The organism is Amycolatopsis sp. NPDC033938, from assembly GCF_055575975.1.
The window spans coordinates 37,488-95,158 of sequence record NZ_JBVIRO010000024.1 but is presented as its reverse complement, the minus strand read 5'-3'; the positions used below and the strand labels follow the sequence as shown (position 1 = coordinate 95,158).

At 69.5% G+C, this 57,671-nt stretch carries 36 protein-coding genes (1 of these 36 only partly in view); 20 read left to right on the top strand and 16 right to left on the bottom strand.

The genetic code is table 11. The features are described from left to right. The 4 genes from ACZ5ZX_RS37465 to ACZ5ZX_RS37450 form a co-directional block, all read right to left on the bottom strand. A protein-coding gene (locus ACZ5ZX_RS37465) for a DUF2310 family Zn-ribbon-containing protein (protein ID WP_465506724.1) crosses the window boundary here: on the bottom strand, positions 1-523 show its 5' portion. Its footprint begins 251 nt before the window's first position; the window shows 523 of its 774 coding nt (coding positions 1-523); its start codon is at positions 521-523; the stop codon falls past the left edge of the window. Positions 524-825: 302 nt separating this feature from the next. Beyond that, the gene (locus ACZ5ZX_RS37460) at positions 826-1,218 is read right to left on the bottom strand and encodes a hypothetical protein (RefSeq protein WP_465506723.1); all 393 of its coding nucleotides are present in this window, start codon (positions 1,216-1,218) and stop codon (positions 826-828) included. A 111-nt stretch (positions 1,219-1,329) separates the two neighbouring features. Next, a complete protein-coding gene (locus tag ACZ5ZX_RS37455) occupies positions 1,330-2,073 on the bottom strand; it encodes a DJ-1/PfpI family protein (protein WP_465506722.1) in 744 nt (247 codons plus the stop codon). Positions 2,074-2,092: 19 nt separating this feature from the next. After that, a complete protein-coding gene (locus ACZ5ZX_RS37450) occupies positions 2,093-3,055 on the bottom strand; it encodes a GlxA family transcriptional regulator (RefSeq protein WP_465506741.1) in 963 nt (320 codons plus the stop codon). A gap of 177 nt (positions 3,056-3,232) precedes the next feature. On the opposite strand from ACZ5ZX_RS37450, the gene ACZ5ZX_RS37445 reads away from it, so the two are divergent. Next, positions 3,233-3,805, top strand: coding sequence for a sigma-70 family RNA polymerase sigma factor (locus ACZ5ZX_RS37445; protein ID WP_465506721.1), 573 nt, complete (start codon positions 3,233-3,235; stop codon positions 3,803-3,805). 17 nt (positions 3,806-3,822) lie between these two features. Here the strand turns inward: ACZ5ZX_RS37445 and ACZ5ZX_RS37440 are convergent, their stop codons facing one another. Then, positions 3,823-6,222, bottom strand: coding sequence for an ATP-binding protein (locus tag ACZ5ZX_RS37440; protein ID WP_465506720.1), 2,400 nt, complete (start codon positions 6,220-6,222; stop codon positions 3,823-3,825). 102 nt (positions 6,223-6,324) lie between these two features. After that, the gene (locus tag ACZ5ZX_RS37435; RefSeq protein ID WP_465506719.1) at positions 6,325-9,618 is read right to left on the bottom strand and encodes a right-handed parallel beta-helix repeat-containing protein; all 3,294 of its coding nucleotides are present in this window, start codon (positions 9,616-9,618) and stop codon (positions 6,325-6,327) included. 149 nt (positions 9,619-9,767) lie between these two features. Here ACZ5ZX_RS37435 and ACZ5ZX_RS37430 point away from each other — a divergent pair, with 149 nt between their 5' ends. Then, a complete protein-coding gene (locus ACZ5ZX_RS37430) occupies positions 9,768-10,886 on the top strand; it encodes a S8 family serine peptidase (RefSeq protein WP_465506718.1) in 1,119 nt (372 codons plus the stop codon). A 619-nt stretch (positions 10,887-11,505) separates the two neighbouring features. On the opposite strand, the gene eccCa is transcribed toward ACZ5ZX_RS37430, so the two are convergent. Then, on the bottom strand, positions 11,506-15,477 hold the full coding sequence (eccCa, locus tag ACZ5ZX_RS37425) for a type VII secretion protein EccCa (RefSeq protein ID WP_465506717.1): 3,972 nt from the start codon (positions 15,475-15,477) through the stop codon (positions 11,506-11,508). A 122-nt stretch (positions 15,478-15,599) separates the two neighbouring features. Here eccCa and eccD point away from each other — a divergent pair, with 122 nt between their 5' ends. From eccD to ACZ5ZX_RS37360, 13 genes are all read left to right on the top strand, one after another. After that, complete coding sequence (gene eccD / locus ACZ5ZX_RS37420) at positions 15,600-16,973, top strand: type VII secretion integral membrane protein EccD (protein WP_465506716.1); 1,374 nt, start codon at positions 15,600-15,602, stop codon at positions 16,971-16,973. A 2-nt stretch (positions 16,974-16,975) separates the two neighbouring features. Continuing rightward, complete coding sequence (gene eccB / locus ACZ5ZX_RS37415; RefSeq protein WP_465506715.1) at positions 16,976-18,382, top strand: type VII secretion protein EccB; 1,407 nt, start codon at positions 16,976-16,978, stop codon at positions 18,380-18,382. Positions 18,383-18,505: 123 nt separating this feature from the next. Continuing rightward, entirely contained in the window at positions 18,506-18,844 is a 339-nt protein-coding gene (locus ACZ5ZX_RS37410; protein WP_465506714.1) for a WXG100 family type VII secretion target, read from the top strand. A gap of 33 nt (positions 18,845-18,877) precedes the next feature. Next, a complete protein-coding gene (locus ACZ5ZX_RS37405; protein WP_465506713.1) occupies positions 18,878-19,177 on the top strand; it encodes a WXG100 family type VII secretion target in 300 nt (99 codons plus the stop codon). A gap of 33 nt (positions 19,178-19,210) precedes the next feature. Further along, positions 19,211-19,651: a hypothetical protein gene (locus ACZ5ZX_RS37400; protein WP_465506712.1), complete on the top strand. Its 441-nt coding sequence runs from the start codon at positions 19,211-19,213 to the stop codon at positions 19,649-19,651. A gap of 6 nt (positions 19,652-19,657) precedes the next feature. Next, positions 19,658-21,748, top strand: a complete 2,091-nt coding sequence (locus ACZ5ZX_RS37395) for a hypothetical protein (protein WP_465506711.1) — start codon at positions 19,658-19,660, stop codon at positions 21,746-21,748. Then, positions 21,687-22,097: a YbaB/EbfC family nucleoid-associated protein gene (locus ACZ5ZX_RS37390; RefSeq protein ID WP_465506710.1), complete on the top strand. Its 411-nt coding sequence runs from the start codon at positions 21,687-21,689 to the stop codon at positions 22,095-22,097. Before ACZ5ZX_RS37395 ends, ACZ5ZX_RS37390 begins: the two co-directional genes overlap by 62 nt. 6 nt (positions 22,098-22,103) lie before the next feature. Then, on the top strand, positions 22,104-24,074 hold the full coding sequence (locus tag ACZ5ZX_RS37385; protein WP_465506709.1) for a hypothetical protein: 1,971 nt from the start codon (positions 22,104-22,106) through the stop codon (positions 24,072-24,074). Positions 24,075-24,084: 10 nt separating this feature from the next. Next, positions 24,085-24,402 carry a hypothetical protein gene (locus ACZ5ZX_RS37380; RefSeq protein ID WP_465506708.1) on the top strand — a complete coding sequence of 106 codons (318 nt, stop codon included), beginning with the start codon at positions 24,085-24,087 and terminating at the stop codon, positions 24,400-24,402. Positions 24,403-24,468: 66 nt separating this feature from the next. Next, positions 24,469-25,572 carry a hypothetical protein gene (locus ACZ5ZX_RS37375; RefSeq protein WP_465506707.1) on the top strand — a complete coding sequence of 368 codons (1,104 nt, stop codon included), beginning with the start codon at positions 24,469-24,471 and terminating at the stop codon, positions 25,570-25,572. Between the two features lie 564 nt (positions 25,573-26,136). Further along, positions 26,137-41,436 carry a WXG100-like domain-containing protein gene (locus ACZ5ZX_RS37370; protein WP_465506706.1) on the top strand — a complete coding sequence of 5,100 codons (15,300 nt, stop codon included), beginning with the start codon at positions 26,137-26,139 and terminating at the stop codon, positions 41,434-41,436. A 314-nt stretch (positions 41,437-41,750) separates the two neighbouring features. Continuing rightward, positions 41,751-42,176 carry a hypothetical protein gene (locus ACZ5ZX_RS37365; protein ID WP_465506705.1) on the top strand — a complete coding sequence of 142 codons (426 nt, stop codon included), beginning with the start codon at positions 41,751-41,753 and terminating at the stop codon, positions 42,174-42,176. A gap of 115 nt (positions 42,177-42,291) precedes the next feature. Further along, entirely contained in the window at positions 42,292-42,549 is a 258-nt protein-coding gene (locus ACZ5ZX_RS37360; protein ID WP_465506704.1) for a hypothetical protein, read from the top strand. 8 nt (positions 42,550-42,557) lie between these two features. Here the strand turns inward: ACZ5ZX_RS37360 and ACZ5ZX_RS37355 are convergent, their stop codons facing one another. The 3 genes from ACZ5ZX_RS37355 to ACZ5ZX_RS37345 form a co-directional block, all read right to left on the bottom strand. Continuing rightward, positions 42,558-44,990: an ATP-binding protein gene (locus ACZ5ZX_RS37355; protein ID WP_465506703.1), complete on the bottom strand. Its 2,433-nt coding sequence runs from the start codon at positions 44,988-44,990 to the stop codon at positions 42,558-42,560. Positions 44,991-45,107: 117 nt separating this feature from the next. Beyond that, positions 45,108-46,550 (bottom strand): amino acid permease, encoded by a 1,443-nt coding sequence (locus ACZ5ZX_RS37350; protein WP_465506702.1) that lies wholly within the window; start codon positions 46,548-46,550, stop codon positions 45,108-45,110. A 260-nt stretch (positions 46,551-46,810) separates the two neighbouring features. Next, on the bottom strand, positions 46,811-47,371 hold the full coding sequence (locus ACZ5ZX_RS37345) for a TetR/AcrR family transcriptional regulator (RefSeq protein WP_465506701.1): 561 nt from the start codon (positions 47,369-47,371) through the stop codon (positions 46,811-46,813). 73 nt (positions 47,372-47,444) lie between these two features. Here ACZ5ZX_RS37345 and ACZ5ZX_RS37340 point away from each other — a divergent pair, with 73 nt between their 5' ends. Next, positions 47,445-48,446, top strand: a complete 1,002-nt coding sequence (locus ACZ5ZX_RS37340; protein WP_465506700.1) for an alpha/beta hydrolase — start codon at positions 47,445-47,447, stop codon at positions 48,444-48,446. A 104-nt stretch (positions 48,447-48,550) separates the two neighbouring features. On the opposite strand, the gene ACZ5ZX_RS37335 is transcribed toward ACZ5ZX_RS37340, so the two are convergent. Next, positions 48,551-49,537, bottom strand: coding sequence for a glycosyltransferase (locus ACZ5ZX_RS37335; RefSeq protein ID WP_465506699.1), 987 nt, complete (start codon positions 49,535-49,537; stop codon positions 48,551-48,553). A 199-nt stretch (positions 49,538-49,736) separates the two neighbouring features. Here ACZ5ZX_RS37335 and ACZ5ZX_RS37330 point away from each other — a divergent pair, with 199 nt between their 5' ends. Both ACZ5ZX_RS37330 and ACZ5ZX_RS37325 read left to right on the top strand, forming a co-directional pair. Next, the gene (locus ACZ5ZX_RS37330) at positions 49,737-50,567 is read left to right on the top strand and encodes an alpha/beta fold hydrolase (RefSeq protein ID WP_465506698.1); all 831 of its coding nucleotides are present in this window, start codon (positions 49,737-49,739) and stop codon (positions 50,565-50,567) included. A gap of 230 nt (positions 50,568-50,797) precedes the next feature. Beyond that, complete coding sequence (locus tag ACZ5ZX_RS37325) at positions 50,798-51,235, top strand: histone-like nucleoid-structuring protein Lsr2 (RefSeq protein WP_465506697.1); 438 nt, start codon at positions 50,798-50,800, stop codon at positions 51,233-51,235. Positions 51,236-51,617: 382 nt separating this feature from the next. On the opposite strand, the gene ACZ5ZX_RS37320 is transcribed toward ACZ5ZX_RS37325, so the two are convergent. The 4 genes from ACZ5ZX_RS37320 to ACZ5ZX_RS37305 form a co-directional block, all read right to left on the bottom strand. Further along, positions 51,618-51,914, bottom strand: coding sequence for a hypothetical protein (locus tag ACZ5ZX_RS37320; protein ID WP_465506696.1), 297 nt, complete (start codon positions 51,912-51,914; stop codon positions 51,618-51,620). 37 nt (positions 51,915-51,951) lie between these two features. After that, complete coding sequence (locus ACZ5ZX_RS37315; RefSeq protein ID WP_465506695.1) at positions 51,952-52,566, bottom strand: DUF2238 domain-containing protein; 615 nt, start codon at positions 52,564-52,566, stop codon at positions 51,952-51,954. Positions 52,567-52,633: 67 nt separating this feature from the next. Beyond that, positions 52,634-53,554, bottom strand: a complete 921-nt coding sequence (locus tag ACZ5ZX_RS37310) for an SMP-30/gluconolactonase/LRE family protein (protein WP_465506694.1) — start codon at positions 53,552-53,554, stop codon at positions 52,634-52,636. Positions 53,555-53,634: 80 nt separating this feature from the next. Next, complete coding sequence (locus ACZ5ZX_RS37305; RefSeq protein WP_465506693.1) at positions 53,635-54,276, bottom strand: TetR/AcrR family transcriptional regulator; 642 nt, start codon at positions 54,274-54,276, stop codon at positions 53,635-53,637. 76 nt (positions 54,277-54,352) lie between these two features. Between ACZ5ZX_RS37305 and ACZ5ZX_RS37300 the strand changes: the two genes are divergently transcribed. After that, positions 54,353-56,146, top strand: coding sequence for an AMP-dependent synthetase/ligase (locus ACZ5ZX_RS37300; protein ID WP_465506692.1), 1,794 nt, complete (start codon positions 54,353-54,355; stop codon positions 56,144-56,146). A gap of 185 nt (positions 56,147-56,331) precedes the next feature. Here ACZ5ZX_RS37300 and ACZ5ZX_RS37295 read toward each other — a convergent pair whose 3' ends face one another. Continuing rightward, complete coding sequence (locus ACZ5ZX_RS37295) at positions 56,332-57,111, bottom strand: isocitrate lyase/PEP mutase family protein (RefSeq protein ID WP_465506691.1); 780 nt, start codon at positions 57,109-57,111, stop codon at positions 56,332-56,334. A 142-nt stretch (positions 57,112-57,253) separates the two neighbouring features. Between ACZ5ZX_RS37295 and ACZ5ZX_RS37290 the strand changes: the two genes are divergently transcribed. Further along, positions 57,254-57,671: effector-associated constant component EACC1 (locus ACZ5ZX_RS37290; RefSeq protein WP_465506690.1), on the top strand; the 418-nt coding region annotated here is incomplete at its 3' end.

The following is a 57,671-nucleotide window of genomic DNA, read 5'->3' as shown; positions in this document are numbered from 1 at the left end:
CGGGGTATTCCAAGGTCGAGCAGTTCATTTGCAGCGTGTCGCACGCCTGGTAGTCGGACTGCCAGGACATGACCAGGTGGTAGCCGGACGGGTCGGTCGGAGGGATCCGGTACAGCGGGACCGGGCCGAAGCAGTCCAGGCACCGCAGCGGCGACTCCACGTGCAGGTAGGTGGTCCAGAGCAGGTATCCGCCGGGTTCCGGGCAGGCGCACGGCTGCGCGCCTGCGGGATCCGGACCCAGAACCTCGACCAGCGGTGTGTCCAGCCCGGCCGGCGAGAGTCCGTCCAGGCCGCGACGGACCCACTGGTTGTGCAGTCGCGGGTCGAGGCTGACCGGCTCGGGCACCATCACCACGGCGCGGTACTCCGGGCCGGTATCGAAGACCGGCCAGTCCCGTCCGAGGAGCTGACCGTTCTGCCGCAGCGCGCCCAGCAGCCCGCTGATCGCGCCGGCCACGGCGTCCTCGTCCGCGACGGCCGGCACGCCCACCTTCTTGAAGGTCAGCTGTATGACATGGACCATGGCGAGATCATCACACCACTCCACGCCGTCGAGCACCCGATTTCCGCTGTGGCCGGTCGCTGGAGGCGTTGCGCGCCGAGAAACCCGGGCGGAAGGTGCACGGGCTCCGGTTGTTCGTCGCGCATCAGGACATCACGCTTCGACGGTGGGGCTGCGGTGTTCGCGACACCGGCAGCGGGCGCCGACCGCGCCATATTCGCCTTACCGTGCGGGCGGGGAAGATTCCGGTCGTTGGACGTCCGGAATCTTCCCCGCTCGGCCTCCGGCCCGCCGGTCGTTGATCAAGGGGTGAGAATCGACGGCTACTGGGGCGGCATCGGGTAGTTGCCCGGTGCCGGGTACGGCGCGACGCCGGGTTTCCGGGACGCACGGCCGTTCTTGAGGACCGCGATCGCGACCAGGAACCAGGAGAGCAGCGCGGCGGCGTCGAGCGGGACGCCGACGCCCATGAAGATCAAGCGGACTTCGTCACCGGTGAGCTGCTGGGACGCGACCCAGGACGACAGGTTCAACACCACGAACTGCCAGACGATGCTCGCGGCCGTGGCGACGAGCATGACGACGAAAGCGCCCACCATCAGGCCGGAGACGCCCCTGGCGCGTCCTTTGATCGAGAAGATCAGGCCGAGAAGCCCCACCACGAGCAGCAAAACCCGTGGAATGGCCTCGATGATCGTGTACACGAGGTCTGACATGCCTTGCCTTTCACCGCTCTCCGCCGGGGATCGAGACGCCCCGTCACGCGGTGGCGATCCTATGCGGGGGCGAGGCGCCTCGGGGGGCGTTCGGTGAAGATCGGCCGCGTGCTATTCCTGCGAATCGGCGAGCAGTTTCAGCGCGAGCGCCTTGAGTTCCGGACTCGCCGTCGCCGCGTCGCCGGAGTCGAAGGGCGGTCGCGGGTCGTATTCGACAGCGAGCTGGATACCGCGGGCGATCTCCTCACCCGCCAGCAGGGACGCGAGATGGAGCGCGAGATCGATGCCGGCGGAAACTCCGGCGGCGGTGACGACCTTGCCGACCCGGACATACCGCTCTGGCACGTAACGCACGCCGAAGGTCTTCTCCAGATAGGGCGCCGAGGCCCAGTACGTGGTGGCCCGGTCGCGGAGCAACCCGGCCGCGCCGAGGATCAATGACCCGGTGCACACCGACGTGGTCCAGGTCGTATGCCGGTGCACGCGGCGGATCCAGTCGAGCAGCACCTGGTTCTCCATGGCGGCGACCGTGCCGCGGTTGCCGGCGCCTGGAACCAGCAGGACGTCCAGCCGGTTCACCTCGGCTACCGAACGCTCCGCCAGCACGGCGACATCCCGAGTGTCCGTGCGCACCGGACCGCGGTGCTCGGCGATCATCGTCACCGTCGCGCCGGGAAGCCGGGACAGCACCTCGGCCGGGCCGGTCGGATCCAGCAGGCTGAAGCCGTCGTAGAGCAGGATGCCGATCCTCGGGCCTTTGGTCTCCGCCTGAGCAGTACCGGTGGCGAGGCCGAACGCCGCGGCCGCCGCGACTCCGGTCAAAACTGTTCTGCGCGTGGTCTCCGCACTGTTCATGCCACGGATTCTGGGGCGCTCAAGTCCCGACCGGGCGTGGCATGTCCGTCATCCTGCGAAGCGTGTCCCCGGTGAGCCCGTAGTGATCGCGGAACGCCGTTCGCAGGGTTTCCGCCGAGGCGAACCCGCACCGCCGCGCGACCGCGGAGAGCGGCAAGGCGGTGGACCGCACCAGGTGCGCGGCGGCTTCGGTCCGGGCCGCTCGCACCGTGCGCGCCGGGGTCTTGCCAAGGTGGGTGCCGAACAAGCGGTTGAGGTGCCGGGTGGTGACGCCGGCTCGCGCGGCCAGCGCCGGCGGGCTGAGATCTTCGGCGAGATGCGCGGCGATGTAGCCGAGCAGATCCCGTACGACCCGGTTGCCGGGCGGCGGGGCGGCCAGGAACGTGCTGATCTGGGCCTGGTCGGCCGGGCGGTGCAGATAGGTCACCAGCTCACGGGCGACCTCGCGGGCCAGTGTCGGACCGTGGTCGTCCTCGATCAGCGCGAGGGTGAGATCCAGCGCGCTGATCACCCCGGCCGAGGTGAAGACGTTGCCGTCACGGATGTAGAGCGGCGCCGGATCCACCGTCACCGCGGGAAAAGTCGCGGCGAGCAACTCGCCGTATCCCCAATGCGTGGTGACCCGCCGGTCGTCGAGCAGTCCGGCGGCCGCCAGCACGAACGTGCCCGTACACACCGAGGCGATTCGCCTGCTTCGGCCGGCCAGCCGCCGCACCTGCGTCAGCAGGCGCTCGTCCGCCGCGGCCGTCCCCGTTCCCGCCCCGCCGACGACGAGCATCGTGTCGATCCGCCCGGACACCTCGGCCAGCCGCCGGGCACCGGCGAGCATGATCCCCGACGAACTCCGTGTCGTCCGCCCGTCGACCGTGGCCAGCTCGACGACATAGGGCGGGGTGGCGCCGTGCGAGCTCGCGATCTCCAGCGCCCCGCTGGGACAGGCCACATCAAGGATCTGCGCGTCGTCGAACGCGACGATCACCACCCGGCGCGCTGGTTTCGTTCCAGAACCCACAGGGAGAAACTACGCGCGCGTCCCGACAGGAAGACGAACCGGAAGAACCCGCCGTCACTCCAGTTCTGCCGGTCCTTCCTCATGGTCGCGGGCCGCCCCGGCCGGTGGAATTGAGCTCAAGGACGCCAACTAGTCAGGGAGGTCGGCGTGACAGGCCACCGCGATACTCAGGTGACTTCACTGGCGGACAGGGCGCCCTCGGCCGAGGGAAACGCTTTCGTGGCGGCGTTGCACGCCGAGCACCGGGACCATCTGCTGCGGTTCACCCGCAGCCTGCTGCCCGCCGACCCGCATCGGGCCGAGGACGTCGTGCAGGAGTGCCTGTTCCGCGCGTGGCGCAACAGCGAAACGCTGATCGAGAAGCGTATCCCGCCGCGCCCGTGGTTGTTCAGGGTCGCCCGCAACCTCATCGTCGACTGGGCCCGCCGCGACAAGGCCCGCCCGGTGGTGTTCGGGGACGACGACTTCGACCTGCTGCCGGGGGACACCGACTTCGCCGACGAGGTCGTCGAGCGGTGCCTCGTCGAAGAGGGGCTGGCTCAGCTGACGCCCATCCAGCGCGAAGCACTCGACGAGGTCTATCGGCGCGACCGCACCCGGCAGCGGGCCGCCGCGAGCATCGGCGTGCCGGTGGGGACGGTCAAATCCCGGGTGCATCACGCGACGATCGCCATGACCGAGGTGCTGGCGTGCAGCGGGGTCACCGCCGCGGGCTGGTGACCGGCGACCCGGGCCGATCAGGGCACCGCGACGCCGAGTTCGGCGGCGAGCTCGCGACCCATCTTCCTGGCGAGCGGCGTGTCGTACCGGGCGCATTCGGCGAGGGCGTGTACCCGGCGGGCCTCGGCCTCGGCCGGTTTTCCCGCCGCTTCGGCCAGTTCCGCCAGCTGGATCATGATCTTGATCTTGGGTTCGGACCAGCGTGCTCCGGCGAAGGCGGACAGCAGTTGTTCCTCGGCCTCGGCGAGCCGGTTCGCCTTGAACAGGATCTGGCCGCGCGAGTGCTGCGCCCTCGCCACCGCGAACTTCGCGCCGTGCTTGCGGAACAGCGACTCGGCCTCGTCCAGCAGGTCCAACGCGTCCGCGACGGCTCCGGTCGCCGCGACACTGTCGGCGAGCTGGGTCAGCACCATCGAGAGCAGCTCGTCGTTACCCGGCGCGGTGGCCGAACCCCGGTAGTAGGCCTCGCTTTGTCGTTGCACGGCAACGGCTTCGTCGAATTCGCCGACGTTGTGCAGCATGAAGCCCAGCAGGGAGCGAGCCAGATTGTGGCCGTTCGGATACTCCGCCCGCTCGAACAGGTCCACGGCCTTGCGGCATCGCAGCACGGCCTCGTGGGGCGAGCCGAGCCGCCGGGTGATGGCGGCCCCGTAGTACCAGGCCCAGGCTTGGGTGACCAGGTCACCCGCCTCGGTCGCCGCGGCCAGCGCGCGTTCATGGACTTCGCTCGCGGCGTGCGGATCGCCGCAAAGCGCGTAGAGCGCCCAGGACACGTAATTCAGCTGTTCACCCGCGGCACGGACGTCACCCAGTGCCTCGGCCGCCGCCGCGCCCGCGCCGAACACCTCGCGCCAGAGCGGGCCGGTGCCGCGCAGATCCGAGTACCAGTGCATGGACCGTGCCAGTTCGAGGACCGGCCGGTGCTCGCCGAGTGCCGACGCCGCCCGCAGCGCCCCGCGCCAATGGTGCTGCTCCTCGGCCAGCCACCGGGCCGAGGACTCCCGGTCGTGCACCGGGTCGGGCCCGTCGACCGTGCAGGTCACTTCGGTCCGGTCGTGATCGAAATACTGCGCCGCTTTCGTCGCCACCGCGAGCAGCCAGTTCCGCACCCGCTCGGTCGCTTCCTGGACGTCCTCGGCGGTTTCGGTGGTTTCGAGCTTCTCCTTGGCGAACACCCTCAGCAGATCGAGTGTGGTGAACCGCCCCGAAGCGCCGCCGAAGCCGAGCAGACTGGCTTCGGCCAGTTTTTCCAGTTCCGCTTCGACCTCGTCGGCGGGACTCCCGGCGGCGACCGCGACCAGTTCGACGGAGACGTCCGGGCCGTCGACCAGCGCCAGCCGCCGGAACACCCGTGCGGTTTCGGGGGCCAGATGGTGGTAGGAGAGGGCGAAGGCGGTGCGGATCTGCAGATCGCCCGCGGTCAGCACGGACAACCGTCGCCGCTCGTTCTCGAGCTGGTCGGCGAGATGCGCGATCGTCCACTGAGGACGGCTGGCCAGCCGGTTGCCCGCGATGAGCAGGGCGAGCGGCACCCCGCCGCAGAGTTCCGCCACCCGGCGCGCCGCCGCCGGTTCCGCCTTCAGCCGCGGCTCTCCGGCGACCACCCCGAGCAGGTTCACCGCTTCGTCGCCGGGCAGGACGTCGAGGGCGACGCGGTGCCGGGCGTTCAACCCCGTCAACGTGCTCCGGCTGGTCACCAGCACCATCGAGCCGGGGCTGGTGGCGAGCAGCGGGCGCACTTGGGGTTCGTTGGCGGCGTTGTCCAGGATCAGCAGGATTTCGCGGTCGTGCATCAGTGACCGGTAGAGCGCGAGCCGGTCCTCGGCATCGTGGGGGAATTGGCGTTCGTCGAGCCCCAGCCCGCGCAGCAGCCGGTGCACGGCCCTATCCGGGGTGAGGGGTTCGGGATCCATGCCGCGCAGATCGAGGAACAGGCAGCCCTGTGCGAAGCGGTGGGCGTGGCGATGCCCGGCGTCCACGGCCAGCGCGGTCTTGCCCGCGCCCGGAAGTCCGTGCAGCACCACGGTCTGGAGCCGGGACGAGGAAGCGGCGGACTCCGCGACCTCGTCCAGCAGCCGCTGTTCGGCCTTCCGGCCGGTCAGTTCGGTGAGGTGGGGCGGCAGGGCGGCGATGACGACGGGATGGGGGGCCTCGACCGGTGCGGGTTCTTCCGGGACGAGCGCCGGACGGCGTCCGGAACGGGCGAGCTCGGCGAAATCGCCTGCCTCCTCGCCGTCCAGCCCCAGCCCCTCGACCAGCAGTTCCGCGGTACGGCGTTGCGGGGTGCGGACCCGGCCGCGCTCCATGTCGCTGATGCTGCGCACGCTGATCCCCGTGCGCTCGGCCAGTTCCTCCTGCGTCATCGGGGCACGCAGCCGGTAGAAGCGGAGGAAGTCTCCGAACGCGGTCTTGTCCACGCTGCGTGGAACTCCTCTCAACGACGGCCGTGCCGGGGCAATCCTGCCATGGCGCGGGTGAACGTCCGGCGGCGGAACGTCACGGCTCGTCGTGAGGGGAGCTCAGGGGAGGTCGGCGGGTGACAGCAGGCGCAGGTCCGCGATGGTGGGCGCGCCGCTCGTGCTGAGCCTGCCCGCTTGGCGGGTCATCATGGTCTCCAGCACCTGCCGCGCGTAGCGGGCGTTGCCGAAGGTCTCGTCGCGTTCGACGCCCGCGAAGTGACGGCGCAGCGCGATGACCGTCTCCGGGGCGCATTCGTAGCCGTTCGACGAGGCCATCCGGTGCACGATCGTGACCAGGTCGTCGGTGGAGTAGTTCTCGAACTCGATGTGCCGGGAAAACCGCGAGGCGAGACCGGCGTTGGAGGCGAGGAACGAGCGCATCTGGGCGGAGTACCCGGCGACGATCACGACGGTGTCGTCACGGTGGTCCTCCATCAGTTTCACCAGGGTGTCGACGGCTTCCTGGCCGAAGTCGCCGCCCGTGGCGCCTTCCGGGGTCAGCGCGTACGCCTCGTCGATGAACAGCACGCCGCCGCGGGCGGAGTCGAAGGCCTCCCTGGTCAGATGCGCGGTGTGCCCGACGTAGCGGCCGACCAGATCGGCCCGCGCGACCTCGACCAGGTGTCCCTTGCGCAGTACGCCGAGCGCGGCGAGCAGTGCGCCGTAGAGCCGGGCCACCGTGGTCTTGCCGGTACCGGGCGCGCCGGCGAAGACGAGATGGTTGCTGATCGCGGGGACGGGCAGCCCGGCTTGGCGACGGGCCCGTGCGGTGGAGATCAGGTTCACCAGGTCGTTGATCGCGTCTTTCACCCCGGTGAGGCCGATCATCGAGTCGAGCTTCGTCCGCAGGACCGTCAGTTCGTCGTCGTCGCCGCCCTGAACTGCCTTTCCCGCGTCCCCGGGGACGTCGGCGGCCAGCAGGAGCGAGAGGCTCTGGTCGTCGGCGTCCGGATCGCTCGCGAGGCGGAAAGCCTGCCGGTCCACCATTTCCTCGAACACCTTGCGGGCCGTGCGGCCGTTGCCGAAGTCCGTGCCGCGTTCCATCTGTCCGAAGTGGACGGCCAGCGCGGTCCGGGTGTCCTCTGGCACCTGGTACTGGTGGGCGGTGCACATCTTCTCGACGATGGTGACCAGTTCGTCGGTGCTGTAGTTCTCGAAGTCGATGGTCCGGGTGAACCGCGACGCCAGCCCGGGGTTGGACTGCAGGAACGAGGACATCTCCTGCGAGTAGCCCGCCGCCACCACCACGAGTTCGTCGCGGTGGTCTTCCATCAGCTTGACCAGGGTGTCGATGGCCTCGCGGCCGAAGTCCGCTCCGCTGCCCTTGCTCTGCGCGCTTAGGGTGTACGCCTCGTCGATGAACAGCACGCCGCCGAGGGCCTTGGTGAACGTCTCGGTGGTCTTGATCGCGGTGCCGCCGACGATCTGCGCGACCAGATCGGCCCTGGCGACCTCGACCAGATGACCTTCGCGCAGCACGCCGAGTTCGGCGAGGATGCTGCCGTAGAGCCGGGCGACGGTGGTCTTGCCGGTGCCGGGAGGGCCGGCGAAGATCAGATGCCTGCTGGTCGGCGGCGCGACCATGCCCGCCTGTTCCCGCCGCCGCGCCATTTTGTTCAGGTTCACCAGTGTCTTCACCTGATGCTTGACGCCGCTGAGGCCGACGAGCTCCTCCAGCCTGGCCAGCGGCCCGCTGTCGCTTTCGGCGTTCTGGGGTGCTTGACCGGGATCGGCGACCGCCGCGATCTCGGCGGTGGCCGCGGTGCCGTCGGTGTCCGGGGCGCCGTTGGCCTCGCTGGTCAGGTTCTCCACCGACAACCGTGCGCCGGGCACGGTCGTGCGGAGACCGCCGCCGGTGTTGTCGGAAACCGTGCAGTCCACCACGCTCACCGTCTCGCCCGACTCGATCCGGACGCCGTCGCGGCGGTTCCCGCTGACCTCGTCGGCGGTCAGTTTCGCCCGTGCGCCCGCTTCCACGAGCACGCCGTGGCCGCGGGAACGCCGCACCGAGGAACGGGACAGCATCAGCTCTCCGCCGTCCTGTACCAGCACGCCGTGTTCCCCGGCTTCGGCGATTTCGCAGTCCCGCAGGGAACCGACGCCGCCAGGGCCGACGAGGACGGCGGAGAGTTTCGGCTGATGCACCCGAAGTGCGCTGACGTAAGGACTTCCGCCTTCGGAGACACTGAGCCCGGCTTTCCCGGCATCGCGTATTTCGCAGTCTTCGATCCGGCCGCGGCCGTTACCGGTGACCTCGATACCGTTGCCCCGGCAGGCGTTCAGCGCCGCCCGGCGCAACAACGGATTCGCGGCGGCCCGCACCAGCACACCGTGGCCCGCCACGTCCCGGATCTCCAGCCGGTCGAATTCGGCCGTCGCGCCGTCGACGACCACCAGCCCTTCCGCCGAGCCGCCGCGCACCGTCGTCCGGCTGAACGCCGGGCCGCTCGCCTCGTCGACGTGGATTCCCGCGCCGGTCGCGTCGGAGATCTCGCAGTCCTCGAAAGTGCCGCGGGAGCGTCCGGTGACCCGGATCCCCACGCCGCCGGTCTTCGCCGTACGGCAGCGGCGCAGCACCGGGTCGGCACCGTCGGCCACGGTGATCCCGTCACCGGTGGTGTTGGTGGTACGGCACTCTTCGAGCACGGGGGAGGAGTGCGTGCTGATGAAGACGCCGCTCGCGGTGTCACGGACGGTGGTGTCGAGCACCTTCGTCGCGCTGTCCTCTTCGAGCGCGATCCCCGGCCTGCCGGTCGAGGAGATGTCGCAATGCTGGATGATGCCCTGCGCCTGCCCGTTCGCGCAGACACCGTTTCCTTTGGCGTGCCTCAGGGTGCAGTCCCGCACCATCGGGTTGCCGCGTTCGGCGATCACGACGGCCGAGGTCTCCACGTGTTCGATCACGCAGTCCTCGATCGTGCTGGGGGCGGGCGAGGTGACCACGATGCCCGCGCCGCCGGGGTTGGTCACCCGGCAGCCCCGCATCGCCAGCGAACCCGAATTCCGGGCCAGTACCGCCGTCCAGGCCGCGCCGATGATCTCGCAGTCCTCCACCGCGGCCTGCCCGCGGGCGATGTCGACCGCGGGCAGGTTCTCGTGCTGCCCGCGCAGCACCAGACCGGTGAGCTTGACGGCTTCGGCGGCGAGCTGGACCGCGCTGCCCTGGCGTGCCACGACCTCCACGGTTCCGCGCGCGTCGCTCGCCGCGATGGTGACCACCTTGGTCACGACCAGGGATTCGTCGTAGCGGCCGGGAAGCACGGAGATCACCGTGCCGTTGCGCGCGTCCTGCAACGCGGCCGAAATGGTGCGATAGCCCTGGTCGCGGTCCACCGTGAGCACGTGCCGTGACACGAGCGCTCCCCTCGTCGTTCTCCGATCGGAACCTGCCGTCGGGCTCCACACTGGACAACGCGGCGGAGGGCTCATTGGGTTCATCGGCCCGGCGATCCTGCCGGTCGTTCTTCCTGGGCGCGCCGCGCGGCCCATGCTGGACTGGAACGATGAGGCGACACCTGACCGTGGCGTGCGCGACGCTCCTTCTGCTGGCGAACGGCGGCCTCGCGGCCGCGCAGGACACCGAACTCCCGCAGATCCCGCAGACGCTGAAAGCCGGGCAGGCGTGCACTTCCTCCTCGGGCAAGAAGATCCCTTCGGTGCCGTGGCAGCTGCCTTATCTCGGCGCGGACCGGCTTCGGGCGTTGTCGACCGGTGAAGGCGTCACCGTCGCCGTCGTGGACACCGGGGTCGACAAAGCGGTCCTGCCGATCCAGCAGGTCGGTGACGCCGGAACGGACTGTGTCGGGCACGGCACCGTCGTCGCGAGCCTGATCGCCGCGCCCGTGTCGGACGGTGCCGGGGTTTCCGGGCTCGCGCCCGGGGCGCGGGTGCTCGCGGTGCGCGGGACGGACAAGTCCGGTGTGACGACCGCGGCGAGTATCGCGGGCGCCCTCGACGGCGCGGTCGCGGCGGGCGCGCGGATCATCTGCGTCGCCACGGCGGTCACCGAAGCGGATCCGGCGCTGAAACAAGCTGTCGACCGGGCCGTCGCGGCGGGCGCGCTGATCGTCGCGGCGGCGGGCTTGGACGCGACCAAAGCGCGCGACGTCCCACCGGGTCCGTACTACCCGGCCGCTTTCCCGGGCGTGCTCGCGGTGTCCGCCATCGGGCCGGACGGGAAACCGGCCGCCAAAGCCGCCCCCGGATCCCTTGCCGCACCGGGAAATCTCGTGGTGGGCAAGGGGCCGGGCGGCGGTGCCGTGATCGGGGCGGGTCCCGCGTTCGCCGCCGCGCACGTGGCGGCCGCGGCGGCGCTGATCCGGTCGTACCGGCCGGAGACGACCGCGGCCGACCTCGCCCGGCGGTTGCGGGAAACCGCGGCCCCGCAGGCCGGGGTCACCGTGCTCGACCCGCTCGCGGCGCTGACGTCGGTCTCGACCACGGCGGGCGCCGCCACCGCGCGCCGCGAACCGGTGGTGGTGACGCCCGGACCCGACCTGGCGCCCGCGAAGCAGGCGGCTTGGACGGTGGTCGCGATCGTCGTGGTCGCCGTCGCCTCGCTGGGCGCGGCGGCCGTGGTGGTGCCGCGGGGACGGCGGCGGCGGTGGCGCGCCGGATCGTGAGTGTCCTTGGGACTTCAATGGTGCCGGTGCCGGTGCCGGTGGTGTGTCCGTGAAGGCCTCCTTCCCTACTCTCAAGGTAGGGAAGGAGGCCTTCACGGACTTTCCGGCCTGAGGCTTCTGGTGAGGGGTAAGGCGAATGTGCGCAAACTCTGGCGCGTTCGGTGTCCCCAATGTGGCTTTGGGGAACTCGTATTTGTCTACCTACTGGTGTGGAGCTTGTGCGGGTTGCCGGGGCGGTCGTGATCGGGCGCGAGCTTGATCAATGGAAGATCCGGGGCCCGGATCCCCGTTCTGAAGGGAACTTTCGAGACGTTCAACGTCCGAAAGGGAGCCTTCAGGACACCCGGCCACGAAACTCACCAGGCCCGGCGGGCACCAACCCGGTCTCCACTCTCCTGGCAGGGAAGAGGTGTGGGGATCGCAACCTTCAATGTCCCGAGAGTCGCTTTCGCGACACGAGCGCTGGACGCCCGAGCGCGCGGCAGCAGGGATTGAGGCCCGTCCTGAAAAGACGGAGCCCCGGACCACACAGCGGGTCCGGGGCTCCGCGGCGGCCGGGCGAGCCGCCGGGAAGCCCTTCCGCCGCTGATGGGGGGCGGCGGCGGAAGGGCGGGTCCGGTCACTTCGCGACGAGCGCCGCCTCGTGGGCCGAGAGGGCCGTCTGCACGATGGTCGTACCGCGCCGCGTGGCGTACTGCGCCCGCCCGGGGACCAGGACGCGCGGCCGTACCTCGCCGAACACGATGCCTTCCGAAAGCGGGCACGAGAGCAGCATCATCGGGGTGTTGACCTCGGTGAGCCGCCGCAGCAGCGGATCGTTCGCCCCGCGCCCGATCCCGTTCGCGCCCCGGGCCACGATCAGGTGCAGGCCCAGCGCGTTGCCCTGGGCCAGCGGGTCGAACAGTTGCTGGAAAAGGGAATTCGACGACGACGCCACCATGTCGTAGTCGTCGATCACGACGAACACCTGCGGGCCGGTCCACCAGTCGCGCAACCGCAGGCGGGCAGGCGTGATGTCCGGGCCGGGCAGCCGGGTCTGCACCGCCCGCGCGACACCGTCGATCATGTCGTGCACCGAATCCGCGGAAACCGCGTAGCCCAGCTGGTATTCCTTGGGCACGGCGTCGTACAGGCCGCGGCGGTAGTCGACGGTGATGATCCGGGCCTCTTGCGGCGTGTACCGCTGGGTGATGCCGTCGATCACCAGCCGCAGCAGGTTCGTCTTCCCGGCTTCCACGTCACCGACCACCAGCAGGTGCGGGTTGTCCTCGAAGTCGTGCCACAGCGGCTCGAGACGCTGGTCGTCGAGGCCGAGCGCGAGCCGCAGGTCCGCGTCCGGGCCGGGGAGTTCGGCCCGGTCCAGTACCGGCGGCAGCATCCGCACCGGGGGAGCGGACGGGCCGGGCCAGGCCGCGACGATCCGGTCCACCAGGGTCTCGACGTGTTCGGCGACGTCGCGGTCCACCCCGTCGATCGACGGCAGCGCGGTGAGGAAGTGCAGTTCCTTGTCGGTGAGGCCACGACCGGGGATTTTCGGCACGGTCGCCGCCGCGCGCATGTTGATCACCGAATCGACCGGGTCGCCGAGCCGGAGTTCGAGCTGGGTGCCGACGAGGTCGCGGACGGCGCTGATGATCTCGCTCCACCGGCTCGACGCCATCATCAGGTGGATGCCGTAGTTGAGGCCGCGTGAGGCCAGTTCGACGAACGTCGGCAGCAGCTCCATGAAGTCCTGCCGGATCGTGGACCAGCCGTCCACCACCAGGAAGACGTCGCCGTGCCGCTGGTCGGCGAAGTCCCCGGCCGCCCGTTTCCGCCGGTAGGTGGCCATCGAGTCGATGTCGTTGTCGGTGAAGAACCGCTCCCGGCGGGTGAGCAGTGCGGTGATCTCGCCGATGGTGCGCTGGATGCGTTCGACGTCGAGCCTGCCGGTCACGCCGCCGACATGCGGGAGTTTCCGCAGGCTGGTCAGCGTTCCGCCGCCGAAGTCGAGGCAGTAGAACTGGACCTCGGCCGGGGTGTGGGTGAGCGCGAGCGCGGTGATGAGGGTCCGCAGGGCCGTGCTCTTGCCGCTCTGCGGGCCGCCGACGATCGCGACATGCCCGTCCGCGCCCGACAGATCGACGAGCAGCGGATCCCGTGCCTGCTCGAAGGGCCGGTCGATCAGTCCGATCGGGACGGTCAGCGCGCCGCGACCGGACCATTCCGGCGCGGTGAGGCCGTCGGCGGTTTCCACCAGCGGCGGCAGCAGTTCACCGAGCGAACTGGGCGCGTCCAGCGGCGGCAGCCAGACCTGGTGGGCGGGCGGACCGGCGTCGCGGAGCCGGTCGACGGCCAGTTCCAGCAGGCTCGGCACCGAACCTTCCGGCTCGGGTTCGGCGAGCACCGGCTCCGGTTCGGGCACCGGTTCGGCGCGGGCGGCGAACTTCGAGGTGAACGGCACGATCTGCTGCGCCACCACCGCCTGTTCGACGTTCCGGCGGACCACCCGGTGCGGACCGGAGACGTAGGCCGCCTTGAACCGGTCCAGCGCGGCGGTGCCGCTCTTGAGGAACCCGTTCCCCGGATCCGACGGCAGCTGATAGGCGTCCGGCACGCCGAGCACGCCGCGGCTTTCCATCGCCGAGAACGTACGCAGGCCGATCCGGTAGGACAGATGGGATTCCAGCTGGTGGATCCGGCTTTCGTCGAGCCGCTGGGAGGCGAGCAGCAGATGGACGCCGAGCGAGCGGCCGAGCCGCCCGATCATGATGAACAGGTCCATGAAGTCGCGATGCGCCGACAGCAGCTCGCTGAACTCGTCCACGACCAGGAACAGCGTCGGCAGTGGATCGAGCCGGGCTCCGTTCGCCCGCGCCCGTTCGTAGTCCAGCGCGGAACTGTAGTTACCCGCCTTGCGCAGAAGTTCCTGGCGCCGCACCAGTTCCCCGTTGAGCGCCTCCCGCATCCGGCCGACCAGCGCGGCCTCGTCGGCGAGGTTCGTGATCACCGCCGAGGTGTGCGGCAGCGCGTCGAGGCCGAGGAACGTCGCGCCACCCTTGAAGTCCACCAGGACGAAGTTCAGGATCTCCGACGAATGCGTGAGCGCGAGCGCGAGCACGAGGGTGCGCAGCAGCTCCGACTTACCGGAACCGGTCGCCCCGATCAGCATGCCGTGCGGGCCCATGCCCGCCTGGGCGGATTCCTTGATGTCCAGGTCGACCTTCTGTCCGCCCGGACCGATACCGAGCGGCACGCGGAGCCTGCCGCCCGGCCGTTTCGCCGCCCAGCCGGCGGCGACGTCGTAGGTCTGGATGTCGTTGATGCCCAGCATGGCCGTCAGGTCGAAGTTCACGGCCATCGGTTCGGCCGATTTCCGCCGCGCGCCGACCCGGTACGGCGCGAGCCGCATCGCCAGCGCCGTCGCCGTGTTGAGGCCGATCCCGTCCGGGCGGCCGAGATCGCCGGCGACCTCCTTGTTGTGCTGGTCGACCGTGATCAGCTTCAGCGTCCGGTCTTCCAGCCGTAGCCGCAGCGTCAGCGGATCGTCCTGAATGGACAGTGCGGAGGACAGGTCGACGAGGGTGGTGTTGCGGTAACCCTCACCGGCGAGCCGGGAGGTGGCCGGCAGGGTGACCCCGTCCACGAACAGCATCACGCAGGGCTCGTGGAGGTCGGGCAGGGCGTCCGGATCGAAGCCGGGCCGGACGGCGAATTCGTCCCCCATCGCGGTCTCCAGTTCCGCGATGGATTCCACCACCAGCCGCGCTTCCCCCGCCCCGTCGGTCTCGCTGGGATGCAGGTTGTGCGGCAGCCATTTCACCCATTCCCAGGCCTCGCGGCGGTCCGGTGCGGTGAGCACGACGATCCGCAGTTCCGCGGGGGAGTGGAAGACCGCGAGATGCGCGATCATCGACCGGGCGAGCGCGCGGATCCGTTCGCCCTCCTCGTCGGCGGCCTGCACCAGGATCCGGGCGAACGACGGCAGGAACACCGCCACCGGTTGATCGGGCACCGTGCCGTAGGCGTGGATGAACCGGCGCAACGCGTGCGCGGACAGTGGTTCGAGGTCGTCGACAGGCTTGGTGGACAACGGGTTCAGCCGCCACGCGAGGCGTTGCGGTCCCCGCGCGACGCGGATCTCGCCGAAGTCGTCGTCCTGCGCGTCCCGTTCCCACATGCGGGTCGTGCCGGGCAACGACCACAGCGCGGTCGGGTCGGGATGCCGCCAGGCCAGCGCCTGTCGCTGGCTGGTCACCACCTCCCTGACCTTGCGCCGCGATTGGGCCAGGTAGCGCAGGTAGTCGCGCCTGGCGTCGTTGAGTTTCTGTTTGCGTTCGCCCGCGCTGCGGCCGAGCTGGCCGACCAGCATGGCCATCGACGACACCGTCATCAGCCCGGCGGCCAGGTAGCTGAACGCGCCGTTCTCGCCCGGCCGGACGAACAGCAGCACCGTCGCCGTCGACGACAGCGCCATCGGCAGGTACATCATCACCGCGCCGGCGCTGCGCTGGACTTCGGGCAGCGTGGGCGGTTCCTGGATACTCAGCTCGCCCTCGGGCATTTCCGGTCCTGGCCGTCGCGGCCCCTTGCGGAATGTGATTACACTCAAGCCCGGATTCCTTCCCTCTCGGACGCGCTGTGGTGGCAGCTCCACTAGAGGTGACGAAATCCGACCACGCGACGGTTCACTCACGATTCCGCGCGTCGGTCGCCCGATCGAAGGCGTGTGCCATGGCGACCACTTCAGGGCTGTGCAAGCTCCGTGTCCGTGCCCCGGCGACCAGTTTCGCACTGGCCGTCCCGGTGGACATCCCGTTGATCGACCTGATGCCGACGATCCTCGCCCACGCGGGCAGGGAGCTGGCGGAGGACGGGGTGGATCACGACGGCTGGATCCTCCAGCGGCTCGGCGATCCACCACTGGACCAGGAGTCCACTGTCGACGTTCTCGAACTGCGTGACGGTGAGACCGTGCACCTGCGGCCGCGGCGGGAACAACTGCCGGCGGTGCATTTCGACGACATCATCGACGGCCTGTCCACCGAGGCCCGTGCGCGGCCGGATTCCTGGAGCGCGCAGGCCACCCGGTGGACGATGCTCGGCGGCGTGCTGGCGGCGGTGGCGCTCGCGTTCTGGTCGCTGGTGACCGCGCCCCCGGCCTGGCCGACGTTGCTGTCCGCCGGGGTGGCGGCGTTCTTCCTGCTGGTGTGCGCCGCGACGGCGGCCCGCGCGCTCGGTGACAACCCCGCGGCACTGGCCTTGGCGCTGGCGGCGGTCCCGTTCGTCGGCCTGGCCGGTTCGCTCGTGCCGCACGGTCCCGAAGGCCCGGTGCTGACCGGCGCGCGGCTGCTGGCCGCCTGCGTCGCGGGAGCGGGAGCCGCCGCGCTCGGGATGGCGGCGGTGGCGGGATTCGCGCCGGTGTTCGTCTCGGTCGCGACGTTCGGGCTGCTGTGCGCGACCGGTGGCCTGGTGCTGATGCTCGGCGGCGGATCCGCGGCCGCCTCGGCGACGATCATCGCGGTGATCGCCGTCCTGCTCGGTGCCTTCGTGCCGAGGATCGCCTTCCGGCTGTCCGGGCTGCGGCTGCCGGGCCTGCCGACCACGGCACGGGAACTGCAGGAGGAACTCGATCCGCATCCCGGTGACGAGGTCGTCGGCAAGGGCCTGATCGCGGACGCCTTCGTGACCGCGTTGTTCACCGCGATCGGGTTCGCCTGCCTGGTCACGCTCGAATTCGTGGTCCGCGACCGGTCGTGGCAGGCCGTCACGTTCGCCGCCCTGCTCAGCATGTTGCTGCTGGTACACGGCCGGGCGCTGGGCAGCGTCTGGCAGCGGCTCTCGGTGATCGTCCCCGGTGTGTACGGCGTGTTGCGCCTGCTGCTGGCCACCCAGCTGGACGCGGCCTCCCCGCTGCCGATGGTGGCGGGGGTGTTCGCGCTGGCCGCGCTGGTGCTGGTGGCGCGCTGGACCCTGCCAGGACGCCGGATGCTGCCGCAGTGGGGGAGGCTCGCGGACCTCGCGGAGACCCTCGCCGCGGTATCGCTGCTGCCGCTCGCGTTGTGGCTGATCGGCGTGTTCGCCTTCGTCCGCGGTTTCGGGGGCTGAGGATGAACGCCAAAACCGATCAGGTCCAGGCACACCGGTTCATGCTCGGCCGACTGACTTCGGCGCTGCTGCGGGTCGATCCCGACGCACCGGAGAGCCCGTTGCACCGGACCTACCGCGGCAGCGTGATCGGCATGCTGATCGCCGTTCTCGCCTGCCTCGGCCTGCTGGTGTTCGGGCTGGTCTCACCCGGCGGTAACAAGTCGTGGCGAGTGGAGGGCGCGCTCGTCGTGGCCGACTCGTCGGGGGCACGGTTCCTCTACGCGGGCGGGAAGCTGTTGCCGGTGCTGAACTTCACCTCGGCGAAACTGGTCGCCGGGAAGCAACTCGCGGTCAAGCACGCCTCCGAAGCGTCACTGAAGGACGTCCCGCGCGGTGAACCGCTGGGGATCATCGGCGCGCCGGACTCGCTGCCCGTGCTCGCCGGTGATCCGTGGGAGGTGTGCACCTCCGTGGACCGCGATCAGGCCGGGCCGACCGCGCTGCGCGTCGACGGCGCGACCGCGGACCCCCTCGGCGACGAAGCCGCGGTCGTCGCGGTCACCCCGGACGGGTCGACGTTCTTGCTGTGGAAGGGGAAACGGCATCGGGTCGCGACCGATCGCGGCGCGCTCGACGCGGTGGACGGGGTGCTCCAGCCGGTCAAGGTCCCGGCGTCGTTGCTGGACGCGCTGCCAGCGGGACCGGATTTCGCGCCGCCCGCCATCGACGGGCTCGGCGACGCCGGACCGGCGCTCGGCGGGACGGAATCGCGGATCGGCAGGCTCTACACCGTCTCCGGGGAACCCGCGCGGCGTTATGTGCTGACGAAGGCCGGTCTCACCCCACTGTCCGAATTGGACACCCGGTTGCTGGCCGCCGATCCGGAGGTCCGCCGGGCCGCTTACGGCGGCGGGGACGTCGCGGTGGCCGCGTTGCCGGGACGGGTGGTCAGCGAGCGGCTGGCTTCGGTCGAACAGCCGCCGCCCGTGAACCCACCCAAGGCCGCGTCGCTCCACAGTGGTCAGGGCCTGTGTGCCCTCGTCACTCCGGACGGCGACGCGCCGCGCACCCAGGTGGCGGTGGCCGAGAAGTTCACCCCGTCGGGACAGGTGCCGTCGGGGCAGCCCGGTATCGCGGAGCCCTGCTCCCGGGTCGACCGGATCGCGGTGCGGCCCGGCGCGGGCGCCCTCGTGCGGGCTTCGGCCGCGTCGGGGCGGGCCGGTGACGCTCTCTTCCTGGTGACCGACACCGGGGTGAAGTACCCGGTCCCGGCCGAAGGCGCGAAAGCGCTCGGCTTCGAGGGGGCCGCGTCGAACGGCCTGCCCACCACGCTGTTGAACCTGCTGCCGACCGGGCCTTCGCTGGATCCGGCGACCTTGGCCGACGGCGGGACGGTCCTGCCGTCGGCGACGGCCTGCGGTTCCTGACCGGAGGAATCCGCGCCGCCGACTTCTGCCGGTCGTTCCGCATGGTCTGCCGGTGCCGGACTTGGTGTCCTTGTTGTGGACCGGTGAAAGTCCGCGAAATCCTGAGGAAGGACGAGCGAGAAGATGACCATGCAGTTCCAGAAGACCGACACGGGGATGAAGGGCGGCATCGCCGCCATCGAGGAGTGCGAGTCCTCGTGCAAGACCATCCACACGGGAGTGACCACGGTCCGCAGCGACCTGAGGGCGGACTGGCAGGGCGCGGCGTCCCAGACCTTCCTCAACCAGCTCGAACTGTGGGAGCAGGACTACATCCAGGTGCTCAACATGCTCACGGAGATCAAGAACCTGGTCAGCGAGAGCGACCGGAACATGAACACCGCCGAAGAGGACATCAACCTCACCGCGCTGAACTCGTTCGGCGGCAACGAGGGCAACCGCGTCTTCGACGCGCTGACCTGACCACTTCCACCCTGATTCAGAGAGGAAACGATCATGAGCGCTCCCTATGACGGTTTCGCGGTCAGCGGCAACGTCCCGCACCTCGCCGAGCGGATGGTCCAGCTGAGCAAGCAGATCGACACCGCACTGGTCGATCTGGAGCAGGCCATCAAACCGATGACCAGCAGCTGGATCGGTCAGGGCGCCACGTCCTACGAGGACCTGCAGCGCCGCTGGCACGCCACGACCAAGGCCATGGAAGGCCGGTTCACCAAGGGACACCAGACGCTGGCCATGTCCTTCGAGAACTACCAGCGCACCGACAAGAACATCGGGGCGAAGTTCCAGATCTGATTCCGGGCCGTTTTCGGGAAAGGGAGTAGGGGCGTGGCGGACAAGCCGGACAGCGGCGACATCAAGATCACGGTGAGCTTTCTGCGGGACTTCCAGAGCAACGTACTGCAGAAGATGGTCGACGAGCTGGAGACCGATCCGCACGTCGCGGAGCTGGCTCTGACCGTGGGCAGCGCCAAAGGAGGACGACGGCTGCTGGCCGGTTCCGAGTCGTGGGAGCCCGCCAGGTTGCTGATCGAGAAGTACGAGGCGCCCACGGGCACCGGCCCGACGCTGCACACGCAAGTCGACGCGATCAAGAACCAGCTCATCAAGTTGAACGCGAGCATCACCTACGTGGTGGGGATCGCGATGAGCGGTGAGGACGAGAACATCAAGCTGTCCACCGAACTGAACATGAGTCAGCTCGGGGAGATCCTCGCGACCACCCCCGCTCCCGCTCCCGCCCCCGGCGGCGGCGGTACGGCCCCCTGATCCGCGATGACCTCCACTGAGCCCAAGGTAGGGAAGACGCCTTGGGAAGAAGCCCTCAAGATCTTCGTCGATCCCGACGCGCCGGACACCCACGTACCGGACCGCGAGACCATCACCGGGATCCAGTGGCTCAAATGGGACGTCTACGCCAAAAGCCGCGGCCTCCCCGACCCCAAAGGCTGGGACTTCTTCGCTTCCACCGAGACCTGGTGGATGGAGTACTGGGCGGTGGGCAGCGCGAACTACGAGGCGTTCACGCCGGTGATGACCAAGTTCTACGGCAACATGGACGACATCCTCGAGTCCATGCAGGGCTACTACAACACCAACCCGGTGGCCCAGCCGTGGACGTTCACCAGGGCCTTCGACGCGTTGAACGGCACGAAGGCCCTGCTCACCCGGCATGCCGCGGACCTGACCGTCTGGAAGGACAAGGTCGGGAAGAAGGGCGACGACTTCCAGGGCACCGGCGCCGGCGCCTTCCGGGACGTCCTCGACGGCCTGATCTTCAAGAGCAACGATCTGGTCAGGCAGCTGGGTGCCCGGCCGGACGCGCTCAAGAACGCGTTGGGACACAAGGACGATCCCGCGACGGCCGCGAACGAGGGCAAGAGCGGCCTCGAGTGGGCCTTCGCGAAACTCCAGGAAGCCCACGCGAGGTGGATGTCCTCCGAGGTGTTCACCAGGGACACCGGTGTGTTCGGCCCGCTGGACCTGCCGGGTAGTCAGCTGGCCTGGCCGGGCGGCTGCCTGAGGGCCATCTGGACCTCCGCGAAGTTCACGGAGGACCTGAAAGGGGCCAGGAAAAATGACTACAGCGGTACCGGAGGGGAGCGGTATCCGAGGAGCACCCTGCTCGGCGCGGACGCCAGGAATCCCGCCTTCTGGGACGGGATCGCTTCCGCGGCGCAGAAACTGTGGATCGACCACATCGTGAACGTCCTGGACCCCGCCGCCACCACGGTTTTGACGAGCCTCCCGACGAGCTACAACGCCGCGAAGCTGCTCCTGCCGCAGATCAGGGAACCGCTGCGGCTCAACCTGCACAAAGCACCGCCGAAGCCGCCGCCCGGATCGCAGGGACCGCCCCCGCCACCTCCTCCGCCCGGGACGGGTGGCGGGCCCAAGCCGCCGCCCGGTTCGAAGGCGCCACCGAAGATTCCGGATCCCACCAAGGACACCAAGGGCGCTCCGGGCGACAAGGACAAGAAGGGACCCAACGGCGGGCCCCCGCCGCCCCCGCCGATTCCGCCTCCGCCGAAGGGTGGCCCCAAACCGCCACCGGCCCCGCCGAAGCCCGACGAGCCGCTCAAGGTGCCGTCCGGTTCGTCCGTCGGACCCGACGGCGTCGTGCTCGGGCCGGACAAGAAGCCACTGCTCGACCCGCTCGGACGGCAGATCGTCGTGCCGCCGGGCTCCCGGGTCGGGCCCAACGGCGAGATCATCGGGCCCAAGGGGGACAAGCTCGCCGAGAAGGACCGGATGGCGCGGCCGGACCCGGTCAAGAAGGACGAGTCGCGAGAGTCGGACCTGGACCGGTACCTGAAGTCCCTGCGCGGCGGCAACGCCCCCTCGATGCCGACGTTGCTCGGATCCCCGGCGCTGTCGACCTCCGCAGGCGGTGCACCGACGCTCCACAGTGGACCGTCGGTGTCGAAGACCGGCGTGGGGCCGATCGGCGCACCTGGCGGCCTCGGCGCGGCCGGCGGGCATGAGACGCCCGCGCCGCCGGTGAAGCCGGTGACCACCGAGGGCGGCCCGTCGCTGATCAAGAACCAGCAGGGCACGGGAAACCAGCAGAACGGCATGGGCGGTGTCCCGTTCTATCCGCCGACCGCGGGCGGTGCCGGTGCCGGCGCGGGCGGCGACCAGAACAAGGGCGAACGCGACCGCACCACCTGGCTGACCGAGGACGAGGAGACCTGGGGCACCGATCCGAAGCTGCCGCCTTCGGTACTCGGCGGCCGCAGGCGACGAGGCAGGACGGCCGTCCGGGGTGCCGGCGGCTCACGCGACTACGGACAGGGAGGAAACGATGGCCGACTGGCTGGAGGAGCAACTTCACCAGACCATGGTCACGCTCAGGGATCAGCGTGACCGGATCGAATCGGCGAAGGCCGAACTCGCGTCCCGTACCACTTCCGCGACTTCACCGGACCGGATGGTCACGGTGACCATGGACGCGCAGAACTCCGTGGTGGGCCTCAAGTTCAACACCACGAAGTACCGGACCATGCCGCCGGAGCAGCTCGCCGGCACGCTGCTCGACGTGCTGGAACGTGCCCGCCGGGAGATGGCGGACACCGTCGTGGAGGTCTTCGGCCCGCTCATGGACCAGCGCGACGACCTCCGTGCGGCCATGACGGGCGGCACCGACGTCGACAAGGTGTTCTCGGCTCTGTGGAAAGAGGCGCCTTCGGACGTCTTCGGCAGGGGAAGGGACTGATCCCCGGTGGCGCTGGGTGGGCCGGACACGACGAAATGGGTGTGGGAAGAAGCGCTCAACATCTTCACCCGCGATCCCGAGGTTCCCATGGTGCCGCCGCGGTCGACCATCCTCGGGGTGCCGTGGTTGTCGTGGCGCGTCTACACCCATCTTCGCGGCCCCAGCAACAAGGTGCCGACGAATCTGATCCACGCGGAAGGCATGACGTTCTTCACCTCCTGGTACGCCGTCGCCGACCCCACCAAGGAACTGGAGAGCGCGGCCGGGACCTACTTCACCACCGGGAACAAGGTCGTCGACTCCCTGCGGGACGAAACGAACCCGGTCGCGAAACACGCCACCTTCGAGCGGGCGTCGGTCACCGTGGGCGGGGTGGCGAACTGGCTGACCGCACAGGTCGCCCCGCTGGAAACCTGGCGGGACAAGACCGGCCACCGCGGTGACGCCTTCCAGGGCACCGGCGCGGGCGCGTTCTGGAACGTGCTGGACGAGCTCGCCGGGAAATGCCGGGGCCTCGTCGCCCAGCTGACCAAGGACCTCACCACGTGGGAGATGCTGCACGTGGCGGGTGACTTGCTGAAACGGGCCGGGGAAGTGCTCGACGAGGGCCGCGCGCGGTGGCAGGGCGGCGAAAGCTTCACCTATGACACCGGACTGGGGTTCTCGGTCACCGCGCCGGGGTCGGCGCTGTTCACCCCGAGCGGCGTCGTGCGCGCGATCTGGCAGGCACCCGAGCTGGCGGCGGATTTCGCCGCCCATCCTCCCCCCAAGTACGACAGAGAGAAGGACGGCTGGCCGAAGAGCACCTATCTCGGCGGGGTGCTGGACGAAGGCAACACCGCTCCGCGCGAGAAGCTGGAGGCCGCCGCGCGACATGTGTGGCAGGAACACCTGAAGGTCGCGGACGCCAACGGGACGGCGGTGGCCTGGTTGCTCGACCTGACCTACCGCCAGTCCCTGCCGTACTTGCCGACGCTGCGGACCCCCGTCCATCTGAATCTCTCGGGAGGCTCCGGCGGTGCCGGGGACGGCGGGGCGGGGTCCGGGGGCGACGGCGCCGGACCCGGTGGCGGGGACGGATCGACCGGGGACGGCGGCCCGCACACCACCACCACCACCACCACGCCGCCGCCACCACCGCCGGTCACCCACGTCGGTGTCAACGGTCCCGGCGGATCGTTCCCGCCGCCGATCACCAAGGTGGGTGGGCCGAACAACTTCCTGAAGGTGCCCACCGGTTCCCATGTCGGCCGGGACGGCACCGTCATCGGGCCGGACGGCAAACCCGTACTGGGGCCCGACGGCAGGCCGATCATCGTCCCGCCGGGATCCAGGGTGAACGGCAACGGCGAGATCGTCGGACCGAGGGGAACCGGGAACCTGGAGCAGAAAGACCGGCTGCGCAAGGCATACCCGCTGCCGGGTACGAAGATCTCCGGCGATCCCGGAGAGTCGGCGATGGAGCGGTATCTCAAGTCGTTGCGGCGTAACCCGCCGTCGATCCCACCGTTACGTGCTCCTGACACGCTGCCCATGACCATGTCGAAGTTCGACCCCCGGTCGGGTTTCCACAGTGGACCGGGCGCACTCGGTGGCGGCCGGATCGGGGTGTCGCCGGACCTCCCTTCGCCTTCTGTCTCATCGCAGGGAGGGAAGCCCGCGAGCCCGCCGACACTCGGCGGTCCCAAAACGGCGCCGGGGACCGGAAACGGGAGCGGGGTGCCGTTCCATCCGCCCTCGGCGGGTGGGGCGGGCGGTGCCGGACAGGGAAAGTCCGAACGCGACCGGACGACCTGGATCGCCGAGGACGAGGAGACCTGGGGCACCGACCCGACCGTCGCTCCGGGCGTACTCGGCGGGCGCCGGCGCCGGTCTCGCGGCCGCGGAAGCACCCGGCTGAGTGCGGACACCCAGCGCGACCACACTTTCGGATTCGGTGAAGGCGCCGGTCAGAGCACCGGTACCACGACGGGATGAGGGCGGGATCATGACGGATTTCAGGGCGGACCCGCGGGCCATGCAAGCCCTTGCCGAGGCATACCGGGACATCGGCGCCAAGATGCGCCGGATCAGTGAACTCGGCGGCGATCGCCGGGACCTGATCTTCGAGGCCGCCGGTGACGACGAGATGGGCGAGGAGATCAAAACCAACCTCGGTGACCCGGTCACGAAGATCGAAGGCGCCTTCGTCTCGATCGGTGAAGTCGTCGACAACCAGACCAACGTGACCAAGGGGATGGCCGCGAAACTCGCCGTGGCGGAGAGCCAGAACATCGAGAACGTCCACAGAGGACTAAAACGCTAGCGAACTTCCGGCGGCCGTGTCGGCGGCCGCTGATCGACCTCAGCCAGTAAAGGAAGCGGGAACACCATGCCCTCGGACGCAGAAGAGTCCACCGGCGTCGCGGTCGCCACGGCGGAAGCGGCGGCCCCGGCCGCCCCCGAAACCAAGGCGGACACCGAAACCACGCCGTCCCCGGCGGCCGAAACGGTCGCGGCCGGTGCCGTGCCGCCGGTCGTGGACGCGGGCGCCGACGCCGGATCGCCGCCGTCGGGCCGGATGTCGAAACCGGTGATCGTGGCGGCGGCGGTCGCCGGTGTCGTGCTGGTCGCCCTCCCGATGGCCCTCAGCGGACTGCTCGGCGACGCCGAACCCGGCGAAGGACCCGGATCGGCTGGCTACGCGAAGGACCTTCCGCCGGACGGCGGGTTCGTGCCGGGGCTCGCCGCGCCGCCCGCCGACGCGGGCGGCGTCCCCGCCGGTCAACCCGGGAACCAGCTTCCGGGACAGGTGGCCGACGGGATACCGGCCGGCCAGGCGGGGGCTCCCGCCGATCCCGGAACCGCGGGCCTTCCCGGCGGACCGCCCCCGGCGGCGGGCGGCGGTCCGGCTCAGGCACCGCAACAGCACCAGGCCCCGCCGCCCGCCCAGCAGCCCCAGGGACCGCCCGCCCCGGGTGCCAAGGCGGTGACCTACGAAGGCATGGCCGGACGAGGATGCGGCAGTGGCACCGGATTCACCGGCGTCGGCGCGTACAGCGACGGGAAGTCGGGCTGGGTGAACCACGGCGACGGCGGTTGCGGCGCGTCCTTTGTCTCGATCCCCATGTCCGGCGACGCGAACAAGGACGACCCGAGCGCGTACGGGCTGTGGACGTTCAACACCGGCCCGGTGACCGCCGGCTCCTGCGCGGTCTCGGTGTTCGTCCCGAACGGCGACGTGACCGCGGTGGGCGGCAGCCCGTCGGTCTATCGCGTGTACGACCGGTTCGCGGTCGACAAGGGGACCCCGGTCGGGACGTTCCAGGTCGACCAGATCGGCAACCGCGGCCGGTGGGTGAACGTCGGCACGTTCCGCATCAACGGCGCGAAACTGGCCGTCCAGCTGCTCAACCGGGGCCGTGACTGGTCGGGTTCCACCAAGACCTACGCGCATCACGCCGCGGCGACGGTGAAGGCGAAATGCCAGGCGTGAGCCGGGGTCGTGGGTGGTACCTCATGTCGCGAAAGCCACTTTCGGGACATCTCGTGTCCCGAAGGAGGACCCGCATTTGTGTACCTACGCCTGACCTGCACGAGGGTGGCGGTCGTCGCCCGGTCTCGCACCTTGATCAACGGAAGATCCGGGACACTCAACGTCCCGGATCTTCCGTTGATCAAGCTCGTGTCCGCTCACGACCGGTGGACCGGCGACCGAGCGGGGAAGATTCCGGACGCTCAACGTCCGGAATCTTCCCCACTCGGACCGCGTCGGCAACCCGCACAAGCTCCACACCAGTAGGTGGACAAATACGAGTCTCCAATACCGCATTGGGGACATGTCCGGCCCTCCCGGGCGCGCCACCTTGGGGTGCCCTCGAAGAGAACAGCCCAAGTCGCTCACGAGCCCTCGCGAAGCTGTGCAAGCCGCCCAAGCTGGGCATATTTGTCCCGCAAAGTGTCGCTTATGGACAGTCAAGAGCCGACCGGGATCTCGGCGCGGTGAACCGTTCGGCCCCCGGGCCGCGTTGGCTCCGGTGAACCGGTCAGGAGGTGGTCCATGCCCATCAAGGTCGATCGCGGTGATTTCGGCGACGTGCCGGAGTGGGCGCGGACACTTCTCCAGATCCTCGGGGTCGACTGGCCTGCCGCGAACCAGCACAAGTTCCGGCGGGCGGCGCAGGAATACGACACCGTCACGGGACTGCTGAACGAGCTTCCGGACGACATCGCCAGGGTCAAGCGGGCGATCGACGAGAAGCTGTCGATGCCCGAGGCGGGTGAGGCGTTCGACAAGAGCATGAAGCCGCTCACCGGCGGGTCACCGAACCTGTTGGGGGAACTCGCCGAGGGCACGAAGGGTATCGCCGACGGCTGCCGCAAGATCGCGCTGGACGTCGAGTACACGAAATTCTCCGCGATCGGCCAGCTTTTCCTGCTGGCGTACGAGATCGCGATGGAGTACGCCCTCTCCGCCGTCACCGCGGGCGCGTCGCTCGCGAACCTCACCTGGCATTACGCCCTCACCCGTGGCTATCTGCTCGTCCTGTTCAAGATGCTCGTGCGGGCGATCGTGTTCGAGATGTTCATCGGCATCACCGGCGGGCTGATCATCGACGCCGCCGTGCAGCGCCTGCAACGCGAACGTACCGAATGGGATGACGAAACCACCAAGCAGACGGCGATCTCGGGAGCGATCGGCGGGCTGCTCGGCGGCGCCGTCGGTGAGCTCGGGGAGAAGCTGGGCCGCAAGATCGGCGGCCTGCTGGGCAAGGACTTCGGCAAGATCGCCACCGACGATCTGCTGAAGCTGGTCAAGGATCTCAAGCTCCCGAACGGGGGCGCCCTCGCCGACGACTGGGTGCGTGACCTCGGCCGGACGCTGACCGACCGGGCGGGCAGACAGCTCACCGATCCGGCGACCGCGTTCACGAAGCGGGCGATCGAGGGCTTCAGCGACGAGGTCGCCGACCGGTTCGTCACCGCGTTCGGCAAGACCCTCGGTGACGACGCGGCCCGGCAACTCGGCCGCGACTACGCGCGCACCTTCGTGGACAGCTGGAGCAAACACGGCCTCGGCGGCAGCGGGGCCTTCAACGACAGCCTGAGCAAGGTTCTCGCGCCGCACAATGACAAACTGGGCAAGGACGCGGTCGGCCTGCTCACCGAGCACGTGCCGGACGTCCTGACCCGCAACGCGGCCGACCGGCTCGGCGGCAACCTCGCAGCCAAGGCCTTCGAGTACAGCACGGTCTTCCTCTTCGAGGGTGTCTCCGGGGTGATGAGCCAGGCGGCGATGGCCGCGCTCAACGGTGAGTCCGTGTCCGCCGCGGAATACGGGATGGGGTTCGCCGGCGGTGTGGTCGGCGGCGCGGTCAGTCACAAACTCGAGGGGATCGGGGAACGCGCCCTCGACTCGGCGATCACGTCGATGAAGGGGGGTTTCGGCGGGGCGGGTTCACTCGGCGATCTTTCGGCGGCTCCTTCACCCGAGACCAAGAGCGAATCGGCCCCGTCGCCGACGGTCGTGTCGAGCAGGTCTTCCAACTCCGATGCGAAGTCCACTTCGGACACGAGAAGCCCCGCCGACACCAAGGCTTCCTCTGACACCAAGACTTCCTCCGATACGAAAGCGACTTCCGACACCAAAGCACCTTCCGGTTCGAAGTCCACTTCGGACACCAAGCCGCCGTCGGAAGTCAAGACGAGCTCGTCCGGCAAGACGAACGCCGAAACCGAAGTGGCCGAGGCCGCGCCCACCGCCGTGCGGACCTCGTCCGACGCCGGGACCGTCGAGGAGGAGGACGAGGAACGGCCGCGCACCCGTCCCAGTCCGTTGCGCACCACTTCGGACGAACCGGCCGTCGGCTCGACTTCGGCCGCGGCCGCCCAGGTCGAACCGGCGGTCATCGAGACCGAAAGCGCGCCGGCGCCTTCGATCGAGCCGGATCTCGGCAAACCGTTCGTGGAAGACCTTTTCGACGGCCTGGAATCGGAGGTCACCCCCGCGCCGCGGCCGATGGAGCTGCGGGAAGAGGAATGGACGTCGCCGCATCCCGGCGGTGGCGAACCGCTGACACCGCGGCGGCTGGTCGACGAATTCGGCTTCCCGCTGGTGAACCAGCAGCGGTTCCAATGGCTCGCGGACTGGTCGAACGTGGTGTTCGACGTCCGGCCGACGAACCCGGATTCGGTCCGCTGGCTCGAACAGGGCGCGGTGCCGAAGCCGAAGGACATCAAGGCCAAGACGATCGGCGAGCTCGATACGTATCTGGCCGACGTGCGGGACTCTGTCGGGCTGGTCGGCTTTTTCAAGCCGGAGCTGCCGAAGAACCTGGCCGATCTTCCGCCGGAGACGCGGAAGAAGATCGAGGCCAGATTCGCCAACCGGGAAAAAGAATTCCAAGCGCTTTCGGAAGAAATGGCCGGGCTGGCGGAACAGGGCCGCTATCGCGTCGTGGACGGAATCGTCCAGGCCAAGACCGAAAGCGGTGACTTCCGCCCGATCACCGGCGACCACGACGTGTACCACATTCGGTGTGTCGACGACGGTTCGTCGCTCACGACCTCCGATTACGAGGACGTCGTCGAGCTGCTGACCAAGCGGAACATGGGCGTGCAGCACGGCGCGCATATGTACTGGTCCCCGCAAGGTGAGTTCCAGGAAAAGATCTTCAGTGACATCGTCGAGCGCCATCAGGAAGGCGTACCGGACGCCGAGCCGCTCATCCGCTTCGATCCGGGACAGCCGCCCCGGCTCGTCTTCGCCGACCCGTTGCCTGCTCGTCCCCAGGCGCCGGCCGAAACGACGGCCGAAACCACTGAAGCCACTGAAGCCACCACCGCCGAAACCGAACCGGGCGAGCGGGACCTGACCCGCGCGGATCTGCCGCCGTTCCTCGCCTCCGGTCAGGCCCTCGGTTCCGCGCCGGTGCTCGAGGTCTCGGGGACGGACGGACTCCGCGACGAACTGACCCGGTTGCTGCCCGGTGCCGAGCCGGATCAGCTCGACGCGATCAGGAACGCCGTCCGCGACGACTTCGAGTCCGCCCTGAGCGGCCTGCATTTCCCGCTGCGCATGGACAAGGTCAGGCGGGAGGTCCGGATCCGGGCCACGATCGTCGGTGACGTGGTGAGCGGGCCGAGGGAGAAGACCAAGGCGGATCTCACCGTCCAGGGCGGCACCGCGAACGCGGAGAACCTCGCCGGCCTCCAGGCCGGTGACCTCGGGACGGCGGTGACCGTGCAGGCGCCGACCGGCCCGTATCTCACCGTCGGCGGCAAGGTCGCGCTGGCGGCGCCCGGGACGACGCAGACCGTCTCGACGTCCACTTCGGACCAGCGGGCGATCCGGTCCGGAGCGGGCTCCCGCCGGGTGGACCTGAAGGTCGAGTTCACCGTCGGCGTCCTCGACGAGAACGGCGTCGAGGCCCTTGGTGAAGACCGGCCGAGGCCCGTTCCCGGGCAGGTCACCGTGCGGCTACCGGACGATCTGGTCGGGCTCACGCCACCTGCCGGGCTGACCGCTAAGGAGCTGGACGCCGACGTCGGGCGCGAACTCCAGAATCCGGTCCCGGAGGCGGTCACCGATCTCGGTGACGTGTTCACCCCGACGGCGAGGCTGCTGCACCGGACGGTCACCGCGTTCGGCGCCCCCGGCCGGGACGCGCTGCGCGCCTTCCTCGGGACCGCCGGTATCCGGGAGAACTTCGGCGCCATGCTGGAGGGCTGGGTCAGCTCGCCCGCCCTGCTCAGCGCGGACGGCGGCGAAGTGGCGGCGGTGCGGATGAAGGCCGTGCCGACCAGGGCCGAATTCGTCGGCGCCACCACCGGGACGCAGCTTCGGCTGCACGAGTCCACGACCACCGCCTCCACCGTTTCCGCCTTCACCAAACGAGGATTCGACGCGTCCGTCTCGTTCGGCGGCGGTGGCGGTGTCGGGGGGACGAAGATCGCCGCCGGGGTCGGCGGTGGCTATTCCGCGCGAACGGTGGACACCGTCGTGTCCGGCCGGACCGCGACGGTGAAATCGGGTGTCCAGCTCAACGGCGACATCGGTCTCTACCGGCTCGAGACCACGATCGTGGTGCAGGCACTGGACGGCCGGGAGACCACGACCACGGCGACGGTCTACGCCCGGCTGGGGATGGCCGAAGCCGCGGCGCGGGGCCTGCCGGTCCCGGAGGGCACCGGCGACGGGATCACACCCCCGTCGGCCGAGAAGTTCCCGCCCGCGCAGCTGGCCGCGGGGCTCGCGGCGGGCAACGTACGCGTCGGTGCCTTCACCGGCGCCGAGGCCGTGCTGACGGAAATCCGCGGCAAGCTCCAGGAAGCCGGCCACTACCGGGATCTGCTGCCCGGCTGGACGGGTACGCGGGCGAAACGCGCGGGTGCGGCGCGGACACTGGAGATGCTGGCCAACGAGCACCGGCTTCAGGCCACGTTGTCCCCGGCGGCACTGCGCAACCGGCTGGACGCGCTGCTGGGTGCCGGGGTGTCGGTGACGCTCAAACGCCAGGGTGTCCTGTGGCAGGACAACGTCACCATCACGGTGCGGCTGGAGTCGAAGCGTCCCAAGCACATCGGGCGCGCGACCGGACGGATGGTCCGCAACGCCACGAGTACCGGTCCGGCGCTCGGCGCCTCCTCCGCGACGAACAAGGGATGGACGGCCGGACCCGAAGGCAAGGTGACCTTCGGGGCGACCGTGACGGCTTCGGCGAAGTACGGAAGTACCAGCGGCACCCGGACCGGCGCGGGGCCGGTCACCGACTCGACCGAGCTCAACATCGGCAGCGCCGATTCGGAGGGCTTCGAGCACGAGGGCCGGTTCGTCGTCACCATCACCGGTTTCTCCCGGTTGAACACGACCGCCCGGCAGATGCTGCCGGGACTGCCGGGCATCCAGGTGCCTGCCCTCCGGCGGATCTGGACCACGCCGGACGAGGCCGAAGACGGGTCCGTCCCGCTTCCGGCCGCCTTCACCGTGTGGATGTCGGACAGCCTGACCCTGCCCGCCGAAGCCGGCCAGGTCGCGCCCGGCGAGCCGAAGGTGCGCGAGCTCGACCCGCCGCGGTCGATCACCGGCCACTTCCAGGAGCTCCCGCCCTCCGACGTCGACGACTGGATCGGGGTGGAAAGCATCGCCCACACCGGATACGTCGGCGCGGCGGCACTGGAAGCGCTGGTGGAGGCTTCGGAAGGCGACCGGGCGCTGGCGCTGCCCGGCAGCGACGCCTGGACCGAGGTGCAGGCGATGCTGAGCACCGACACCATCAAGGCGGCGCTGCGGTCGTTCACCCGCGGTGTGGTCGGCGCCGACCTCGTCCACCACCGTCGCCTGGCGGACCGCGTCGGCAGGATCGGCGTCCACGCGAAACTGAGCGAGCCCACTTTGGTCCGGGTGGCCGACGACGCGGCCGCCGAACGATCCACGTCGGGCGGCTTCCGGTTCGAGAGCGGTACGAGCAAGGGCACGGGTCCGGTGGTCACCGCGGGGGTGGCGGGCAGCGGCTCGGTGAACGACGATCCCACCGGCTCCGCGACCGGCGGCCTGTCCGGCAAACCGTGGGCGAAGACGACCACGAAGGCCGACGGCCTCGACATCTCCGCGGTCGTCGACCGCAACCTGACGACGGCCGCCGGGACACCGCGGGTACTGGCCCGCTTCGACATCGACTTCACCGTGCTCGCCGAGGCACGGCAACAGACCGCGCTGATCCGCCCGGACGCCCGCATCGCCGCCCGCTCCGTCCACCTTCCCGGTGCGGCGCTGGTGTGGCTCACCGAGGACCAGGCCAGGGCACACGGTCTCCTGCCCGCCGGTCCCGCGGGCCCACGGGACCGCGACGAGCGGCTCGCGCCTCTTTCGACACTGCCGAAGGGCAAGCCCGGCGCGCTGGGACTGGGCACCGTCGAGCGGCTGCCCGAGCTGTCCGATCTCGTGCCGAAGCTGTCCGCCGAGCTGGCCAAGGCCAAGATCCCGCTGCTGCCGGGTGTGTCCTTGGACGACGCGATGCACAACTGGGCGAGGCTCACCGGCCTCGTCTCACCGGACGGCGTGCGGGGACTGGTGGACAGCGCGCTGGACGGCGGCGTCCCGCTGCACACCCATCTCCCGAAACTGTTCACCGGCAGCGGATACCAGCTCCTGCTGACCGCGAAAACGCTGGGCGATCCGGCTTTCCGCGAGGTGGTCAACGACGGCCGGACCGTCGAACACAGCACCGTTCGCGCGGTACGGACCAGTCACGGCGACAGCACGGCCAAAGCGTGGTCGGCGGCGTTGCGCGCGGGCGGGCAGGAGAAGTACCAGGGCGACACGACGACGTCGGTCGGCGGCGCGGTCACCAGGGGGATCGGTGCGGTCAAGGTCACCGGCACCACGGAGGTCCGCACCGAACAGGAAACGTGGCTGCGGACCGCGACCGGCCCGGCCGCGCTGTTCGACGTGCCGATCGAGTTCACCCTGGAGGTGCGGCGGGACGGCGAAACCGTCGCGTCGGCGGGTACGGGGGAGCGGACGCTGGGCATCCGGCTGCCCGCCGACAACCTGACCGTCGGCACCGGCCGGGAGCCGGACGCGGAGGAGGACACCGGGCCGAATCCGCTGTCCGCGGCGGAAGTCACCCCCACCGCACTGGCGGAATGGCGGCAGGGCAGCGTCACCGAACTGCCGGACATGGCTTCGGTCGAATCCGTGCGCGCCGCCGCGCGGCTGCGCGACGTCGTACGCGACACCCTCACCAAGGCCGGGGCGGACAGCGGGATCACCGGCTACGGCACCGCGCCGGTCAACGCGCTCTGGTCGAGCCTGAGTCCTCAGGTGCTGCAGGCCTTCCTGCCGACCATGACGGCGAAGAGCCTGCCCGTGCCCGCCTTGCGCGAGGCGGCCGTCCTCCGGGGCAAGCGGGCGGACGTCGAAGTGCACGCCCGGCTCGGCAAACCGCGCACGATCGCGTTGAGCGACGGCGTCAACCTGGAGAACCCGAAGAACTCGACGACGGCCCGCTCGGCCGAACGGAAGGTCGCCGAGGCGGGCGAGATGGGCGTCACCGGACCCACCGTCACACCGGTCGACGAGAAGGACAACATCGGGGGCCTGGTCACCGGCGTCGACGCACGGTGGACCAGTGAGCCCGCCGACGCCACGGTCGACGGCACGACCGTGTCCGCCGTCGCGAACCTCAAACCGGTCGGGCGGACCGCGCTGGTGCGCTTCGACGTGGACTACCGGATCGTGGTCAAGGTCGACGGCCGGACCGAGGTCGTGGACCTCTCCCTGCCCGGCTCGGCGGATGTGCGGATGCCGATCGAGGGGCTGGCCGACGTCACCGGCCGGAAGACGCCGCGCGTGCTGAAGGCACGGCAGGGACGGGTCGCCAGGACCGCGAAGGCGTGGCGGGACGCCGAAGTCGGGGCCGAGGGCCACCGGCGTCAGGCCGGACAGCTGGTCAAAGAGCTCGGCGTCGTCGGCGTCGACTGGAAGGCCACGGTCGACGCGGCCAGGGTCCGCCGTCCCGGCACGCTGGAGGAACGGCACCACCGTTACGCCCGCGAGACCGAGAAAGCCCTGCGGGAAGCCGAAAGCGTCGCCGAAGCGGCTCGGCTCCACCACGACCGGGTGTCCTCGGCGACCGACGCGGTGCTGGCCGGGCTGAAGACCGGGTCCGTCGATCTCGACGACCTCGCCCGTGGCGCCGCCGACGCGGACCGCCTCTTCCGGGTGCGCTCTTCCGAACTGGCGGCGGCACGCGGACGGGTGGATCTCGCCGAGGAGAACGAGGATCTCGCCGCGGCGCTGGACGACGTCCGGCGGCTGATCCGGAAGCGCGCCGACGCGAAGATCCGGCGTGACCTGTTCCGCGAGGTACTCGCGGAACGACGGGAAACCCTGGCCGTCGCCGAAGCCTCGGCGACGGAGGCGAAGGAACAGCTCGTCGCCGCGGCCGAGCAACTGGTCCGCACCCAGGCGGAGTTGCAGGCCGCGTGGCTGGACTTCGTGGACGCCAAACAGGACGCCTGGTGGCTGGCGAAAGGCGCGCTGGACGCCGAATTCGCGCGGCTCACGGCACCGCCCGGCTCTCCCGAAGACGAGAAGTGGCGGCACAGCCGGGCCACCGACGCGCCGTGGTTCTCGGTGGCGAAACCGCTCGACCCGGCCCAGTGGGAACCGCTGCGGGCGACCACGCCGAGGCGGTCGGTGGCCACCGAGACCGCCGACGTGCTGACCACGCTGTTGTCCGAAAAGGACAAACGATACGACGGGGTGATCCGGTACGGCGTCAGCCGATTCGTGGTCGACGGACGCGGGGTCACCGAGTTCACCGTGCCGATCAACCTCGTACCGGGCCGCGGGGTCACCGACGAGCAGCTCGCGCGCCTGCGGGAGCGCGCCGCGGCCGGTGTCGAGAAGCTGCTCAACAAACGCCACGGCCTGCCGAACGGTGACCAGCTGCACGTCCGGGTCGAGTTCACCGACGACCGGCTGACCGGCCGGGACGGCGACCCCCGGTACCGCGCGTACGACGTCGTCGCCGGTGACGACGAACGCACCACCCAGACCACCTGGCGGACCGACGCCACCCCGGAGGAACTGGCGCACGAGCTGCTGCACTACCTCGGCGCGGGCGACGAGGAGCACGACGAGGACCGGGTGTTCCTCAGCCGTGAGGACGACGGTACGACCGGTGTCGTCACCGGTGACGAAAGCATCATGGGCCAGGGCGTGGTCACACCCGGTGTGACGCCGAAACTGCTGCCGCGCCACACCTGGATGATCCAGCACGTCCTGCACAGCCAGCTGGGCCCGGGATACCGGCTCACCGACCCTGGTCAGGACGCGCTGCCGGGTGTCCGGCCCGCCGCGGACGACGGGCTGACGGACGCGCAGCGCGCCACGCTCGGTCAGGAACGACGGGAAGCGGTCCGGGTCGGGGGCGACACCTTGGCGTCGAACCTCGTCGAGGCGATCGCCCGCACGCGGGCGGCCGGTTCCCCGGAGCACCGGGCAGAACCGCGGGAACACGCCACCCCGGAGGAGATCGCGGTCGCGCTGGACGTCCGGTTGCGGGTGCTGACCGAGGACGGAACGACCGTCGAACTCGGCCCGGAGCACGGCGAACCGGTGACGGTGGTCTTGTCGTCGTCGGCCGACTTCCTGGCCACGGTCCCGGTTCCGGCGCACCCAGGCCTCACCACCGCGCAGCACGACACCCTCACCCGGCTCGGCAAAACGGCGGTGCCGGTGGGAGGAAAGCCGGTCACCGGGAACCTGGTCGCCGCGATCGCCGCCGCCGTCGCCCCCGAATCGTCGCTACGGCAGGCGGAACTGCGCGAGCTGGGCACGGCGCTCGGGGGCGCCACGGCGGCGAAGATCGCCGAAGCCTTCGGAGTCCGGCTGCACGTCGTGACCGAGAACGGGGACGATCTCGGGTACGGCCCCGAGGGGCGGCGGCCGGTCCGGATCGTCCGTACCGCGGACGGCGAATACCTGGCCACCCGCGACCTGGAGGCCAGGACGGCTTCGAGGCCGGTGCCGCACCGGCCCGGCCCGTCGGCGGTCTCGGCGGAGATCGAGCGGGACTTCGGGATCGGCACGGAGTCCCAAGCAGGGCTCCAGCGGGCCGCGGACGCCGCGGGCGTGGCGTTCGACCTGCGGCCGGTGAACCCGGAGTCGATCCGCGCGCTGCTCCGGGGCGGGCGGCAGGCGTCTCCCGGCCTCGCGGCGGGCACGGTCACGACGTGGGACGTCCACCTCGGCATGCCGGAGCAGGCGATCGGACTGGCCGCTCGTTTCGAACCCCGGCTCCCGGACCTGACCGCCCTGCCGCCCCGAGTGTGGGAACGGATCGAGCACCGTTACCGGCAACGGATGACCGAGTACAGCACGCTGGCGGACTCCCTTCCCGCCGGACATCGGGTGGTCGGCGGTGTCGTGCACGTGATGACCGACGACGGCTGGGCCCCGGTGATCGGTACCGACTCGCACCACATCCGCCGCCCGGACGGCACCGCCTCGGTGCTGACCGACGATGTGGAGCTGGACGCGCCACTGCTCGATTTCGTGGCGCACACCCTGCCGCTCGGCTATACCGCCGGGCTCGGCAGGCAGGGCGACGAACCGCTGATCCGCTTCACGCCCGGGAACACGCCGCGGGTGATCGCCGACGGCGACCCCCACGCGGCGGCCGACAGCCCGGTCGAGTCCTTTGTGGACTATGCGGAGCTCGACTGGGAAGCGTTGCGTGCGCAAGCGATCGCTCATCAGGTGGACGACGTGCTCTGGGACGGTTCGATCGACCTGGGCACCGAGGACTCGCAAGGGGAGTCCGTGTTCTTCATGCTCGCTCCCGACGACAGTGCCGGCGAGCAGGACAGCCACCCCGTCAGCGAGCACTCGGAACCGGACGACCGGCAGGAGTACGACGATCTCCTGACCCCGGTGACGATCGATTTCACCGAAGGCTCGGGCCGGCTGACCGGCGCGCAGCTGCATGAGCTGCATCGCGTCGCCCGGTACATGACCGAGGTCGCCTACGTCTATCTCGTGGTTCCCCAGATGTTCGGGCCGGTGCCTTCGATCGTGGTGTCGGGCGGCGACGCCGTCCAGAACCAGGTCCTCGTGAACACGATGCGGCGGATGGTCGACGACCTGGTCTCCGCGCGAACCGAGCTGGACCACGTGCAGAGCTATCAGCTGCTGCGCAGCATTCACCTTTCCGTCCGTGATGAAGCGGACGGTGACGCGGATCGGCACCAGGTCCGGATCGAGGGCTCCGACATCGCGGTCGCACACCTTCGGGCGCCTCGGAAACAGGTCGAGGTGACGACGAAGTTCCGCATCGAGCGGACCGATCCGGCGGCCGGGCCCGCCTTCACCTATCCGTCTGGTGTGTCCCTGGCGGAGACCTCCCGCTCGACCCCTTTCGTCGTACCGCTTCAGGAGACCGTCGAGTCGGATCACATCCCGCTGCGGGTGGCCGGCGACCTTTCGATCGCCGTGGGCGCGGGGGAGAGCTCGAAGGAGTTCTTCGCCGTTCCCGACGTGGTGGCCGCCTCCCGGGCCGCGTTGCTGCGAGCCGACAGCAACATCGGCCTCGTGGTCCACGACGACGTGGTCCTGGTGGTCGAACGCGACGGGATCGAACACCGGCTGAACAAGGTGAGCGTCGAGTTCTGGGACAAGCCGTCCCATATCTGCCGTGACATGGCGCAAGAGGTCTTGGGCGCACTGCCGGACATCGCGATCTTCAGGAACGAGAACGGCGACGCAGCGGTCGGGAACGTCAGTACCACCAACGGTGTCGAAGTGACCGGGGTCCGCGAACTCGCCGAGGCGATGGCGGCACAGGCCGAAGACCGCACGGATCCGGTGGATCCGCGCTGGGCCGTGGCGCAGGTGGCCAAGGACGTCAGGCCGACCGGTGGCGGGACCGGCGCGCCCCGTCCCGGGCGTGCCTATGGCAGCGCGATGAGTTATCAGCTGTCGAACGCCGCGCGCCGGGCGAAGATGGATCAGGCGGCGCGGGACAGTGGTGTCAACGAGCGTGCCTGGCCGTCGGTCGGGGAAGCGTACTGCGCCAATTCCATTCCCTTCGACGACGCCGACGGCACCGTGTCGATGAGCCGTGACTTCGCCAAGGGGATCGAGAACGAAGGCGCTCCCTTCGGATACCACTTCGCGGCCGTCGTCGCGACGAGCCTGGACGGCCGGTTCAACCTCACCCTGGAGAACACGCCACAGGGAAGACTTCGCACTCCCCTGGTCGACGAGGCGATCGAGCGGGCTCTGCGCGACCACGACGGCTTGTGGGACGACCTCGAAACGTGGTTCGACGCCGATCTGCGGAGGGCGAAACAGGACTCGTCGCCCGCTGTCGCGGAGATCGAGTTGAAGATCTATGTGGTCAAAAAGCTTCGGGCGCTGGCGGAAGCACGGGCTTCCCACGGTCCCGACGATCCGGTGACACAGCGCGCGTACAACGAAGCGGCCGGTGGTGTCTACAACCTCGCCACGTGGCCGAAAGAGCGTGACAACTGGCACTTCGTGGCCTACAGCAAGGAACCCGGTGACTCGTTCCACGAGCATTGGGCGGCTTACCACGATCCGGAACTGTTCATGATGCCGAACCTGATGACCGTCGTGGTCTCGGGTGGTCAGGGTGCCGCGAACCCGTGGTCCGCGCAGGTTTCGTTCGATTCCGGATCGAGCAGGCCCCGCGAGTCCGACGTGCAGACGTTCCGTTCCGTCGCGACCCGGGTCGCGAGAGCGGCGATCTGGCGTAAGGCCAACGATCTGCCGATTCCGGCGGTGACCGTCACGGGGTACGGCAACGGCAGTTTCGCCGTACCGGGCGGTGCGATCAAGAAGGGGAAGGAACGCGCCGACGTGGTCTCGGCCATGCTGGTCGAGGAGATCGGCGAAGAACTGCGCCGCCTCCAAGGAAACGACCAGTTGGTCAAGGTCGCCTCCGACGGGGACGCCGTCGTCGACGGCGCCCCGACGATCCGGGTGGCGGCGAAGTCGAAGGGGCGTGATCTCACCGGCGCCCCGGACGATCCGCGCTCGACACCGGAGGAACGCCGTCGCCGGGCGGTCATCACGGTGCGGCCGGACCCGGTCGTCGCCACTGTCCCGCTCGACGGAAACCGCGGGATCAGGCTGGACGATCCGCGGCTGGCCGAGGTCGCCGACGGCTTCGCGGCGGACGACAGGTTCTTCACCTTTCTCGCGCACGGTGACGTGAACGGCGCTCCCGTCCACAGTGCCCCTGGTGCGGGAAGTACGCCGCTGAGCCCGTCCGAGGTGGCCGCGATGCTGGTGGCCGCCAAGGACGAGGGCCGGTGGGACGGCGAGAAGCCGTTGATGTTCGCGTCGTGCGGTGCCGGTCGCGGGGGCGACAAGTCGTTCGCGGCCCAGGTGCTGTCCCACTTGCGGGAGCGGGGTATCGAGGTCGACGCCGTCGCGCCGGACGGCCCGGTGTACTTCGTGCCCAACGTGACCGATCCGGCCGGATCGGGTCACCTCGTGGTGACCGGGAACGTGGGTGTCGACGCGGACAGACGGCCGGTCGTCGCACCGAAGGGGAACTGGATGCGGCTGTCCGGCTCCGCCGGACGAGCGCGGCCGATCGGCGCGCATATCGTGGTGGAGGAAGGGAAAACCTGGCGCACGACGGCACTGCCGCCCGGATACTCGGCCGGGAAATCCGTCCGCGGCCTCGACGGCGCGGTGCGGCTCGACGGCGAAGAACAGGACGCCCCGGTCGCGCCGCGCGACTCGTCCGGTCGACATCCGTTGACGGCCGCGCAGCGGAACGCGCTGGCCATCGCCGCCGAACGGGGAGAACGCCTCCACGAGACCCACCGAGCGGCCGCGCTCGACCGTATCCGCGAGCTGAACACCACTTCGCGCACCCGCTACCCGGTTGACGATCAGGACGCCATGGAGCTGCTCCTGGACGCCGTGCACTGGCATCTGCAGTCGATGGCGCTCGCCCGCAACGTCGACTTCGCACGCGCGCCCGAGGGTATGCCGAAGGACCCTGACGGGTATGCGCCCACCTGGGCGGAGTTCCTGACCGCTCGTGACCGGTTCCCGACGTACTGGGAGACGGGTCTCACGACGGGGACCGCGTTCCGTGCCGGTCGCGGCTGGGTCGAGGAGCGACTGGGCTACGGGGACGTGCTGAACCGGGTCAAGGGTGATCCGGCGAAGTCCGGTGACCGTACCGCCGATTTCGACCCGACCGCCCCCGCCGAGATGCCGCTTTACGCCGCCTTGAACTCATCGCTCCAGAAGGGTGGTGCCTATCCCTACGGCACCACCGTGATGTACCTGAAAGAGGACGTACGGGAACGTTCGACGTTCACGCCGAGGGACAGTGCCGCCGAGGGACTCATGGGCGTCGAGTCCGCCACCGACGGCCGGCATCTGTTCGGGCTGCTGGCGTACGGCCACGAGGACAACGTGCGGCTCGCTTTGGGCGGCATCACCGACTTCAAATACGACCGCGAGCTCCGCAGGGATATCGAAAGGGAAGGCTTCGCGGCGGTCGGGCACTATTTCGAGGCGCAGGTGCACGGCGGACTCTCGTGGGAGGACGTGTCCAAGGTGGTGGTCAACTGGGGTGACCTCTACGGGCGGGGCGCGAAGAACACGACCAAGGCCGAAGCGGACGACCTCGTCACCTACCTCGAGGCGTTCAAGAACGCGCACGGTTACGACTTCGAGGTGATTCCCGGCAGGGAGATCGGTCAGCCCGGCGGGATGGAAGCCGCCGAGAACCGGCGCGCACTCGGCCTGTTCGACGTCGACGAGCTCGACCCCGGGGAAAAGGAGATCCTGACGGCGCTCGACCGGCTGGCCAAACCGACGCCGTTCTCCAGCCGCGCGAACCGGGACGAGATGCTCGACCTCGCGGCCCGCGCGGGGATGGACATCGATTCCCCCGACGAAGCGCTGAAAGAACTCTGGGCGCTCGCCGTGTCCTCGTCACCGGACGGAGGGATTCCGGCTCTGCGGCAGAGGCTGGAGCTTTCGCGGGCCGAGGTGACCACGTCGGTGACCGCCCGTGTCTTCGAAGACGTGGCGAACGGTCTCGGGGTGAATCTGTTCGAACTCGAGATGCGGACGATGGAGCCGCTCGGGGTGCTGTGGTCCGCTTGCGACGCGGATCCGGACGCCCGGCTGTCGGACCTCTACCGCACGTTTGCGGACGGTGGCCTCACGGGTATGTGCGGCCAGACGGCCAATCTGCTGTTCGAGGTGGCACACGACCCGGTGGGCGAGCCTGCCAAAGCGACCGTGTCCGAGTTGACGGACGTGATCAACGGCGGCCAGGACGTCGGCGTATGGGTGAGCACCGGGTCGACACACGCCTTCTATCTGGAGTTGCGGGGCGATCGCGCGGTCGTCCATCAAAGCTACGTCGGCCGGTACAGCTTCGCGCACAATCTCGACGCCGGCCGTTCGTCTTCGCGGACCGAATTGGCGGAGCGGCTGACGTCGATACTCTCCGAGTACCAAAGCGGTGGTCAGCCGGTCACCGACGAAGAAGAGTTGTTCGGCGGGAGTCTGCTGGACCCCGCCCGGCGCGAAAAGTACGAGCTGAGCGGCTGGGAGGTGTTCCGGATCAAGGTCGCCCCGTTCCTCGACGCGCGGCAGCAGGTGGAGCGCCTGACCGAGCTGGTGACCGCCCGGCACGACGCCTGGAACGAGATCAAGGACTCGTCACAGACCGTCGCACGATATCTGGGGGTGGAGCCGGAGCCCGCACCACTCGTGTCCTCGGCGGACAGCATCTTCGAGGCCTTGGTGCCCCCGGGGTCGCCTCAGGGCCCCGGCGAAGTCACATAGCCTCGCCCGGCTCTTGACTGTCCACAAGGGACACCTTTCCGGGGACTCGGTGTCCGGTTGAGGACGCTATGTGCGGCTCCGTAGGGGGTCGTGAGTGGCGATTCGGGTTAGAACCCTCATCGCCACTCACGACCCGCGCGCAAAACCGCACAAGCCGGACAGCCTCCTTCCGGCAAGATCTCGAGTTCGCCGGGACTCCCGGGGTCGCGCAGGGACGGAACCGCCGGGCGGTTCTGCCGCCTCTCCTGCCTGGTGCCGGAAGTTTCGGTGCGGTCTGCTGAGGTGAACCCACGCCCGTCACCAGGAGGTACCCGATGACCACAGCGGAAGAGTTCACGCTGGCCAGGGTGTTCGACTTCGTCGACCCCGAAACGGGACCGGGCTTCGCGCCCGGCCATCCCCGGATCGAGGACCCGGAGGAACTGCGGGCCCTCGTCGCGTATCTGGAGGGTGGCACGCCGGTGCTCCTCACCCCGTCGTTGCTCGACGACGTCGTCGACCCGGACCGGACCGCGGTCGTGCCCGCCAACTTCCGCACCGACGGGACGTGGATCTGGACCGACACCGTCACCTACTACCTGGAGCACCACGGGCTGGCCCCGGAGCCGGACCTGCTCGGTCACCTCCGGGGGCGGGGGCGGACAGCGGCGCCGGTGCCTCCGGACGTCGTCGGGCGCGCGGCCGGATTCGTGCTGGAGCCACCGGGGGCCGAGCGGGCGCCGGTGTGGAGCGCGGGCTGACCCCGGCGGGACCTTCCTTCCGGTTCTTCTGCTGGTGGTTGTTCATGGTGACCGGGACACGGGTGCCGTTTACTGAATCCAGAGTCGCAGAACCGCTCGACACCAAGGAGTTGACGTGTCGCTACGAATCCGAGGTCTCCACGGTCGCCCGGCCCGGTCCGAAGAGGACATGGTCGCCGTCTACGTCTCCCGCGACGACATCCGTGACCTGGACGCGGGTGAACTCGGCGGCCGGATCGCCGCGGCCGCCGGGCTGCCGAGGGCAGGCGGATCCGCGGCCATCGCCGAGTTCGAACCCACGCCCCGCTACACCATCCAGGACGTCCTGCTCGGGCACATCACCTGGGACGAACTGACCCGCGCCTCCGCCTGACCGGCGGGCTACGAGGCGTTGAGGCGTTCGGCCAGCTTCTCCCGGAGCCTGCTTCCTTCGGACCGGCCGAGCCGATCGCAGAGACCCATCGCCCGTTCCCGGTCGGCGCGTGCCGCCGCCGGATCGCTCATCTCCTCCGACAGCGCCGCCCTGTCGCAGAGCGTGTCGATCTGAGCCTGTGTCAGCCCGATGCGCTCGTAAAGTCCCTCGGCCTCGGACAGACGGCGGCGCGCGTTCGCGTGGTCGCCCCGGCGCCGCAGGAACCGCCCGGTCTGCTGGAGCGCGCGAGCCTGGCCCATGGCCGCGCCGTGCAGGCGGAACAGGCCGAGCGCCGTCTCGCATTGGGCGAGTGCCCGATCGAACGCATCGAGCGCGGCCAGGTTCTGGGCCGAACGCAGCAGCATGTACGCGTAGTTGGTGTCGTCCACCGGGGTGCGCGAGCCGCCGTGTTCCGGCGAGAAGTAGCGGACACAGACGTCGAACTCCTCGGCGGCGTCGTCGAACCGGCCGTTGCGGTACCAGTACGAAGCCCGCATCGTCCTGGCCACGTGGACCCCGAGTGGATAGCCCGCCTCTTCGAACAGGCGCGTCGCTTCGTCGAACAGTTTGGGCGACGTGGGGCCGCCGGCCTCGCGGGCTTGGGCACTGGTCAGGTACACCCGTGCCCAGCCCTGTTCGCGGCGGTCGCCCGCCTCCACCGCGGCGTCCCAGGCCAGCTGGGCCATCCGGGCGGCCTCTTCCGCCTGATCGCCCAACGAAGCCTGCACCCAGGACAGATAGTTCCGGTGCGCCGCCTCGTCCCGTTTGCTGCCGAGTGCGATGGCCGAGTCCACGGCGAGCCCGAACACGTCGTACCAGGTACTCGCGTTCCCGCCGATCTCCGAGTACCAGTGCATGGCTTCGGCGAGGTCGAGTACCGGCCGGTGGTCACCGCGGGCGGCGATGCTTTTGACCGCGGCGAGCCAGTTCTTCAGCTCGACCTCCAGCCACCTGCCCGCCCCGGGATGATCGTCGAACGACGGCGTCGCGACCGGAAGCGGGCTGACCCCGTCGGTCGGATGGAAGTAGCGGCCCGCCGCCGTCGCGGTGCGCACCAGCCAGTCGGCCAGCCGGTGATCCGCGGCCTCGACGGCTTCCGGGGTCTCCTCCCTGGCGAGTCGTTCGGTCGCGAAGACCCGGAGGAGGTCGTGGAACTGGTACCGGCCGTTCTCCTGCGACGTCTGCAACAGGCTCGCGTCGGCCAGCTCCTCCAGGAACACGGCGGCGTCGTCCTCGTCGGACGCCTCGATGAGCGTCATCGCGGCCCCCACCGAGAAGTCCGCCGCCGGGACGAGCGACAGCCGCCGGAACACCGCGGCGGCGTTCGGGCTGAGCTGGCGATACGACAGTTCGAACACACTGCGCACGTCGAGATCCCCGGCGGTCAGCGTGGTCAGCCGCCTGCTGCGGTCCCGGAGCTGCTCAACCAGACGCGACAGCGGCCAGGTGGGGCGGCTCGCCAGCCGGTTGCCCGCGATGCGCAAGGCCAGCGGCAGCCGTCCGCACAGTTCGACCAGTTCGAGCGCCGCCTGCCGCTCCCGCGTGACCCGGCCCGCCCCGATGATGGTCGACAGCAAGGCGACCGCGTCGTCCTCGCCGAACACATCGAGGGGGAGCCTGCTCGTGCCTTCCAGGCCCACCAGCATCTGACGGCTGGTGATCAGGGTGAGACACCGCGGCCCGCCGACCAGGAGCGGCCGGACCTGGGCCTCGTCTGCCGCGTCGTCGAGGACGATCAGGGCGGCCCGGTCCCGCAGGAGGGAGCGGCACAGGCTCGCCCTGTCCTCCGGTTCGGCCGGGATGCGGACGGCGTCGACGCCCAGCGAGCGCAGGATCAGGTGCAGCGCGTCCGCCGGATTCGCCGGTTCGGCCGACATGCCGCGCAGTTTCAGGAAAAGCCTGCCGTCGGGGAACTCATCGGCGAGGTTGTGCGCCACACGGACGGCGAGGGTGGTCTTGCCGGTTCCGGGAGGTCCGCTGAGGATGGCGACCCGGCCCGACCGGCGGCCGCCGTCGCGAAGATCCGCGGAGAGGGAGCGCAACGCGTCGAGAACGCCTTCGCGTCCGGTGAGGTCGTCGACGTCCGCCGGCAGCAGGCCGACCAGCGGTGCCTCGTAGATCCCGGCGGGCGCGGGCGCGGCGATCGGCTGGGCCCGGCCCAGCCTCGCGACCTTCTGCAGGCCGGTCAGCTCGTCGTCGGTCAACGACAGCGGCGCGGCCAGCGCTTCGATCGTCCGGCGTTGCGGGCTCTTGGCGATCCCGCGCTCCATGTCGCTGATGGCCCGGACACTCACCCCGGATCCCTCGGCGAGTTCCTCTTGCGTGAGGTTCGCGCGAACGCGGTACGCCTTCAGCATCGCCTTGAAAGTCGGGGCTGCCTTCGCCGAGGCGGCGTTCGTCATGGGCCGAATTATCCACACCCACCCCTCGGACTCAAGTTGACCTCGGTCTCACCGGCGCGGCCGGGTTACGGCCGCGAGAACGCAGTGTTGACAACGGTTTCGGCCTCCGCCGCTCGGCTAGGGAGCATGGCGGCGAACGGGTGAATCGGCGATGGCCTGCTCGCCGGTCCCGGCGAGCCTGGACCGGCGCATGCTGTAACCGAAGTAGATCAGCAGGCCGAGCGCCATCCAGCCGGCGAAGACGATCCAGGTCGCGCCGTCGAGGCTGAGCATCATGTAACCGCAGCACAGCACCCCGAGGATCGGCGTGACCGGGGAGAACGGCACACGGAACGAGCGCGGGGCCTCCGGTTGCCGCTTTCGCAGCAGCAGGACGGCGACGTTCACCAACCCGAAGGCGAACAGCGTGCCGATGCTGGTGGCGTCGGCCAGTTTCCCGAGCGGGATGAACGCGGCCAGCGCCGCGACGAAGCCGGAGACCACCAGGGTGTTCACCCGGGGAGTACCGGTTTTGGGGTCCACTTTGGACAGCGAGGCGGGGACGAGGCCGTCACGGGACATCGAGTACAGGATGCGCGTCTGTCCATACAGGACGGTCAGCACCACGCTGGAGATCGCCACGATGGCGCCGACGGCGAGCAGACCGGCCCACAGCGGGTTGTCGGACACGGCGCCGAGCACATGCGAGAGCGCGGCTTCCTGGCCGTCGAACTCCTGCCACGGCAGCGCGCCAACGGCCGCCACGGCGACCAGGCAGTACAGCACGGTGACGATCGCGAGCGAGAGCAGGATCGCCCTCGGCAGATCCCGTTGCGGGTTCTTCGCCTCCTCACCCGCCGTGGAGGCCGCGTCGAAACCGATGTAGGAGAAGAACAGTTTCGCGGCGCCGGCGCTCAGTCCTGCCATGCCGAGCGGCAGGAACGGCGCGAAGTTCGCCGCCCGTACCGCGGAGAACGCGATCGCGCAGAACAGCACCAGCGTGCCGACCTTGACCACGACCATGATCGCGTTGGCCCGCGCGCTCTCCTTCGCGCCGGCCAGCAACAGGAACATGGCGAGCAGGACGACGACGATGGCCGGGACGTTGACGATCCCGCCTGAGCCCGGTGGCTGGCTGAACGCGTCGGGAATGGCGAAACCGAACGCCAGCCGCAGCAGCTCGTTGAGGTACTGCCCCCAGCCGACGGCCACCGACGCCACCGAGACGCCGTACTCGAGCACCAGGCACCAGCCGCAGACCCAGGCGACCAGTTCGCCGAGCGTGGCGTAAGCGTAGGAATAGGACGACCCGGACACCGGGATCATTCCGGCGAGTTCGGCGTAGGAGAGCGCGGAGAAGAGCGCGGTGATCCCGGCGAGCACGAACGACAGCACGACCGCGGGCCCCGCCACGGGTACCGCCTCGCCGAGTACGACGAAGATCCCGCTGCCCAGCGTCGCGCCGATGCTGAGCATGGTCAGCTGCCCGAGCCCGAGAGAGCGCTTCAGCGTGCCGTGATCACTGTCGGCGATCAGATCGGCGACCGGTTTCCGCCGCACCATCGCGGCTCGCAGAGTCATGCCGAGGACCGTATCCGCCGCGCTGGACACGCAGAACAGGAGATCGTTGCTCGGTTACCTGGATTACAGGCGATTCGTTGAATCCTGCCGATCGATTCGCGACCGGCCCGGCCCACTTCTCACCGAAGCGCTCGCAGGTCGGCCGACTGTTCCTGCGCTGTCGGAGGAACGCGTGAAGGCCCCCTTCCCTCGGCTCAGCCGAGGGAAGGGGGCCTTCACGCGCAGCCGTTGTGACTGGTGCTGTCACTGAGGCTGGTGGGTCAGCCGAAGTAACGCAGAACCAGCTCGACCAGTGCGGTGACGTCGGCGTCGACCATCGGCGCGCCGGTCATGCCCAGCCGGTGGAGCAAGGTCCCGACGACGATGTCGATGAAGAGCAGGACCCGGTCCTCCGGTTCACCGAGCGCGTCCTGGAGTGCGATCCGGTAGGGATCCTGCAGCCGCGTGGACAGGATCGCGCGCAGGGCCGGATCGTGGACGGCGTCGACGAACACGCCCGCGAAGGCCGCACCCACGCCGGGGTCCCCGATCTTCGCCGCGATCCAGCGGATGCTCGAGGACATGTCCTCGTCTCGGCTGACGCCCTTCAGCGGCGCCGGTCCGAAGGCGTCGACGAGACAGTCCGTGATCAACGCCCCTTTCGACGGCCAGCGCCGGTAGAGCGTCGTCTTCGCGACACCCGCCGCCGCGGCGATGCGGTCCATCGTCGCGCCCGCGTAGCCCAGTTCGTGGACCGTGTCCAACGTCGCGGCGAAGACCGCGGCGTCGATACCCGCGCGTGGCCTGCCGGGAGGTTTGGCGGAGGCGGCCGCTGGAGTCATGGCACCACCCTAGCAATTTCGCTACCATCAGTATCGCTACTACCGGTAGCGTAATTGGGGTGATGGAGGAGACATGGACGACGTCGTCGGCAGGCAACGGCCACCGCGGGGGATTCGGTTGCTGCACGCACTGGGGAAGGAACCTGATTGGACGGCGATGACGGCCGAGGAGCTGGTCGCTTTGAGCGAGACGGTGAATCGCAAGCGGGCTTCCCCGCTGGCTCGGGTGATCACCGGGTTCCCGGATCGCGGCGCCGTGATCCGGTGGGAAGAGATCGCGTTGCCTGACCGGCTGCTTCGGGTCCGGGTGTACCGGCCTTCACCGAAGCGCGGTGACGAGAGCGCCGCCTTGCCGCTGGTGTTGCACGTCCACGGCGGCGGATTCGTCGGCACGGCGGTGCAGAGCGACTGGGTGAACAGCCACCTCGCCGCCCGGCTGCCGTCGGTCGTCGTCTCGGTCGAGCACCGGCTTCTCCGTCCGGGGACTCCGCTGCTCGCGGCTGTCGACGACGGCCGGGACGTGCTGCGGCACGTGGTGGGACACGCCACGCGATGGGGGATCGACCCGGCACGGGTCGCGGTCTTCGGCGAGAGCACCGGCGGCGCCATCGCCGCACTGAACACGTTCCGGGCCAAGGAGTCCGGCCTGCGCCTGCGCGCGCAGGTGTTGGTCAACCCCGTTCTCGACGTGACCGACGCGGGCTTCGACCATGCCTCGATGGCCCAGTACGCGAACAGTCCGACGCTGAACGTGGCGCAGATGCGGCTGCTTCAGCGGTTGGCCGTTCCGCCGGGAGCGGATCCACGTGCGCTGTCGCCGCTGCAGGCCGACGATCTGAGCGGGCTGCCCCCGGCGTTGCTGGTGGTCCCGGCCCTTGACCCCATCGCCGATCACGGCCGCCGTTACGCCGAACGGCTGCTGGAGTCCGGGACACCCGCGGCGCTCACCGAACATCCCGGGGCCACGCACGCGTTTCTCAGCATGCCGGGCGTGGTGCCGCAGGCCAAGGCGGCGCGGGCGGAGATCGCCGAGTTCCTCCGGAGCCGTCTGCGCACGACGGCCGAGGTGCGGTGACGGGGCCGCGACCGGTCACCGCGGGGGATCGTTCCAGCCGATCTCGAAAGCAGCGGGAAGGCGCGGCAGCGCCTTCCGGCTGCCGCGGACGGGCCGCCGCGCGTTCAGCTCGGCAGATCGCGGGCGATCTCGGCGGGGGAGGGCATCCGCGCGATCTCCTCGGCGATCGCGCGGGCCGCGTCGCGGTGGGCGGTGTTTCCGTGGTGTGGCAGTAACTTCCGGGCCTGGTCGGCGATGGCGTCCGCGGTGACTTCGGTGGGCGACAGGCGTAGCGCGGCACCCGCGGCAGTGAGGGCTTCGGCGTTGGCGAATTGGTCGGCTCCCTGAGGAAGGACGAGCTGCGGGAGGCCGACGGCGAGTGCTCCGAGGGTCGTGCCGCTGCCACCGTGCTGCACGACCGCGTCGACGTGTGGCAGCAGATCCGCTTGCGGTACCCACGCCCGCACCGTGACGTTGTCCGGAACGGGGCCGAGCTGGTCCGGGCGGATGTGTCCGGAGGCGACCACGACGTGCGCGTCGAGCGCGGCCAAACCGTGGATGGCCGTGGTGAGCAGTTCCGGCGTGCCGAACACGGTGCCGAGCGTCAGGTAGATCAACGGTCGTGAACCGCGTCCGGAGCGCCACGGCAGCGGTGCCGGTTCGGAGTAGGGGATGGGGCGTAACGCGATGCGCTCGGCCGTGGCGAGGAAGCCTTTGTCCTGTAAGGACGGTGGGCAGATGTCGAGATGGGGCCGAGCGGGAGTCGTCGGGCGCTGTAGGCCGATTCCCTCGGGAAACATGCGGCCGAATCCGTGCCAGAGGCCGGGAATCCCGGCGCGCTGCGCGGCGATGGCCGCCCCGGGTTGTCCCCATTCGTGCACGACGAGGTCGGGCCGTAGCCGGGCCAGTTCCGGTTCGAGATCCTCGGCGTAGATCTCGTAGAACGAATCGGCCGGGCGAAAGGGCCGGAGCCCGTTCCTGCGCAGGGGCGCGTGAACGTTCTCTCCGGCGGCGAAGTGCACCTCGTGCCCGGCCTCCCTGACGGCGATCGCGAGCGGGATCAGCGGATAGGTATGGCCGGGGGCCGCCAGGCTGGTGAAGAGCACGCGCATGTCAGCGGACCACGGTCGAGACGGCTGGGTCGGTCACGGCTACTCCAGATGTTGATAACAGATGTTCGGATCATCTGAGTAAAGAGTAGCCGGGCGCCCGCGGGTACGGTCGCACCGGGCCGGCCGAATGGCAGGAATCTGCGGGGAGATGTCTTTTCCGATACTGGGCGCGGAATCCGGTCCCCGGCACAGTGCTCTCATGGGCGAGACGGAATCAGGCATCGTGCGGGCCGAGACCAGGGTCGGGGGCGAGACGGTCAGCTATCTCACCGCGCGGCAGGATGGCCCGGTCGTGGTACTGCTGCACGGAACGTATTGGAGCCGCGTCTGGCTTCCCGTGCTGAACAGCCTGGCGAGGGCGGGGCTGCGGCCACTCGCGGTCGATTTCCCCGGGATGGGGCGTTCGGGCGGAGAACTGACCCCGGAGACCGCCACGGTCCCGGCCCTGGCGGAGTGGACCACGCGCTTCGTGTCCGCACTCGGGGTTTCCGGTCCGATCGCCGTGGCGGGGCATGACATCGGCGGCGCGGTCGCTCAGCATCTCCTTGCGCACGACCGGTTGCCGATCTCCCGGCTGGCTTTGGTCAACTCGGTGATGTACGACTCATGGCCGGCGCCTCACGTGGCGCGGCTTCTCACGGCGGCGGCGAGCGGTGACGAGTTTCTCGCCGCTCGCCGTAAGGCTTTGACAGCGGATCTGGCCGGTGCCGCCACCGAAGCGCGCATCACCGAATACCTCGATCCCTGGACGGATCCGCGGGTCCGCCGCTCCTGGCTGGCCATGGCGAGCGCGGCCGCGAGCCGCTACACCCTGGATCTCGTTCCCGCACTGCGCCGATCCACGACACCCAAATCACTGATCTGGGGTGAGGACGACCGCTTCGAGAAGGTGGAGTACGCCGAGAAGTTCGCGCTGGAGATCCCGCGAAGCACCCTCGTCCGCATCCCGGGCGCGAGCCATATCCCCACCGAAAACGCCCCGGACCGGATCGGCCGCGCGCTCGCCGATTTCCTCGGGGCTGGATTCTGATTCCCCGCCTTCCCAAGGAAACCAGCAGGCAGTCTTGTCCTGCCGGGCCGGGCTGTGTCCACATCGAACAGTAGTCGGATGAGAACTCGTTGACGTCGCGGAAAACGGGTTGTGGGCCACGCCTCGTGGCGGCGAACGGGTGTCATGCCGCAGATCCGGTGAACTCGCGCTACGCTCACCGATGATTGTCGATGCGGAGGAACTCCCGCGGACCTGGTGAAAGGCTCTTCATGGCTCAGAAAGTCGTTGTCCAGATCGTGGACGACCTCGACGGCGGGACCGCGACGCAGACGGTTCCTTTCGCCCTCGATGGTGTCACGTACGAGATCGATCTCTCGGACGAGAACGCCGACGCGTTGCGCGAGGAATTCGCGCGGTATGTCGAAAACGGCAAGCGGGTCGGTGGACGTCGCGTCAAGGTCGCGGCGGGGCAGGCGACCGTGCCCGGCGTCCTCGACGGCGTGAAGAAGCCGACCGACCGCGAACGCAACCAGCGGGTGCGCGCCTGGGCGGGGGAAAACGGTTACTCGATCGCCGAACGCGGCCGGATCCCGAACGACATCTACGAAGCCTTCGACGCCGCGGAGCAGGCTGCCGCCAAGCCGAAGCCCGTCGATGACGCTCCGGCGCGCAAGCGTGCGCCCAGGAAGAAGAAGGCCACGGCCTGAGTTCGTGTCTCCTGTGGTGGTCGCGCGACGCGTCCACCACAGGAGCCTGGACCAGCGCCGCTCCGGCTCGCCGCGCAGGCGGAAGCGAACAGAGCGACCGCGAACAGGACATAAGAGGCGAAGAGTCCTCCGGTGCCGGCCGCCGAGCTCAAGGAGCCCCCGACCGCCCGTCCCCAGAGCTGCCCGAGGCATTCGGCCGTGATGACGGCGGTGGCCAGTTCCGCGGCTGTGAAGCCGCTCACTCCCGCGGTGGTCGCCCGGAGGTGCAAACCGGGATAAGCGAGTCCGACGCCGATTCCGCCGAAGGCCCACGCGACGAGCGCCACGGCGAATGATCCGCCTGCGGCGAGTTCGATCGCGAGGACGGCCGTGGCCAAAGCGGTCAAGCCCAACCCGGCGACGGGAAACCCTCGCGCCGCGATGAACTGCGCCGGATGGCACGCACGACCAGCAACCGTCCGAACAGGACGAAGGGCACCGGCAGCAGCAACGTCCAGCGCCATCCCACGAGATGTGCCAAGGCGAGTGTCGCGGCCGGATCCACCAGCGCGGGCAGGATCCACATCGCCGACGACGCCGCGACGACCCGGATGCGCAGCCGCTCGTCGAGATGCCGGATCGCCGAACTGATCCCGAAAACGGCGAGGAGCCCGGCGGTGAACTGTCCCAGCGCGAACATTCACGCGGCCCGGGCGCAGGCGGCCTGCTTGCCGGTGTCACCGTCCGGCGAGCTGCCGATCGTGGATCCGGCGCCAGACCAGCAGGGAAAGCACCGCGCCGCACAGGCAGAGGAACATGTCCCACTGCGTGTCCCAGACATCTCCTTGGGTGCCGAGGAAATCGTCCGCGCCCGACCCGGCGAGCAACGCGCTGAACCATTCCACGAACTCGAAACCGGCGGCGATCGTCAGGCATACGCAGACGGTCAGGAATCCGGTCCAGCCGCCCGGTCGCAGCGGAGTGCGGCGCAGGAGCACCTCGCGCACGGCGATCGCGGGGACGAAACCCTGGACGACGTGGGCGAACCGGTCGTAGTTGTTCCGCTGTGTGCCCAGCAGGTGCTGCACCCATTCCCCGGCCGGGGTTTCCGCGTAGGTGTACTGGCCGCCGTAACACAGCACGATCGCGTGCAGCACCAGCAGCCAGCAGAGCAGCCGCGTCAACGGGAAACGGCGGCGCAGCGCCACCACCAGCGGCAGCCCGATCAGCACCCAGACGACCTCCATGAACCAGGTGCCCGTCGATTTGGCCTGGAGCCCGGTGGCGGCGAGTACCGCGACCACCACACCGGCCAGCAGTGTCCCTTCGGCCCGGCCGACTCCGCGTACCATGGAAAAACCCTACAGCGACGTGAAGATCGCCGCCGGTTCGTCGAATTCCCCAGTGGCCGGAAGGGGCTCAGCCGGGCGGGACGAGCCGCCGGATCGCGCCGTCGAATCCGGTGCTGTACAGGCTTCGCGGATCCCAGCCGGTACCGGCGCCGAACCGCACGGACGATCCGAGGTGGACACCGGTGGCGATCGCGCAGGTCTCGCCGGAGTCCGGGTCGACGCGGTGGACGATGCCGTGCTCGCCCGCCGTGTAGAGCCGTCCGTCGGTGCCGATGGTGAGATCGTCGATGATGTTCAGCGGCCACGGCGCCTGAAGGCGGATCTTCTTCGCGGGCGCGGAAGGATTCGCGAGGTCGATCGCGGCGATCTGGAAGTCCGGGTCACCGGTGTCGGCCACGTACAGGATGCGGCCGTCGTTGCTGACGACCATGCCGTTGGGGCCGAACAGATCGGGTCCGTACCGTTCCGGTGCGGCGGGATTCTCCTTGCGTACCAGCCAAAGCCCCCGCTTCGGGCCGATCAGGGTGCTGATCACCGCGTCGCCGTTCGGCAGCACGGTGCCGCCGTCGGGCATCGTGAGGCCGCTGGCCCAAGTCCGCCGTTTCCCGGTATCGAAGTCGTAGATGTCGATGGTGCCGGTCTTCAGTCCGAGCAGGCCGTCGGTCGTCACGTGCCCCGTGTTGACGTACAACTCGCTGCCGCGCGCCGAAAGTGCGCCAGGGCCGTAGACCGGCAGCAGGGTGCTGACAGTGCCGTCAGGGGACACGCGCTCGATGGATCCGTTGCCCGCGAACAAGGTCTTGGAGACCAGGAGACCGCCTCGGCCGTCGAAGGCGAGGTTTTCCAGCGGGAGACCGAGTCCGGTCGCGACGGTGCGGACCTCCCATGGCGCGCAGCCCGGCGTGGCCGCCGCCGTCGCGCCTGGTGCGGTGAAGGCCGCCGCCATCACGATCGTCGCGGCGATGACGCCGCGGATACGCCCGGTCATGCGAGCCTCCACATCCACTGAACCAGTACATGTGTATCAGTTTTTCTGATACGGGAGTATTGATCAGGGCTCGGCGTGTGTCAATCGGCCAGCGGGACACTGGTCTGGCGCCGCAGGTCGTCGGCGTCCATGGCGAACGCGAGGAAGAGTCCTTGCAGAGAGCGCTTCGTGAGTTCGAGATCGTCTTCGGCCGGCTGCGGATTGGCCAGCCGGTGCAGGGCCAAACCGTCCAGCAGGGCCATGAACGCCTTGGCCGCGCGCCGGGAATCGGCGATGCCGAGAGAGGTGAGCAGGGGAGCGGCCGACGTTTCGAAGGCGCCCATCGCCTCGTCGACCACGGCGCGCATCGCCGGATTCCTGGCGGCTTCCATGTACAGCTCGTACTGGGCGACGGTGACGCCGAACTTGCCTGCCACCAAAGCCTGGGTGAGCCGTTCGCCGACCTCCAGCACGGATTCCGCGTCGCGCACCACGTCGGCGAGCAGCTCCCGCACGATCTCGATCCGTTCGTGGATGTGGAAGCGCAGGGCCTCCGCGATGAGCTCTTCGCTGGTCGCGAAGTAGTACCCCGCCGCGGCCTGCGGCAGCCCGGCGCTGGCGGAAACCGCGCGATGGGTCACCGCCTTGACGCCGCCGTCGCAGATCAGCCGCATCGCCGCCCGGAGCAGCAGTTCGCGGCGCTCTCGGCTGCGCGCCTGCTGTTTGCCGCGGCTACCGGTCATTGACTTCCCCTTCGGTCGAACCGATACTAACGTCTCACTCTTAAGTGATACGTTTGTATTAATCTCGGGAGGACGGATGGGCGTCGACGCGGCCGAACTGCGGGAGATTCCCAGCCTGTGCCACGTTTTCCAGCGCACCGTCGCGGAGTTCGGCGACGTCGTCGCACTGAGGACGCCGGACGACGAGGTGTCGCTGACCTGGCGGCGGTACGGCGAACGGGTGCGGCGGCTGGCCGAAGGGCTGCACGCGCTCGGCGTCCGCCGTGGCGACACCGTGGCGCTCATGCTGACCAACCGGCCCGAGTTCCACCTGGTCGACATCGCGGCGGTCCACCTTGGCGCGATCCCGTTCTCGATCTACAACACCAGCTCCGCCGAACAGATCGAGTACCTGTTCGCCAACGCGGGCAACCGGATCGTGGTCTGCGAGGAGCGGTTCCTCCCGCGAGTGAGCGAAGTGGAGCGCGTCGTCTGCGTGGACGGTGCCGCCAAGGGAGCGATCTCCCTGGCGGAACTGGAAAACACCGAGTCGCCGGACTTCGACTTCGAGGCCGGGTGGCGGGCGGTCGGCCCCCATGACGTGCTGACGCTCATCTACACCTCCGGCACAACGGGACCGCCGAAAGGTGTCGAACTCACGCATCGCAACCTCACCTACAGTATGGGCGCCGCGCTGGAATCGCCGGACATCGCCGACGCGGTCGACAACGGACGCGTGCTCTCGTTCCTGCCTGACGCCCATCTGGCCAACCGGTACTTCGCGCACTATTTCCCGATCGTCTCGGGTTCGACGGTCACCTGTGTGGCGGATCCGAAGACCGTGGTGACCACCTTGCCCGCTGTCCGGCCCACGGTGTTCCTCGGTGTGCCCATGCTCTGGTACAAGATCAAGGCGGGGATCGAAGAGGCCGTCGCGGCGCAAACCGGTGTCCGGCGGTCGCTCGCCGAATGGGCGCTCGGCGTCGGACTGTCCACAGTGCACTCCGAGGCGGCCGGTGGGCGTGCCCCGCGATGGTCGCGGCTGCGGCATCGGCTGGCCCGGCTACTCGTCCTAGACAGGTTGCTCGTCAGGATGGGGCTGGACGCCTGTGTGCTCCCGATCAGCGGCGCCGCCCCGATCGCGGTGGAAACGCTGGACTATCTGCTGGCCACCGGCCTGCCGGTCTGCGAGGGCTGGGCGATGTCGGAGACCGCGGTCCACGGCACGATCAACCCGCGTCACGCCATCCGGCCGGGTACGGTCGGGAAAGCCCAGTACGGCGCCGAACTGCGGCTCGCCGACGATGGGGAGCTGCTGATGCGCAGCCCCGCCCTGATGCGCGGCTATCGGAACGATCCCGAGCGGACGGCCGAGGCGATCGACGAAGACGGCTGGCTCCACACCGGGGACGTCGCCACCATCGACGCGGACGGTTACGTGTCCATTGTGGACCGCAAAAAGGAGCTGATCATCAACGCGGCAGGCAAGAACATGTCGCCCGCCAACATCGAGAACGCGCTCAAAGCGGCGAGTGCGCTGATCGGCTCGGCCGTGGCGATCGGTGACCGGCGGCCCTGCGTGGTCGCCCTGATCACCCTCGACCCGGACGCGGCGGCGGCCTTCGCCGAACGGCACCGGCTCCCGGCCGACCCCGTCGTGCTGGCCGGGAACCCGGCGCTCCGGCAAGAGATCGCCGCCGTGGTCGAACGGGCGAACGGCAGGCTGTCCCGCGTCGAACAGGTCAAGGACTTCAGGGTGCTCCCGGTGCGGTGGGAGCCGGGCGGGGCCGAGCTGACGCCGACCATGAAACTCAAGCGCGCGTCGATCGCGGAGACCTACGCCGCCGAGATCGACGCGCTGTACCGCACCCCCAGGGGTGTGTGGAAATAGAGAATCTCGGCTGGATGTGGTCGTCACCGGGACTGTCGTGCGGCACTGTGTGGATTTTGTTTCATCTAACGCAACAAAATCCACACAGTGAAAGACACCGTCCACCGACGGGGCAACTCGCGCTCTCGTCGAACCGACACTTTTGCCTTACCGCTCAATAACCGTCAGTACCCCTCACGAGCCGGTCAGTTCAGCTTGCGGGTGTCGGCGGGCAGACCGCCGCCGGCGTAGACGTCCTCGGCGAGCTTGGCCAGCGCGGTGAGGGCGACGTTCTGGCTCCACGGACCGTAGGAAACCCGGGAGACGCCGAGTTCCCGCGCGGTCGCCAGCGGGATGGAGCCGGGGATGCCGATCAGGTTCACCTTGCGCTCGCCCAGCGCCTCGACCAGCCTGCCGACCTGGGTTTCGTCGAGCTTGCCGGGGACGAAGACGTTCGACGCGCCCGCGTCCAAGTACGCCCGCCCACGGGTGATCGCCTCGGCCAGCACCTCTTCGGGGTCGCGGTCACCCGCCTTGAGGAAGGCGTCCGTGCGCGCGTTGAGCACGAAGTCCACCCCGGCGGACTGGGCGGCGGCGACAGCGGCCTCGACGGCCTTGACGGACTCGTCCAGCGGCTTCATCTGGTCTTCGAGGTTGCAGCCGACCGCGCCGGCCTCGATCGCCCTGGCGACCGTGCCGCCCGGGTCGCCGTAGCCCGCCTCCAGGTCGGCGGTGACCGGGAGATCGCCCGCCGTCCGGACGATGAGGGCGACCTCGGCGATCATCTCGTCGCGGGGGATCTTCTCGCCGTCGGGGTAACCGCGTGAGGCGGCGATCCCGTGGCTCGGGGTGGCGAGCGCCTGGGTGCCGGGGGTCTCGGCGACGACCTTCGCGGTGATCGCGTCCCAGACGTTGACGACGAGCAGCAGCTCGGGGGCGGCGTGCAGTTCCTGCAGTCGGGTGGCCTTGTCGGCGGTGGAAACCATGTCCTCAATCTAGAGCGCGAGCCCGCACGTCGCCGCCGCGAGGGTACCGGCCGGTCAACGGTCAGATCTCAGGACAGGATTCCTGTTACGCCTCGGGCCCGGACCACGACCTTTAGGGAAGTCATGTTCGAGTGGAGGCCCCGTGGAGCTGACCATCAACGCCGGCGGTGACGAACAAGCGCTGAAAGAGTTCTACGACTGGCTTCGCGAGGACGAGGACGTGGTCCGGTGCGCGACGATCGACACCGTGGCGTCACGGGGATCGGCGGAGATGGGGGCCTTCGAGGTCATCTGCATGACCATCGGTTCGCTGACCGGACTGGCCAACCTCGGCCTCGCTTGGGGCAACTTTCTCCGCTTCCGCGCGGAAACTCCGCCGTTCACGATCACTGTGGAGGGTGAGTTGACGGAGGAGCAACTTGCCATGTTCCGGAACCTGGACCTCCCGCGGGTCGTGAGTGGCGATTCGGGGTTTGAAACCAATAGGCCCAACCAGCCCAACCGGACCGAACGGCCCCCCCCCGGAGCGACCCCCCGATCCCGCCCACCCCCACAGAACA

What these genes read in the sequence shown, in the direction of transcription:
- ACZ5ZX_RS37460 (WP_465506723.1), bottom strand. Translation starts at nt 1,218, where the DNA reads ATGTCAGACCTCGTGTACACGATCATCGAGGCCATTCCACGGGTTTTG.
- ACZ5ZX_RS37455 (WP_465506722.1), bottom strand. Translation starts at nt 2,073, where the DNA reads ATGAACAGTGCGGAGACCACGCGCAGAACAGTTTTGACCGGAGTCGCG.
- ACZ5ZX_RS37430 (WP_465506718.1), top strand. Translation starts at nt 9,768, where the DNA reads ATGAGGCGACACCTGACCGTGGCGTGCGCGACGCTCCTTCTGCTGGCG.
- eccD (WP_465506716.1), top strand. Translation starts at nt 15,600, where the DNA reads ATGGCGACCACTTCAGGGCTGTGCAAGCTCCGTGTCCGTGCCCCGGCG.
- eccB (WP_465506715.1), top strand. Translation starts at nt 16,976, where the DNA reads ATGAACGCCAAAACCGATCAGGTCCAGGCACACCGGTTCATGCTCGGC.
- ACZ5ZX_RS37410 (WP_465506714.1), top strand. Translation starts at nt 18,506, where the DNA reads ATGACCATGCAGTTCCAGAAGACCGACACGGGGATGAAGGGCGGCATC.
- ACZ5ZX_RS37405 (WP_465506713.1), top strand. Translation starts at nt 18,878, where the DNA reads ATGAGCGCTCCCTATGACGGTTTCGCGGTCAGCGGCAACGTCCCGCAC.
- ACZ5ZX_RS37395 (WP_465506711.1), top strand. Translation starts at nt 19,658, where the DNA reads ATGACCTCCACTGAGCCCAAGGTAGGGAAGACGCCTTGGGAAGAAGCC.
- ACZ5ZX_RS37390 (WP_465506710.1), top strand. Translation starts at nt 21,687, where the DNA reads ATGGCCGACTGGCTGGAGGAGCAACTTCACCAGACCATGGTCACGCTC.
- ACZ5ZX_RS37380 (WP_465506708.1), top strand. Translation starts at nt 24,085, where the DNA reads ATGACGGATTTCAGGGCGGACCCGCGGGCCATGCAAGCCCTTGCCGAG.
- ACZ5ZX_RS37375 (WP_465506707.1), top strand. Translation starts at nt 24,469, where the DNA reads ATGCCCTCGGACGCAGAAGAGTCCACCGGCGTCGCGGTCGCCACGGCG.
- ACZ5ZX_RS37370 (WP_465506706.1), top strand. Translation starts at nt 26,137, where the DNA reads ATGCCCATCAAGGTCGATCGCGGTGATTTCGGCGACGTGCCGGAGTGG.
- ACZ5ZX_RS37365 (WP_465506705.1), top strand. Translation starts at nt 41,751, where the DNA reads ATGACCACAGCGGAAGAGTTCACGCTGGCCAGGGTGTTCGACTTCGTC.
- ACZ5ZX_RS37355 (WP_465506703.1), bottom strand. Translation starts at nt 44,990, where the DNA reads ATGACGAACGCCGCCTCGGCGAAGGCAGCCCCGACTTTCAAGGCGATG.
- ACZ5ZX_RS37350 (WP_465506702.1), bottom strand. Translation starts at nt 46,550, where the DNA reads ATGACTCTGCGAGCCGCGATGGTGCGGCGGAAACCGGTCGCCGATCTG.
- ACZ5ZX_RS37345 (WP_465506701.1), bottom strand. Translation starts at nt 47,371, where the DNA reads ATGACTCCAGCGGCCGCCTCCGCCAAACCTCCCGGCAGGCCACGCGCG.
- ACZ5ZX_RS37340 (WP_465506700.1), top strand. Translation starts at nt 47,445, where the DNA reads ATGGACGACGTCGTCGGCAGGCAACGGCCACCGCGGGGGATTCGGTTG.
- ACZ5ZX_RS37335 (WP_465506699.1), bottom strand. Translation starts at nt 49,537, where the DNA reads ATGCGCGTGCTCTTCACCAGCCTGGCGGCCCCCGGCCATACCTATCCG.
- ACZ5ZX_RS37330 (WP_465506698.1), top strand. Translation starts at nt 49,737, where the DNA reads ATGGGCGAGACGGAATCAGGCATCGTGCGGGCCGAGACCAGGGTCGGG.
- ACZ5ZX_RS37325 (WP_465506697.1), top strand. Translation starts at nt 50,798, where the DNA reads ATGGCTCAGAAAGTCGTTGTCCAGATCGTGGACGACCTCGACGGCGGG.
- ACZ5ZX_RS37320 (WP_465506696.1), bottom strand. Translation starts at nt 51,914, where the DNA reads ATGTTCGCGCTGGGACAGTTCACCGCCGGGCTCCTCGCCGTTTTCGGG.
- ACZ5ZX_RS37315 (WP_465506695.1), bottom strand. Translation starts at nt 52,566, where the DNA reads ATGGTACGCGGAGTCGGCCGGGCCGAAGGGACACTGCTGGCCGGTGTG.
- ACZ5ZX_RS37310 (WP_465506694.1), bottom strand. Translation starts at nt 53,554, where the DNA reads ATGACCGGGCGTATCCGCGGCGTCATCGCCGCGACGATCGTGATGGCG.
- ACZ5ZX_RS37305 (WP_465506693.1), bottom strand. Translation starts at nt 54,276, where the DNA reads ATGACCGGTAGCCGCGGCAAACAGCAGGCGCGCAGCCGAGAGCGCCGC.
- ACZ5ZX_RS37300 (WP_465506692.1), top strand. Translation starts at nt 54,353, where the DNA reads ATGGGCGTCGACGCGGCCGAACTGCGGGAGATTCCCAGCCTGTGCCAC.
- ACZ5ZX_RS37295 (WP_465506691.1), bottom strand. Translation starts at nt 57,111, where the DNA reads ATGGTTTCCACCGCCGACAAGGCCACCCGACTGCAGGAACTGCACGCC.